The organism is Pseudoalteromonas lipolytica (assembly GCF_001306915.1).
GTDB classification, from domain to species: domain Bacteria; phylum Pseudomonadota; class Gammaproteobacteria; order Enterobacterales; family Alteromonadaceae; genus Pseudoalteromonas; species Pseudoalteromonas simplex.
On record NZ_LJTC01000012.1, the window covers coordinates 1 to 57,671 of the forward strand.

Consider the following 57,671-nt stretch of genomic DNA (forward strand, 5'->3'; position numbering starts at 1 on the left):
GAGAACATCGGTGCACTTCTACGTGGTACTAAGCGTGAAGACGTTGAACGTGGTCAAGTACTAGCTAAGCCTGGTTCAATCACTCCACACACGAAGTTCACTTCAGAAGTATACGTACTTTCTAAAGATGAAGGTGGTCGTCACACTCCATTCTTCAAAGGTTACCGTCCACAGTTCTACTTCCGTACAACTGACGTAACAGGTGACGTACAGTTACCAGACGGCGTTGAAATGGTAATGCCTGGTGACAACATCAAGATGACTGTAGAACTAATCTGCCCAATCGCGATGGACGAAGGTTTACGCTTCGCTATCCGTGAAGGTGGCCGTACAGTTGGTGCTGGTGTTGTTGCAACTATCGTTGAGTAATCAACTATAGTGATGCATTAAGCATTAAGAAAAACCCGAGCTTAGTCTCGGGTTTTTTTATGGGTGAAAAAAGCTATCAGCTGTCAGCTTTCAGACGTCAGATTCGATCGGTGGGGTTGTTTAGTGTGGTGTCTCACTCAGCATTCGGCCTGTTCATTCTTCGGGTAGGTTGGTTTGAGCGGAGCGAAACCCAACGTAAACAGTGCTATCAGCTTTCAGACGTCAGATTAGATTGGTGGGGTTGTTTAGTGTGGTGTCTCGCTCAGCATTCGGCCTGTTCATTCTTCGGGTAGGTTGGTTTGAACGCAGCGAAACCCAACGTAAATAGAGCTATCAGCTTTAAGACGTCAGATTAGACCGTTGGGGATGTTTAGTTCCGTGTCTCACTTAAGCTTCGCCCTATTCATTCTTCGGGTAGGTTGGTTTGAGCGCAGCGAAACCCAACACAATCCATGCAAACCTTTTCTTTGGTAAACCCAAACCACATTAAAGCACTCCCAAGGTTTTGCTTGACCTAGAAGCTAGAACTTTTACCCTCGCAACTCACACCTAGCAACCAACTCTGTTATTTCTACTAAAACTAATTACTTACCTATAGCTAAAGTTGTTTTTGGTTTCATCATTTCGTCATGAAAAACCACTTTTTTAGTAACAATGCCTTCTTAGTATGGCTGCGCTAATTATCCAAGTGCAGTTTAGTTAGCACTCAAATTCTTAAAATAACGTACTAACGGAACGTAACGATGAAAATTAATAAAATTGCTACTGCAATTGGTTTAACGTTGGCATTGTCAGCGACAGCCAATGCAGGTGTGTTACCAGACAGTCAAAAACAAAATGATTGGTATAGTGCCGCTGAAACAAAATTAACGGAAAAAGAGGCGGCGGCTCAGGCTGAGCAAACGTTTAAAGCTAAAAATGTCATTTTATTTGTTGGCGATGGTATGGGTATCTCAACGCTGACTGCATCTCGTATCATGGCGGGACAAATGGAAGGCAAGTCAGGCGAAGAAGGCTTACTAAGCTTTGAAGAATTTCCATACTCAGCGCAAATCAAAACCTATAACGTTGATGCGCAAACCCCTGACTCTGCAGGCACAATGACAGCAATTATTTCAGGTGTTAAAACCGATGTAGGTGTAATTGGTGTTAACGAAAATATCGAACGTGGCGAGTGTGCAACTGTTGCTGGTAACGAGTTAATTACCGCAACAGAACTGGCAGAAATTAAAGGTTTAGCAACAGGTGTTATCTCTACGGCGCGTATTACTCACGCAACACCGGCTGCAACCTATGCAAAATCAGCTGACCGTAACTGGGAAGACGTATCAGATATGCCGGCTGATGCTGTAGAAGCCGGTTGTGAAGATATTGCCTCACAACTTGTAAATTTTGAGAAAAACCTAGAAGCACGCTTCGTAGGGACTGACGTAGATGGTCTTGAAGTTGTGATGGGCGGTGGTCGTCGTCACTTCTTACCAAAAGACGCAACGTTTAACTCAACTGATGCAGTGAGCGAAGTAGAAGGTGACCGTACGGATGAGCGTGATCTAACGGCTGAGTGGCAAGAAATGTACCCTGATGGTAAGTACGTCATGGACCAAGCAGGCTTCGATACACTAAATGCTGACAGCAAACGTGTATTTGCATTATTTAACGAATCACACATGCAATACGAAGCAGATCGCGCTAACGATGTAGCGGGTGAACCGTCATTATCTGAAATGACAGGTAAAGCAATTGATATCTTAAAGAGCAATGAAAAAGGCTTTTTCTTAACGGTTGAATCAGGCCGTATCGACCATGGCCACCATGCGGGCAATGCTTATAACGCGTTAAACGATACCGTTGAATTTGCCAAAGCAGTGCAAACAGCAGTTGAGAACACCAACCCAGAAGAAACTCTTATTCTTGTTACTGCCGACCACAGCCACGTATTCACTATCGCGGGCTACCCAAAGCGTGGTAATCCAATCTTAGGTCAAGTAGTTGCTATTGGTAGCGAAGAGCCAAGCCTTGCGGCAGATGGTATGCCTTACACCACAGTTGGTTATGCTAATGGTTTAGGTTTTCGCGATTTAGGCGATGAAACCGACGCTGATGCATCTTATAGCGAAGCGGCATTTGCAGGCCGTGTTGATTTAACGGGTGTTGATACGACTACTCCTGGTTATCACCAAGAAGCCACTGTGCCACTAAGTTCAGAGACTCATGCAGGTGAAGATATTTCACTGCATGCAAAAGGTCCAGGTGCGCAACTAGCACAAGGCGTTGTGGAGCAAAACGTAATTTTCCACATCATTAACCAAGCTCTAGAACTAATTGAAGAATAATGGCGACGACGATGAAAAAACTAAATTTAATTTCTCTTGCTGTAGTAGTGGCATTAGCGGGTTGTTCTGATGACGATGATAACTCACCAAAAACATTAACCATTGAAAATACATTAGCTGTTGGCTCTGAGCAGTGCGTAAACGGTGGTACAGAAACCCTTACCGGTGAAGATAGCAACGATAACGGTGAGCTAGACTCAGCAGAAGTAACGGCTACAAGCGTTGCATGTAATGCACCAGCAACGTCGTTAACGGCATCGCAATTAGCGCCGTTGACCGATAATGAATGGTTCAAGTCAGCACAAGTTAAAGTTGCTACTAGCGAAGAAAACATTGCTGCCGTTGTAAAAGAGTCTGGTAAAGCGAAAAACGTGATTCTGTTTGTTGGTGACGGCATGGGTATTTCAACCGTGACGGCAGCACGTATCATGGCCGGTCAGCTCGAAGGTAAGCTGGGTGAAGAGCATCAACTTAGCTTTGAAACACTACCATTCTCAGGGTTTGCTAAAACCTATAACGTTGATGCGCAAACACCTGATTCTGCGGGTACGATGACAGCAATGGCGTCGGGCGTAAAAACGGATGCAGGCGTTATCGGTGTTGATGAAGACATTGAGCGTGGTAACTGTGCAACGGTTGCAGGTAATGAACTAGTCACAGCCACTGAGCTTGCTGAGATTGCTGGTAAGTCGACTGGTATTGTTTCGACAGCGCGTATCACTCACGCAACGCCTGCAGCAACGTATGCAAAATCGGCTGACCGTAACTGGGAAGACGTATCAGACATGCCAGAAGCAGCGGTTACCGCTGGCTGTGAAGATATTGCATCGCAATTAGTTAATTTTGAAGCAAACCTAGAAGCACGCTATGAAGGCTTAGATGTTGATGGTTTAGAAGTTGTCATGGGCGGTGGTCGTCGTCATTTCTTACCGAAAGACGCAGCGTTTAACTCTGCTGATGCTGTGAGCTCAGTAGAAGGTGACCGTACAGATGGTCGCGACCTAACAGCTGAGTGGAAAGCTAAATATCCTGCAGGTCAATATGTGATGGACCAAGCTGGTTTTGATGCAATTGATGCAGAGTCAACAGAGCGCGTATTTGGTTTATTCAATGAATCACATATGCAATACGAAGCAGACCGTTCAAACGATGTAGCAGGCGAGCCTTCACTTGCTGAAATGACAGCAAAAGCAATTGATGTGTTAGATAACAACGCCAATGGTTTCATGCTAACAGTTGAAGCTGGTCGTATTGACCACGGTCACCACGCGGGTAATGCTTACAATGCACTAAGCGACACAGTTGAGCTTTCAAAAGCAGTCCAAGTTGCTCTTGATAAAACCAGCATCGAAGACACGTTAATCATAGTAACAGCTGACCACAGCCACGTATTTACCATTGCAGGCTACCCAAAACGTGGTAACCCAATCTTAGGTAAAGTGGTACCTGTGGGTAGTGATGAACCATCACTTGCAGCAGATAACATGCCATACACAACGGTTGGTTATACCAATGGTGGCGGTTTCCGCGACTTAGGTGATGAGACTGATGCTGATGCAGGTTATAACTTTGCACCGGTAACAGGTCGTGTTGATTTAACAGATGTTGACACAACAACACCAGGTTTCCACCAAGAAGCCGTCGTACCTCTAGGCTCTGAAACACATGCAGCAGAAGATGTGGGTGTGTATGCAGTTGGTCCAGGTGCACATTTAGTAACAGGCACTAATGAGCAAAGCCTTATCTTCCATGTTATGGATTATGCCGCTGACCTTGTTAAACAAGCTGATGCTAAATTAGCACAATAATGAGTGTTTGGGAGGCTCCATGCCTCCCTTACTCAATTAGTTATAAAGTAAACCAAGACAAAAGAGAATCCCGTGAAAGCAGCCATCTTACTTGCCTCATTACTTAGTCCACTTGCTGTTGCAGGGCAATGCGATATGAACACCGGTTTTACGCAAGCAGACTATAAAGTCACCACAGAAATCGTTGCTAATAAGCAGCATACTGAAAACACTTTTACCCTTTGGCGTACGCCTCACCAGGTGGCTAAGCAGAATCCACAATTTATTGAATTATGGCAACAGTTGCGCAATAAACAAATTCGCCCAATTCGTTACTTTCAGCATGCCCAGCGTGGTATTGAGTATCAACCATCGGAAGTGCAAGGTGAACAAGATTGGAGTAGCAAATATCAGCTAGTAAGCGATAAGTTTTTAGCCTCAATGACGCACCAGAAAAGCACCGGTGAAGGCTGTGAGTTAACAGAGTATTACACACAGCAGCAGGGTGAGAGCAAAATAGAGCTAAGCTGGCTTGCCAATCAAAAGTTACTCAAAGCAATTCGTATTTCAACACCAACTTATAGCCGTGAAATTGCTTTAACAGCCAGTCATTACAACCAGCAAAAGATTCAGGCAGAATTTGCGAAATGGGATAACTATCAAACGACCGATTACGCAGATATCGGTGATAATGAAAGCGATCCATTTTTAGCTAAAATGATCAACTTAGGGTTTGTTGAGCATGGTGCAAGTGGATTTTATGATGCGCAAGGTAATCAGCTCAAAGGTGAGCATGGTCATCATCACTAATTAAAAAAGGCACCTTGGTGCCTTTTTTGTTGTTTAATTACTTTAGCTTAAATCTAAAATGCATAGTTCCAAGTTAGATTTACAGTACGGCCAGTGCCTGCAAAATAGCGAGTTGCCGATGGGTTTGTTTGCCCATAATAAGTGATGTAGTACTTATCTAGCAGGTTATCGATACCTAGGCTAAATGCACCATACTCAGCACTTTGATATTGCACTGATAAATCAACGGTTGTGTAGCCGTCAAATTCTTCACCAGTATTAAAGTCGCGGTCAAACACTTTATTAACTTGTAAGCGGCTAGACAAACTTGCTGGCCATTGTTGCTGCCAGTAAAGGTTTAACCGTGTCGGTGAAATATTGCTGCCGCCTAAGTCGCTCTCTACTTTATTGTCGCCATCACCGTCATATTGGCCTTCTGTATCAGCGTAACTTGCACCGAATGTTGTGCTGTTAGTTAGGTAATACTGTGCATTGGCTTCAAAACCTGAGATCTCAGTGCGTTCACGTTTTACACTGTAAATACCATCAGCATCAGCTTGTAAACGAGAGCCTAASTCTGAGTCAGATTCAAAGTAGCTGGCTTTAATATTGAAGCTATCGCTTGCATATTCAAAACCTAATTCGCGGTTATCAGAAATCACAGGTTCTAGGTTTAAGAAACTTTCAACCGATAAGCCAGCTTGGTTTATACCACGCAGTACACGCCCCACATCGGCCATGCTAAAGCCTTCGCTGTAGCTTGCGTAGAAACGAAGGTCATCAGTCACTTGGTAGACAACACCTAAGTTCTCTAATAATTCGTTAAAGCTTGGCTCACCGCCTTCTACAAAGCTGCTGTTGTAAGATGCTAGGGTAGTAAAGTCATCTACTTTTAATTTGCCGTACTCGTAACGAACACCGGCATTGAAAGTCCAATCTTCTAAGCCGTCATAACGTAGCTGAGCGAATGGTGCGATGTTATTAAACTTGGTTTTTGGCACCCAATGACGACCTGTTTGCGCAAGCTCTTGGTATGTTTCGTCAGAAAGTAAATCGATACCGGTCGCAATATCAAACTGGCTGCTTAATAGGTTATCTTTATTATAAGTAACGCGACTTCCAAACTTTTGTGACTTGTTTTGAGATTGGTCGTAAAGGTTTTCACCAAATTCAGGATCTTGGAAAGTACCAAATGTACCGCCGCCATACATTGCCGCAAAATCTTGCGTGAATAACTGAACTGCAAGGTTGCCGCCAGCGATATTAGTGTGGTTGTAATCAAGGGTGAAAGTTGTTACACGGTTGCGTGGTGCATCACCTTCTATATCGCCTTTTTCAGCTGATGTGGCAAGGCCTGTTGTTGGGTCACCATTAATAGCAACAAAATCTCCATTACCCTCAATTTTGTAGTGGTTCAGCATCGCTTGAATACTTTGTTCATTATCAAGCTGATATTTAACTTTTAAAAATAGGTCTAGGCTGGTTGAGTCTTGCGTATCACCTTGTGTGCCATCTAACCCAACAAAGTCTCCGTTACCATCGCGATACATACCAGTACTACGTGCCGATACACCGCCAATAAAACTAATATCATCTAGCTGTTGGCTGAATAAGTAGCTGGCTTTATAGCTTTGGCTGTCGCTGCCACCGTCTGTCGGAGTGCTAAACCCTGCGCTCATTTGGTGATTAAAATCGCCTGCTGATTTTGTGATGATATTAATAATACCGCCGCTTGCGCCCATGCCTTGGATTGCATTAGCACCACTGATCACTTCGATGCGTTCGATCATGGCAGGATCAATTGTATTGCCGTCACGAGAACCATTACGCAACGGGTTCGACTGAGGTACACCATCAATCATGTATAGCGGTTCACGGCCACGTAGTGTTTCACCTGCACTGGTCATTTTTTGACGACTTGGTGAAAAGCTCGGTAATAAATTACCTAAAATTTGCGATAGATCTTGAGTGTGAGCAAGTTGCTCAGCAATGTCTTCACTGGTAATAACGCTGATAGTTGCAGGTACAGTACTAACAGGTGCAGTACTACGCGTTGTAGAAACAGTAATACGCTCAATATCTTGAGCCTGATTTGCTAACGCAGCGATAGGAGTAAGTAAAAAAGGAAGCGCAAATTTCATTGACATCGTTAAATCGCTATATAATTGTTATTAAAAATTGTTCGTATTTATACATGTGTTTATTGCTGCAATCAATATTGTGTAAAGGCTATAAAAACTTGGTTTACTTTGGTTTTTCTGTAAGTGACTGATAATGATTATTTAATTTTTCTAAACGGTTATTTAATTAATTTAAAAAATAATTGGTAAAAAAGCCGCTTGTTGATTACCGTTAATGAAGGAGGAACAGTCATGACAAAAATAAATACAAAACACCCTGCGGGTACTTTCTGTTGGGCCGAGTTATGCGCAAAAGACTGGCAAGCTGCAAAGCAATTTTACACGCAACTTTTTGACTGGGGTTTTGATGATCAGCCAATAGGTGAAGACATGTATTACACCATGCTGCAAAAGCAAGGTGATGATATTGCCGCTATGTATCAACTGCCAGCAAGTATGAGTGAGATGCCAACCCATTGGTTATTATATATTGCTGTTGATGATGTTGACCAAAGCACTGAGCTGGCAAAATCATTGGGGGCAACGGTTTTGGCAGGGCCACATGATGTCATGACAGCGGGTCGCATGGTGATGCTGCAAGAACCTGGCGGCGCAACATTTGCCTTGTGGCAAGCGGGTGAGCATATCGGGGCTAAAAGAGTGCAAGAGCTTAACCTACCTTATTGGTTTGAGCTTGTGTCGAAAGACATGCAAAAAAGTCGCGACTTTTATTGTCAGTTATTCGGATGGCAGTTTGAGGTGAAACCCATGGAAGGTATGGACTACACCTTATTCACTATTGATGAGCAACCGATAGCAGGCATGCTCGAAATGACCGATGAATGGCCAGATGATATTCCACCGCATTGGATGCCGTATTTTGCGGTAGCAGATTGCGATCAGACGGTTGCCAAAGCAACGCAGCTTAATGGCGCTATTTGTGTGCCAGCAACAGACATTCCAGATGTTGGGCGTTTTAGTGTGATTACCGACCCACAAGGGGCCGTTTTTTCTATTCTTAAGTCAACCATTGATGAATTAACTTAAGCTCTTGGTTTTTGCCAATCTGTCCCAAAGTATACACCTAAGCCTCATCAAGATGCAGAAACTCGCACCTTGAGGTGGTTTAGGTATAAATACCCCAACTAAGGAGCAGATTGATGACTAAGCATGTGGTGGTTACAGGGGCCAATAAAGGGATTGGTCTTAATTTATGTAAACAATATTCAGCCAAAGGTTACCGTGTTACCGCGGTGGTTCGCACCCCAAGCGAAGAACTTCAAGCACTCGATGTGAAGATTATTAGCGACATTGATGTATCTAACGCCGATGATGTTGCAACACTTGCCAATTACTTACACGGCGACAAAATTGATATTTTGGTTAATAACGCCGGTATTTTTCACAACGAAACATTCGCTGATATGGACTTTGCTGCCATCGAAAAGCAAATTAGCGTGAACAGTATCGCGCCTATTCGTATTACGCATGCATTACAGCAAAGTTTAGGCATTGATGCTAAAGTGGCGATGATTACATCGCGCATGGGCTCAATTGCTGATAACGGCTCGGGCGGTTACATTGGTTATCGCATGTCAAAGGCGGCCCTTAATGCTGCGAGTGTTAGTTTAGCCTATGAGTTAAAAGATAAAAAAATTGCTGTTGGCTTATTTCACCCAGGCTTTGTACAAACGCAAATGGTTAATTTTGCTGGCGATATCAGCCCTGAAACTGCAGCAGAGCGTCTCATCAAACGTATTGATGAACTAAACCTTAGCAACACAGGTGGGTTTTGGCATTCAAATGGTGAAACGCTACCTTGGTAATACTTTTTTCACTGTTTTTATAACTCGGTTAGTTAGTAGCTAAAAAGCTGCTAACTGCTGATAAGTTTCGCTAATTTTTGAACTTATAGTTTGCTATACTCGTACAATTAAAAGTCATTTTGATGTAGAGAGCAGCACATGGAATTAGAGCAAAATAGCGAATTAACCCTTCCTCTTTTTTATTTCGATGAAAACCTTCATAGCCGCGATATTGAATCTCCAGATCTATTATTACATGTAACGTTAAGCGAAGAGTTACTCGCGCAGCTTTGTCAAAACCCAGCTGCTGATAGCAGTGTGGCTATTGCTATTAATGAATATCGTCTTGAAGCGTTAAATGATGATTATCAAGTATTGATTAATAGTGAGCACGACGCGCAGTTAACTTTAGTTCGCGGGCCATTATTGAGCGCAATGCTTAGCTGTGACAATGATCAAACTTTTGTGTCGCCGCAAGTAGATATGATGCCAACCTTCGATTTAGGTGATGACGTTGAAGATATCGAGGAGGAAGGATGAGAAAAACCCTCACGACCGTATTCGGACTTATTCTTTTAAGTGGCTGTGCATATTTAGGCGCTGCTCATTACGATGAATTGTTTGGTGAAGAGCAACCTAGAGAGCGTGTTGTTGCTGCATCAACACTTGAAGGCGCCGAGTTTTTAAGTGACGTAAAACCTGTTCTTGACACTCGTTGTGTGGTTTGTCACGGCTGTTATGATGCACCTTGTCAGCTTAAGTTATCTTCTGTGGAAGGAATTGACCGAGGTTTAAGTAAAGAGCGTGTCTATGATGGCACACGTTTGCTTGCACAAGAGCCAAGTCGTTTACTATTTGATGCGACAACCACAGCTCAGTGGCGTGAAAAAGGCTTTACGCCAGTGCTTAACGAGCGAGTACAAACCGAAGAAGCGAACCTAGCGGGTAGCGTGCTTTATAACTCTTTGGTGCTTAAGCAAAGCAGCCCTCTGCCTAAGCAAGCTATTTTAGGCGATGAGTTTGATTTTTCACTCGATCGTGAACAAACATGCACCACAATGAATGAGTTTGATTCATTTGCTAAAGATAATCCACACAGTGGTATGCCATATGGTTTACCGGGGATCTCAAGCGAAGAGTTTCAGCACCTTGCTAAATGGCTCAGAAAAGGCGGATATCTTGCTCATATTGAGCCCCCTGAAAAAGGCGTACTTAAGCAAGTGGAGCGCTGGGAAGCTTTCTTAAATCAAGATGGTTTAAAGCATCAACTAGCTGCTCGTTATATTTACGAGCACTGGTACTTAGCGCATATTTATTTTCCTGAGCATGGCGATAAACACAGCTACTTTAAACTAGTTCGCTCTTCGACTCCGCCGGGAGAAGAGATCAAGCATATTAGCACGCGTCGCCCTTATGAAGACCCTAAAGTTGAACGAGTTTACTATCGTTTAATGCATGACCGCTCGACTATTTTAGCTAAAACACATTTACCTTTAGCATTAAATGATGAAAAACTTGCCCGCTTACATTCGCAATTTATTGAAGCTGATTATCAAGTAAATAAATTGCCAAGCTATAAGCCTGAAGTAGCATCAAATCCGTTTAAAGCTTTTGCAGCAATTCCAGTAAACTCGCGTTATCAATTTATGCTTGATGAAGCAGAGCTTATAATCATGGGCTTTATTAAAGGTCCTGTTTGTCGTGGTCAAATCGCGTTAAACGTGATTAACGATCAGTTTTGGGTTGGTTTTGCTAAGCCTGAAATGGCGGCGACACCTAAAGTCGGTGAAATGTTGTTACAACATGAAGATGCGCTAGCTTTACCTGCAGAAGAAGAAAGTAACGCTTTACCGATTTCTAGTTGGGTAAAGTACTCAAAACGCCAAAACAAATACTTATCAGCAAAAGTTGCACTGGCAAATAAGATGTTTGAGAACGGTCAGCACCTTACCACCGATTTACTTTGGCAAGGTGAAGGTCATAACCAAAATGCAGCGCTGACGGTGTTCCGTCATTTCGATAGTGCAACGGTTGTAAAAGGTTGGATAGGCCAGCAACCAAAGACTGCTTGGATACTCGATTATGCCTTATTTGAACGTATTCATTACTTGCTGGTGGCGGGGTTTGATGTGTACGGCAATATAGGTCATCAGCTTTTAACTCGTTTGTATATGGACTTTTTACGCTTAGAAGGCGAAGCAAATTATCTGGCGTTATTACCAGAAGCTAAACGTAAAGAAGTTAAAGCTCAGTGGTATCGTAAATCACCACCTAGTTTAACCAGTTTCTTTGAAGATGAACTGTCATTTAGTCAACCTACTGGCATTGAATTCAAAACAGCAGATCAGCAGTCTGAGCTGTATAACATGCTTAAAGAGAAGCTCAAACCAATTTTGAGTCCTCGTTATGACTACACCAAAGTGCCAGAACCGCTTGCACAAATAAATGATTTGCCTGTCAAAGCAATTAATCTACTGCCGCAAATTTCGTTTGTGTTAGTCAAAGAGGGCGATGAACAGCACAAAGCCTATACTCTTATTCATCACAATGCTCATTACAATATTTCGAGTTTATTGAATGAAGAAGGGCAGCGAGCTTATGACGAAGATACTGTAACAATTGTACCGGGGTTTATTGGTGATTACCCAGAAGCAATTTGGTATCTACATAACGAACAACAGGTTGCTGCATTTGCAGCTGGGCTTGCTAAAGTGACTGATGAGTCGGCATATAGAGACCTGAAAAGCGAATTTGCGATTCGTCGAACGCATCCTCAGTTTTGGCAATACAGCGATATTTTGCATCGTGTAGCTAAAGAATACCGAGGTGTCGAATTTGGGTTATTTGATTATAACCGCCTCGAAAATAGGTAGCCTTTAAGTACTGCTTTGTTTGTTGATAAAGCCCACTTAATAGTGGGCTTTACTGCTTAATTTAGACTAGAATAAAATAAAAAGATCAGAGAAATGCATGTTAAACCTAGTTATTGATATCCGTAAAAGATATCGCTGGGGGTTATTAGCGATAGCGCTTCTAATATCCTTTTCAGCGGCCTTGATTCAATCTTTGTTGTATATCCAAAAGGGTGATGCCGAGGTGATCAATATTGCCGGCAAGCAACGAATGCTCTCTCAAAAGATTGCTTTGCATGGTAACGCATTAATTTATGACAAGTCTCTGCCTGTAAAGCAACAGCATCGCAAGCTGCTACAAGACACCGTTGAGCAGTTTATTGCAGGTCACCAGTTTTTGGTTGCTCGCGATGGTCCAAATACGTTTCGTCATTTAAATCAGGAGTTAGAGGCACATTACTTTGCTGCTCCAAATAAGCTTGATGCGCGTGTTAAGCGCTATGTAAGTAAAGCACAGAAGCTATTAAATAGCCGTGACGACTACACAGATTTTGACGGGCCTGTTTTCGAAACTCAACAAGTTGAAGTCTTATTAAATGAATTAGATGTAGCTGTTGAGTTGCTTGAGCAAGAGTCTGTAAAAAAAGTCACATTTATTGCAACAGTTGAATTAATATTTTGGTTAACGGCTTTGCTGTTGTTATTGATTGAACTATTTTTTGTCTTTAAGCCAATGGAATCATTAATCGCTAAAACAATTAATAAGTATCAAACTCAAAAAGAATATGCGGAGCAAATAAGCAAAAATAAAGAGCGCTTTATAGCTCGCGCAAGTCATGAATTTCGAACACCAATACAAGGCCTTACAGCCTCTATTGAAGCGCTTGATATCAATGAACAACAGCTCGCAACTAAAAAACAAGCTGTTTATTGTGTGAATAGATTAGTCGCAATGTTAGATGAACTTGTTGATTTACAACAGCTCACAACAGGAAATTGGCAATTAAACCCGAGTCGTGGAAATTTAAAGTCGACTCTAAAACACGCGATCACCCCATTTGAATATGTTTGCGACGAAAAGAATATTCTGCTTAGTATCGATATTCCAGAATCTCTTAACAAAGATGTACTTACTGATCATGCTCGTTTACAGCAAGTTTTGGCTGAACTCATCAACAATGCAGTAAAGTTTACTGCTGAACAAGGTCGAATTGCGATCACAGCAAGAAGTCAAGGCGAACAAAACTACATTATTGAAGTGCAAGATAACGGCAAAGGGTTTGAAAAGCCACCGACCGATATACTCAGCTTGGAAAATGATAGCGAGCAGCATTTTCAAGGCCTTAAAACTGGTTTGTTGAGGGTGGTGCATATTGTTAAAGCTTTGCAGGGGAATATTGAGTTTTTAAGTGCTCAACCGCAAGGTGTTAAAGTGGTGCTTAGCTTAGAGTTAAGTAATGCCGCTGGTGATGACGCAGAGGTTTTATTACCCAATAAGTTACACTGCTTAATTGTGGAAGATAATCAGTTGAATGCCACTATATTAGGTCGTATTTTAGGGCAGTTAAATTACAGCTTTGATATCGCTGAAAATGGCTTAATCGCCACAGATAAAGCGTCAGATAAGCAGTATGATTTAATCTTTATGGATTTGAATATGCCAGTTATGGATGGCTTTAAAGCGATTGATATTATTCGTAATGAGCAGGGGCAACAGGTGCCAATTTTGGTGGTGACGGCCAATACATCAAATGATGATTTACAACGTGTGTATGAACTTGGGGCTAACCTACATGTATACAAACCGATCTCGCTAGATTCAGTGCAAAAAGCTCTCAGTATTTTATTTACCGAGAGCTCACAGGGATAACCAAAGCGTTAAATTAGTTTGTTACTTTGATGTCGCCAACACCTACTTCAACGTCAATATCATGCAGCCCATTGCCTCGGTAGCTTGAGTGAGAGCTAACGACTTTGCGGCTGGTGTTAGCCTCTTTTTTCAAGCCGCGAATCTTGGTGTCGCCCACACCGGTATCTAGTTCGATGCGTCTGTAATCGTCAAGCGCACTATCAATTCTTACTGCGCCCACACCAAGTTCAATCTCAACTGAATTACTTGCGTCGTTAATCTCAATATCACCTACACCTAGCTCAACATCAATTGCCATTGATTTAGGCATTTTTACATGCCAGTTTTGTTGAATGTCATCGTTATCTAATTTTAAGCTAAGTGAGCTGGCACTTTGCGAGTGGCTTAATTCGATATCTGATAAGTCAACATCAGAGCTGAACCAGCTATTGTCATTTTTTGGTTCAATGCGAACTGTAACCACGACTTCGCTGCCGTCATAGCTTTCGACTTCTAAGCTGCCCACCGGAAAATCAATATCAAGCTGGCTTGCGCCATTCACTGCAAAGTTATGATTTAGCTCACGTGAGTCTTTTGCCATTGCGTATGTTGTTGTAAGTGCTAAGCCTATTGCTGCTACACAAAGTAATTTTTTCATTGTCTGATTCCTGTTAATGACCTTTTATACCTTAGTCGCAGCCGTGTTCAAAAAAGGTTTAAACGATTTTTAATTTTTTATCGAATGCGGTAACGTCAAGTTAACGGTAACTTAGAATGAGGATTCAAAGTGCAACAAGTGCAGTTGGTTAATGTTAGAGCCAGCCTGAAGGGCCAAGGCAATGACGTTTATTATTTAGATGAGCTCAATATCAATGTATCGCCATTGCAGCAATGGGTTTTACTTGGCGCTAATGGGGCGGGTAAATCGGCTGTGGCCGCTGCCATTGCTGGTTTTGCGAAAATAGAGCAAGGCCACTATGAGAATAGCTTTGAGCGTATAGCATTGGTATCGCCAGATAGCCAAAAGCAGCTCCTCGCGGTCGAGTTAACTAAAGATCAAGATGATATTATTGAGGGTGTTACGGCTACGAGTACAGTTTATGAGCTGATTATTGCAGGTCGAGACGAGCAACAGCTTGATAGTGATTTGCTACAGCAACTAATAAGCCTATTTGATTTTAGTGACAAACTTAGCAAGGCATTTCGCGATTTATCGACCGGCGAAACCCGCAAACTAATGCTGATTCAAGCCATAATCGGTCGACCAGATTTACTTGTGCTTGATGAGCCTTTTGATGGTTTAGATGTCAAGGCAATGGCTGGGTTGAATCAGTTACTCGCTGAGCTTAGTAAAACGACGACCCTTATTTTTGTGCTTAATCGCTTAACTGAGATCCCTGACTTTGTGGATCATTACGCCTACGTTAAAGAGGGTCATGTGGCTCAGCAATTAGCAAAGCCTACAGCCGAGCAGCGCGATGATTTACTTAAGCTATTGCACCTTACTCATACTCAGCTACAAATACCTGAGGCAGATATTGACCATCAAGCGCCTCCGCTCACAGACTCTATGCTGGTAAGATTAAACAACGCATCAGTCAGTTATGGCGGCGAGGCTATTTTTGAAAAACTCAACTGGCAAATTAACCAAGGCGAACATTGGCAGTTAACAGGTAAAAATGGCTCAGGTAAAACCTGTTTGCTGAACCTTATCACGGGCGATAGCCCGCAGTGTTACAACAACGATATCAAGGTGTTTGGCTACCAGCGCGGAAGTGGTGAGAGTATTTGGCAAATTAAACAGCACATTGGTTATATTTCTAACGCGCTGCATATGGATTATCGAGTGAGTATCACCGCACTCAATACGGTTGTTTCGGGCTTTTATGACAGCATTGGTCTTTACCAAAAAGCCACTGATAAGCAACTTGCCATTGCCAAAAAGTGGTTAGCGTTATTAGGTTTAAGTGATAAACAAAGCAGTTCATTTAGCCAACTGTCTTTTGGTGATCAGCGCTTATTGTTGATTGCTCGGGCTATGGTTAAACACCCTAACTTATTGATTCTTGATGAGCCTTGCTTAGGTCTTGATGAAGCGAATAGGCAGCGCGTGTTATTACTAATAGAAAAAATCTGTGCTGCAGGCACCAGCACCGTGGTGTATGTTAATCACCACGCGAGTGACAAAATAGTCGGTATCAACAATTATTTAGAGATGGCTGATTTCACAAAAAAAGCGCCATAAGGCGCTTTTTAAACGATTGAAATCATTTAAATACGGGTAACGGTAAAACCCTTATCTGTTAATTGCTTCAATAAGCCGTGTTGCTCTGGTAAGTGCAAAGCGCCCACTGCAATGAACAGCTTTTCTTTACCGATGCGAGTAGATAGTTGATTAACCCAATCGTTGTTACGGTCTATCAACATCACTTGCTCGCTTAGCTGACCATACTGAGAGTCATCAAAGCTTTCGTTATAAAACTGTGTAAGTGTTTTCATGTCACCTGATTTCCAAGCCTTGATCAGGCCAAAAAAGTAGGTGTCTACATCTGCAAGTTGTTCGAATGTTTCTTCGATCATTTTGTCATTCATGATTGCTAAGTGCTCAAACATTTCCATTTGTCGTTCAAGAGTTTCTAGCTCACCAACAGAAATTTTATGTTCTTGAGCATAAGCAAGTACTTGCTTGTCTATGCCGTATTGATCTGAAAAACCAACGCTTTGGAACTCCATTTGCATCATGGTGACCATCACCGCCCACGGTGCTAAGTTCTTAAACATCGCAATATCAATTGATTTATCCGCAAAGTACTTTTGCAGTTTTGCATAGTTTTCTGATGATAATTCTGATTGTAAGGTTTTGCCATTTTTCAGCATCATAAATGGTAATGAGCGACGCTGCATTTCCATCGGTGAAATAGCGCTGATATCCACCTCAACAATGACTTTATCTGAGTTATCGAGTGCTTTTTTTACCTTGCTCGGTAAGCCTTTCATGCTGTTGTCACCCACATGTACGGTACCAAATAAATATGAAGCAACGCCGTTCTTTTCTACTTTCCATAATCCCGGCTCGGCAAGTGCATGTTGGCTAAAACCAAGCAGTAGCACCATAAAAAACAGGGCATTTATACGTTGGACGAATTTCATAACTTTCCTTTTCATTACGTGGTTATTTTCAATACTAAACTAATTTTTTAAAGAGGCGTTAAATTAAATCGGCTTTAAGCAGAAAAAATTACATTTAATTGCCAAAAATTAATCAATCATAGAATGGCAGATAAAGAGGTATGAAATTTCAATATTTAGCAAATGGCGAAAAATAAATCTTATTAATGGTGAAGTTTAGATATTTATTTCTATAAAGTCGTTTTTTTGCTTGTTTTTTGAATTGAATTTTATGTTGACTTAACGCCCCCAGCGCGGTACTAATAGAAAAAGACAGCGGGATGGCTAGATTTCCGCTACAAATGAACAGAATTTGGTTACAGATAAATGCTTACAAACAAACTTTCTCTAATTCTAATTAACGTCGTGGTGATTATTATTACCGCGGGGGCTAGTTAGTGCTTAGAGAAAAGTGAAGCATTTAAAAAGCCCCCCGCACTTAACAGTCCGGGGGGCTTTTTTGTTTTAAGGTTTGAGTCGCAGCAAATACACAATGTCACTGAGGAATGAGGATTTACGATGACAGGCGCAGAGTTAACAATCGATTTATTAGCCAAACATGGCGTTAAGGATGTTTTTGGTTACCCAGGCGGTGCCATCATGCCTATTTACGACGCCTTGTACGGTGCGCCAGTCAAACATTATTTGACGCGTCATGAACAAGGAGCGGGTTTTGCAGCAGTGGGGTTTGCCCGCAGCACAGGTAAGTTAGGTGTGTGTTTTGCAACATCAGGCCCTGGTGCAACCAACTTAATAACCGCTCTTGCTGATGCAATGATGGATTCAGTGCCGTTACTTGCCATCACAGGGCAAGTACCTACCGCCGCAATAGGCTCCGACGCCTTTCAGGAAGTGGACGTGTTAGGTATGTCGTTATCATGTACTAAACATAGTTACATGGTTGAAAGAGCAGAAGATTTAGCCGAAATCCTACAAGAAGCCATCCACTTAGCGCAAAGCGGCCGCCCAGGTCCTGTGTTAGTTGATATCCCGAAAGACATCCAAATGGCACAAGTGCCATTCCACCCTTGGTTAGCTGCCGAAGATCATTTACCAAAATTAGACCCTAACCAAGTTGCAATAGCTAATCAAATCTTAAGTGAAGCGCAGCGCCCTGTGGCGTATATCGGTGGTGGTGTACAAGCTGCTGATGCACAAAACGAGCTTATGCAGTTTTTAGAAAAAACACATATGCCTGCGGTATCAACGTTGAAAGCGTTAGGCAGTGTATTACCTGATTATGAATATGATTTGGGTATGCTAGGTATGCATGGCGGTAAAGCAGCTAACTTAGCAGTGCAAGAGTGTGATGTTTTGGTTTGTATCGGTGCCCGTTTTGACGACCGTGTTACTGGCAATTTAAGCAAGTTTGCCGCAAAAGCAAAAGTGATACACCTTGATATCGACGCAGCAGAGGTTGGTAAGCGTAAGCCTGCAAAAGCGTCATTAGTCGCAGATTTAAAAACGTCATTACCGCAACTTGATTGTTTTGTAACACCTGATGAATGGTTAACGCATATCGAAAGCATGATGAAAGAGCATGCATGGCGTTATGACTATCCAGGCGAGAAAGTATTTGCCCCATATTTATTAAACCAACTAAGCCAAAAAATGCCAGCAACGGGTGTTGTGTGCTGTGATGTGGGTCAGCACCAAATGTGGGTGGCGCAGCACATGAAGTTTAGCCACCCAAGCAATCATTTAAGTAGTGGTGGTGCAGGTACCATGGGCTTTGGTTTACCGGCCGCTATCGGCGCTCAAGTTGCTCGTCCAAATGATTTTGTGATCACGGTGTCGGGTGATGGCTCAATCATGATGAACATTCAAGAACTGGCTACAATTCGCCGTAACAATCTGCCAGTTAAAATTCTAATCTTAGATAACCAGCGCTTAGGCATGGTACGTCAATGGCAGCAGCTATTTTTTGAAGGTCGTTATTCTGAAACAAACCTTTCAGATAATCCTGATTTCGTGCAGTTAGCAGCGGTGTTTGGCATTCCAGGTCAAACCATCACTAAAGCAGATGAAGTCGATGCTGCGGTTGATGCGTTAGTTAATAGTGAAGGTCCATACATTCTGCATGCCTGTATTGATGATAAAGAAAATGTATGGCCGCTTGTACCACCGGGTGCAGCTAATGATGAAATGATGACGGAGACAGTAAAATGAAACACACCCTAACGATTGCACTAAAGAATCAAAGTGTCGCTGTAGAGCGCTTTTTACGCGTTGCACGTCATCGCGGCTTTGACCTAACAACCATGAATTTAGAAATGGCTGATGAAGCGTTTCACGTCACCATGACGGTAGACAGCGATAAGCCAATTTATCTACTAACATCACAATTGAATAAATTGGTTGATGTTAAACACGTTAATGTTGAAAACCAATTTCAACAACAAGCAATCTAGTAAAAAATCAACAGGTAACTAGAGCAGTCAGAGTGATGCTTTAGTGAGAAATAAATTAGGAATGAGGAAGTCAGTGGCATGCCACTGCAACAACTGAGGTAATTATGGCTAAATTAAGAAGTGCAACAACAACAGAAGGTCGCAAACGTGCAGGGGCGCGTGCTTTGTGGCGTGCAACAGGGATGACAGATAAAGACTTCGGTAAGCCAATTATCGCTGTTGTTAACTCATATACTCAGTTTGTACCGGGTCATGTTCACCTTAACCAACTTAGTGAGCTGATGGCTGAAACCATCACCGAAGCCGGTGGTGTACCAAAAGAATTTAATACTATTGCGATCGACGATGGTATCGCAATGGGTCACGGCGGCATGCTGTATTCACTACCATCGCGTGACTTAATTGCTGACTCAGTGGAATACATGGTTAATGCACACTGTGCTGATGCCATGATCTGTATTTCTAACTGCGACAAAATCACCCCAGGGATGATGCTAGCTGCACTGCGTTTAAATATTCCGGTTATTTTCGTATCAGGTGGTCCAATGGAAGCGGGTAAAACACGCCTTGCTGATATCGACATTAAACTTGATTTAGTGGATGCCATGGTGAAAGGCGCTGATACCACAGTAAGCGATGAAGACTCTGAAAAAGTCGAGCGCTCTGCGTGTCCTACTTGTGGTTCGTGTTCGGGTATGTTTACTGCCAACTCAATGAACTGCTTATTAGAAGCGATTGGTTTAGCGCTGCCGGGTAACGGTACCACACTTGCTACGCATAAAGACCGTAAACAACTTTACGTTGAAGCAGGTGCGCGCATTGTTGATTTATGCCGTGAGTATTATCAAAAAGATAATGCAGCAGTATTACCACGTGCGATTGCTAATCGCACTGCCTTTATGAATGCAATGGTAGTTGATATTGCTATGGGTGGTTCATCAAATACGGTTTTACACTTATTAGCTGCCGCGCAAGAAGCGGGTGTCGATTTTGACATGTCGCACATCGATGAGCTTTCCCGTAAAACTCCTTTCCTTTGTAAAGTGGCACCCGCAACCAATAAATATCACATTGAAGATGTGCACCGCGCTGGTGGCATGATGGCAATTATCCGTGAGTTAGGTAAAGCAGGCCTTGTTGATTTATCTGTTGATCACGTTGCAGGCCACAGTATGGCTGAAATGGTGGCTAAATGGGATGCCACCGATCCTAATAATGAAGTAGCGCAAAAATTCTATAAAGCAGGCCCAGCCGGTATCCGCACTACAAAAGCAATGAGCCAAGAATGTCGCTGGCCAGAACTTGATAATGACCGTGAAAACGGCTGTATCCGCAGTGTTGAAAATGCCTTTCGTCAAGATGGTGGCCTAGCTGTACTTTCAGGTAACTTAGCCCTTGATGGCTGTATTGTTAAAAGTGCTGGCGTAGTTGAAGAAATGCTGCACTTTGAAGGCCCAGCTGTTGTATACGAATCACAAGATGATTCGGTTGAAGGCATTCTTAATGGTGAAGTAAAAGCAGGCGATGTTGTTGTAATTCGTTACGAAGGGCCAAAAGGCGGCCCAGGCATGCAAGAAATGCTGTATCCAACTAGTTACTTAAAATCAATGGGCTTAGGTGAAAAATGTGCGCTTATCACCGATGGTCGTTTCTCGGGTGGTACATCGGGTTTATCAATTGGTCACGTTTCACCAGAAGCAGCAAGTGGTGGTGCAATCGCCTATGTTGAAAATGGCGATAAAATAGTAATTGATATTGCAACCCGCGAAATCACTTTAGCGCTGTCAGATGAAGAGCTTGAAGCACGTAAACAAAAGCAACTTGCACGTGGTAAAGACGCTTATAAACCACTTGATCGTGACCGCTATGTTTCATCTGCACTTAAAGCCTATGCATTACTTGCAACCAGTGCAGATAAAGGAGCTGTGCGCGATTTAGCAAAACTTGAGGAGCTTAGTTAATTATGGTTTCTCAAGAGCTCGATTATTTTCGCGCTATCATCCAAGCGAACATGGAGCCGCTTGCAAAAGTCACTGAGGTCAGCGAAATGGCTGATCTTAGTGCACGGTTAGGCAACCATGTGTGGTTAAAGCGTGAAGACCAACAACCGGTTTATTCATTTAAGCTTCGTGGTGCTTTTCATAAACTGAGCAAGTTGCCAAAAGGGTCTGATGTGATCACAGCCTCAGCGGGTAACCATGCGCAAGGGGTTGCACTCAGTGCCTCATTTTTAGGGCATAACGCAACGATTGTGATGCCAGTTACAACACCAGAAATTAAAGTGAATGCAGTACGTTCACTCGGTGGTGAAGTGGTATTACACGGCCATCATTTTGATGCGGCAAAAGCCCATGCTTTAGAACTGACAGAGCAGCGTAACGGGGTGTTTGTGCCACCGTTTGATGATCCTGATGTGATTGTTGGCCAAGGTACCGTTGCCCGTGAATTAATGCAGCAATTGAACGACCTCGATGCTGTTTTTATTCCTGTTGGCGGTGGTGGTTTACTTGCAGGCATGGCGGTGTACATTAAGTCGTTACGTCCTGATATCAAAGTCATTGGTGTTGAAGCTGACGAGAGTGCTTGCCTAAAAGCAGCGCTTGAAGCGGGCAAGCCCGTTGAGCTTGACCGTGTTGGCAGCTTTGCAGATGGTGTAGCCGTAAAAGTCATCGGCACAGAAACATTTCGTTTAGCGCAAAAGTTTTGTGATGAAGTGGTCACTGTAACGGGCGATGAAATCTGCGCCGCAATGCAAGATATCTTTGTTTCGACTCGTGCGATAGCAGAACCTTCAGGGGCGCTATCAACAGCAGGGCTGAAAAAATGGTGCCAACAAAATGGTGTTAAAGGCTTAAACGTTGCTGCAATTTTATCGGGTGCAAACCTAAACTTTGACCGCTTACGTTATGTTGCAGAGCGGACTGCTCTTGGTGAAAAGAACGAAGCACTCCTTGCTGTGACCATAAAAGAAGAAAAGGGTAGCTTTAAGCAGTTTTGTAACTCACTAGGTGGCAGAGCTATCACCGAGTTTAATTACCGTTACGCAGGCCCCGGCGAAGCACAAATTTTTGTTGGTATTGCATTAAGGCAAGGGCTGCAAGAGCTTGAAGAGTTAAAAGCGGCACTGACAGAAAATGACTACACGTTTTGCGATCTATCAGATAACGAGCTGGCTAAATTGCATATTCGTTATATGGTGGGTGGTAAAGCGCCTGCTCAACTTCATGAGCGTTTACTACGCTTTGAGTTTCCTGAATACCCAGGCGCACTGGCGCGATTCTTAGATACCCTTGGTAGTAATTGGAATATCACTTTATTCCATTATCGTAATCATGGTGGAGCGATTGGTAATGTGCTGGCGGCCTTTGCTATTGAACCGAGTGATTATGAGGTATTCAATGAGCATTTGAACCGTTTGGGATACAACGTTCAAGATGAAACGAACAATCCATGTTTCACCCAGTTCTTAACTAGCCAAGGTCAAGAATTAAGTGAGGTTAAAGCGGCAAATCAGTAGCTTAATATAATCAAGGCTGCTAATTAGTAGCCTTGTTTTTTTGTCTATTTTTCCTATAGTTATTGCACGGTTCTCAATCAAGGATGATGCGTGCAAGGAATGAAAAGTCTACTAGGGTTAATCTGTCTAATGCTCTCTATGAGCGCACAGAGCGTTGATAACGTTAGCTTACAATTAAAATGGACTCACCAGTTTCAATTTGCAGGTTATTATATGGCTGCAGAAAAAGGCTTTTACAAGGAAGCGGGCCTTAATGTTGCTATTATACCTGCCGACCCAAATGACCCTGATACCTTTCCTAAAGTGTTAAACGGCCAAGCCGACTTTGCCATTACTCACTCAGGCATATTACAAAAACGCCAGCAAGGCGCATCGGTTGTTGCCCTTGGAGCCATTCTGCAGTTTTCGCCTTACTGCTGGATGGTAAAGAATAACTCCGATATTTTTCAGCCCAGAGACTTTGTTGGAAAGAAACTCAGCAAAGTTAGCTCACTAGAAAATGCAGAACTCTTGGTCATGTTACAGCGTGCTGGATTGAGCCAAGAAAGCTTGATGGCAGCTAGCCATGAAGGCGGCGTTAAAGAGTGGCTTGCCGGTGATTTAGATGCGGTGCAAGTTTATGTGACCAATGAGCCTTACAGCATGACTCTTAGAGGGGTTGGCTATCGAATCATTTGCCCGCAAAAGTTCGGCTTGAATGTGTATGGTGATATTTTATATACCTCTGAGCAGTTTTTAGCGAAGAAGCCTGAGGTTGTAGAGCGTTTTTACCGCGCGAGCCTAAAAGGGTGGCGATATGCTTTATTGCACTTAGAAGAAAGCATCGATGTGACCAAGCAGCACTATGCTAAACATAAAAGCGTACAGGAGCTGGCTTATGAAGCACATGTTTTGGCAAGCTATATTCAACCTCCAGGGATTAAGTTAGGCAATATGTCGATGGCAAAATGGCGTTTAATTGCAGAGCTATATGGCATCGAGCAAGCTGATTTTGATCAGGCTTTTGATGGCTTTATGTATGATCAGCAGCAAGCTGAAGCTATTGAGCTGTCGTGGATGTTGATCCTCGCCATCATTTTAAGTATTGCGTGTGTGCCATTGTACAGTCGCTTGATCAGCAGTAACCGACGTTAAATAAGATAAAAGCTGTTATACTGCTCTTTATTTCTTGTCGCTAAGTAGTTATGACACTTGCCGAGCACTTTGCAGCTTTAGATGCACTGCTATTTTCAACCCGCCAATACTGGCAATGTACCGCATTTGATTTTGATGATCTTCCTTGGCCTGAATTAGCCAACTTATTATGGGCGCTTGATGACCAACAAGTGAGTGAACTTGATGCCGATCAGCAAGCTTTATATCGTTATTTTACTGAGGCAATAGAGGGTATCGACCAGTTGGCTGAGTTGTGTAATTTGCCTGCTATAAGTGCTGCCCGTAATGAATTTCCATTTTGGATAAGTAATGGCATTAAGGGCCGTAAGTTTGAACAACTACAAGACTTTGTCGCGGCCATTAGTCAGCAGTCATTAAACCAGCCTGTTTTAGAATGGTGTGCAGGTAAAGGGCATTTAGGTCGTATGTTGGCATTTAATGGGGCACCACGTGTCCATAGCATTGAGCTACAACAACACTTGTGCGATCAAGGTCAACACAGTGCTAAGCAACAGCAATTGGCGATGCAGTTTTCACAGGCTGATGTATTAACCGATGACACAGATGGCTTTTTTGAAAGCCAGCAGCATGCAGTTGCATTGCATGCCTGTGGTCGTTTGCATCAAACATTTATGCAGCAAGCAAGTAAAGCGAAAACCCAGCAAATTAGTTTTTCACCGTGCTGTTATCATTTATTCACTGATAACGCTTATCAAGCAATGAGCGAGCCCGTAAAAAAAAGCCAACTTGCGCTTACTCATCGCGATTTAAAACTGGCGCTGCAAGAAACGGTAACCGCACCGAGCCGAGTTGATAAGGTCAGAAAAACAGAGGTTGAATGGCGTCTTGGATTTGATGCGTTACGTAAATCACTGACCGGTGAAATGCACTATGTGAGTGTACCGTCAGTGAACAAAGCGATCTTCTCTGATTCGTTTAACTCATTTTGTTTATGGGCTGCTGAGAAAAAATCATTACATTTACCTGAAGGTATTGATTACAATAAGTTTTTAGAGATAGGTAAAAAGCGCAAAAGGGTCACCGAGCGAGTTGAACTCGTCCGACATGTGTTCAGAAGGGCAATTGAAGTTTGGCTCGTGCTCGATCGTGCTTTATATTTGCAACAACAAGGGTATCAAGTAACAGTTAGTACGTTTTGCGAAAAGCAGCTGACACCAAGGAATATCTTGATCCAAGCTAATTATTAAAAACCGTAAAGAGGCGCAATGAGAAAGTTAAAAAATTTATTCGAAAATAATAGACGTTGGGCAGCGCGTACGAGTGAAAATGATCCTGAGTTTTTTAAAATTCTATCAATGCAGCAAAATCCAGAGTATTTGTGGATCGGTTGTTCTGACTCGCGTGTACCTGCAAACGAAATTGTAGACTTATTACCGGGTGAGCTATTTGTTCACCGTAACGTAGCAAATGTCGTTGTGCATACTGACCATAACTGTCTTTCGGTAATGCAATACGCTGTTGAAGTGCTGAAAGTGAAGCACATCATGGTCGTTGGTCACTATGGCTGTGGTGGTGTTCAAGCAGTATTAAACGAAGCGCGTTTTGGCTTAATTGATAACTGGCTACGCCATGTAGGTGATGTAAAAGAAAAACACATCGAACAACTCAATGCATTACCTGAGCAAGAGCGTTTAAATAGCTTAATTGAACTAAACGTTATCGAACAAGTACGTAACGTGTGCCGTACTAACATTGTGCAAGATGCTTGGGCGAAAGGCCAAGATTTAACAATTCATGGTTGGGTGTATGGCTTAGCGAATGGTCACCTTAATGATCTTGAGTCGGTTGTGACCTGTGCTGAAGAAGCTAGTGATACCTACGGTATCGCCGTTAAGCGTGTATTCGAACGCGTGGCAGAAAAAAGCTAAAACCTAAACTAGTTAGGTAGAAAAAAGGAGAGCTAATTCGCTCTCCTTTTTTATTGTTTGTCTTGTTTGCTAGCAAGTTGCTGCTCGAGTAATGCAACTTTCTCTTCAAGCTCAGTGAGTTTTTCACGAGTACGAATAAGTACTTGGCTTTGAATATCAAACTCATCACGGCTTACAAAGTCCATCTCAGCAAGTTTGTTTTGAATAGCTTGCTTTGTTTTGCCTTCAACTGTTTCGGCAAGGTTTTTCACGCCTTGCGGCATGTTGTCAGTAATTTGCTTAGCGATTTCTTCAAGTTTTGCTGGGTTGATCATCTTCGTCCCTTGAGTCACGTAAAAAAACAATCTTACCTTATTGGCTAGGCGTAGTGTAGTGATTACGGTAAAATTGCCCGTCCTGTCTTTGGATAATTTCTTTAGGGGCTTATGAAACTCAACCCAAAACAAGATGAAGCGGTAAAGTATATCAGTGGACCGTGTCTGGTATTAGCCGGTGCGGGCTCTGGTAAAACGCGTGTTATTACTAATAAAATCGCTTACTTGGTGCAAAAGTGTGAGTATCAAGCGCGCAATATTGCGGCGGTAACTTTTACCAATAAAGCGGCAAAAGAAATGCGCGAGCGTGTAACGCAAACACTGGGTAAACAAGAGTCGAAAGGCTTATGGGTTTCAACGTTTCATACCCTTGGGCTTGAGATCATCAAAAAAGAGTTAACGACGCTAGGGTTTAAACCCGGTTTTTCGTTGTTTGATGATCAAGATACCAACCAGTTACTAGCCGAGCTGACCGAAGAAGAACTAAAAAAAGACAAAGACTTACTCAACCTACTAAAAATGCAAATAGGTAACTGGAAGAACGAATTGATTCTGCCAGAGCGTGCTGTTCGCGAAGCCCGTGAGCCACAAAAAGCCTTATTTGCTCAGCTGTATGCGCGTTATCAAAATCAACTACGTGCTTATAATGCCCTTGATTTTGATGATCTGATCATGATCCCTACTTTATTGTTAGGCCAAAATGCTACTGCGCGTGAGCGTTGGCAGCAGCGTTTTCGTTACCTACTGGTGGATGAGTATCAAGATACCAACACCAGTCAGTATCAGTTGGTTAAGTTATTGGTGGGTGAACGAGCTCGTTTTACAGTGGTAGGCGATGATGACCAATCAATTTACTCATGGCGCGGTGCTAAGCCTCAAAACCTTGTACTATTGAGTAAAGATTTTCCGGGCTTACGTTTAATTAAGCTTGAACAAAACTACCGAAGCGCAGGGCGAATTCTAAAAGCGGCGAATATTTTGATCGCCAATAACCCTCATGAGTTTGATAAAAAGCTATTCAGTGAACTTGGTTATGGTGAGCCAATCAAAGTGATTGGTTGTCGTGATGAAGAGCATGAATCAGAGCGAGTGGTGGCAGAGATCATTTCTCATAAATTCATGAAACGCACCAGCTACAAAGATTACGCGATTTTATACCGTGGTAACCATCAAGCGCGCGTGTTTGAAAAAGCACTTATGAGCAACCGCATTCCCTATAAGATCAGTGGCGGCATGTCGTTTTTCTCGCGTTCAGAAATTAAAGATATCATGGCGTATTTACGCTTATTGGTGAACCAAGATGATGACAATGCCTTTTTACGTATTGTAAATACGCCACGCCGTGAGATTGGTACGGTCACACTCGAAAAACTTGGCACCCTTGCTAATGAAAAGCATATCAGCTTATTTGCAGCCTGTTTTGAACCTGAACTTGCTCACCGATTAAAAGGCCGTGGTTTTAATGCCTTAGCTGGCTTTGCTCGCTGGGTGGTTGAGCTTTCTGATAATGCGGTACGCGGCGATACCCTTGAGGCTGTGAAAGAGTTAGTTAGACAAATTAACTACGAAGCATACCTTTATGAGTCATCACCAAGTGCAAAAGCTGCTGAAATGCGCATGAAGAACGTTTCAGAGCTTTATCGTTGGATCACCGACATGCTAACAGGGGACGCAGACAACCCGCCGCTGAACCTTGCTGAGGTGGTTAGTAAACTGACTTTACGTGACATGCTTGAACGCAACGAAGAGGAAGACGAATCTGATGCGGTACAATTACTGACACTGCATGCTTCAAAAGGTTTGGAGTATCCGTATGTGTTCATGGTTGGCATGGAAGAGGGGTTACTACCACACCAAGTAAGTATCGATGAAGATAACGTTGAAGAAGAGCGTCGTCTTGCTTATGTAGGTATAACCCGTGCTCAACAAGAGTTGGTAATGACTTATGCTAAGTTACGTCGTCAATTTGGTGAAACGTCAGATACTGAGCTCAGTCGCTTTGTGCAGGAGTTACCACAAGATGACTTAGCCTTTGAAGCGAAAAAGCCACCGTCTTCACAGGCTGAGCGTATGGAAAAAGGCCAAGCCCGTGTAGCTAATCTAAGAGCGATGCTTAAGAAGTAATTATTTGTGCGCTTGGTGTTTCGTATTCGAAGGGCGCCAGCGCATGCTGTTTACCAATAAACAACGACAACCCGTGCTTATCGAGTAACGTGCGGTAGTTAAAAATCGACGGTCCTTTCGCGATTACTTTGATATTTTGCAGCTTAGTAATCGCCAGTACACCTTGCAGTTGTAAGTGATAGTTTTCTTGCTGTAATACGCGCTTGCTAAATGTTGAACTTAATAACAAGTAATCGAATTGAAACTCAGTCAGTAAGTTTAACTCACAGCGATCTTTAGCAAATTCATTCAACCCAATCGAAAATCCTTGTGCGACCAAGTTTTTTAAATTTTCAATTTGTACCGCTGATGCGTAACGAATTTCTTGTTCGTTGAATAACAGACACATTCTATTCGCATCGTGGGCTTTTAATAGCTTACATAGTGCTTGAAAATTAATACGTTCAAGGACTAAGCCAGAGCAAGGGAACAATACTTTTTCTTTCTTACTGTCACTTACTAAGCTGAATGCTTGTTTTAGTAAGTTAAGTTCAACCTCAAAGTGCTGTACTCTATCGGTCGCAAACTTCTTAAGTACTTCAAAGCTGGTGCTGCCAAGTACTGGGTGTTCACCAAATGCTTCGAGTAAAGACTCTGCGCGAGTTTGCTCATCCAAGGTAATGATTTCGGCACTTCTAAAGTGCATAGGCAAGTCATCTAAGTGATGCATATTGTCAGCATCATGTTGCACATTACTGGCATTAAGCAGCGGATGGAAACATTCAAAGCGATTACGGCCTGCATTTTTAGCGTAATACATGGCGGCGTCGGCATCACGTATAATTTCATCGGTGTGCTTGTAGCTTGGTTTTGAGTAAGTAATACCAATACTGGCACCACTTTGAATGCATTGACCCTTCATACAGAAAGGTTTTCTCATTATTTCGATGATACGTTTGGCAACATCTTGAGCTTGCTGTTGCTCAGTTAAGTGAGTGAGCAATACCACAAACTCATCACCACCTAAACGTGCAAGTAAATCATGCTCACGGATACAATGCGAGAAAGATTCAGCAACACCAATTAAAAATTGATCGCCTGCTTGGTGACCAAGGTGATCGTTGATGTCTTTAAATTTATCAAGGTCAATAAATAACACTGCAAACTGCTGCTCTGGATAGCGCTGATAATGCTGCAATGTTTTTTCTAACTGTGTTAGGAATAAACTGCGATTAGGTAAACTGGTTAATGAGTCATGGTGTGCATCGTGGTACAGCTGCTGTTCTATTTTTTTACGCTCTTCAATTTGCATCTGTAAGTGCAGGTTTGCTTGGCGTAACTCTTTCGTTTTCTCTGCAACTCTGTTTTCCAGCTTTTGATGATTTAGCTTTAACTCTTGATTTGCTAAATGGGTTTGAATGACGTTGGCTATTTGATGCGATACAAAGGTAATTAACTCACAGTCATCTTGCGTGAATTCGTGTTTATTATTATACGCTTGGCAAACTATTAGACCAATGACACCTTGCGATGTTTTAAGTGGTGCACCTAACCAGCTAGTTGCTGTTCGTTCAGCCGGGACGTCTACGGGCCTTTCAACAACGCCTAACTTAATTAGATTATTTGCTTTATCAATATCGATGACTTGGCATTCTTCGGAGCTTAAAACAAGTTCACTAAAACCTTTTGCAAAAGGTCTCGGCCTGCCTGTGTCATTGTATTCATCGACACAGTACGGAAAACTTAACCAGTGAGTTTGCTCATCATAAAGGGCAATATATAGGTTGTCTGCATAGGTAATGGTTTTAATAATTTCGTGAACATGTTTATAAACGTCGTCAAGATTTTCACTTAAGGTTGCCAGCTCTGATATTTTAAAAAGGATCTGTTGACGCTCTAACGCTTTTTTACGTTGCTGTATTTCTTCATTGAGAGCTTGATTACTTTGTGTCAGTGCACGAGTGCGAATTTTAACTTCTGATTCGAGCAGTTCACGTTTCTTAACTCGTTCGATGGCCGTTGCCAAATAAAGTGACATTACTTCTAGCAACTCAATTTGTTGCTCAGAATAACTCAGGTCTTTTTCATAGCTTTGCGCGACCATCACTCCAATTATTGACTTATCGCGGTATACAGGAACTCCAACCCAATGCTCGGCAGGTGTGCCAAAGCATTTGAGTAAGCCTTGTTCAACCGCTAGCTCTGTTTGTTGTTTGGTGAAGTAGCTGGTTTTACCTTGCTTAAATACGTAACCTGTCAGGCCTTCTTTAAAGTACTGCTCATACTTCAATGGCACAGAGAGGCCATCTTTTTCGTCGGCAAAATAAGATAACTCAAGGTTATCGTAAACAGGGTTATGCAAAACCACGAAGAAGTTTTTACTTGGAATATAGTCTTGCAGGATGTTGTGGATAGCAGGGTAAAGCAAGGTTAATTCGGCAACAGTACTCGCTTGCTCTGATAATTGTAAAAGAGCATGTTGCAAGTGATGTGATTGCTTATACTTTTGTAAAAGCGATTTTAAGCGAACATTTTTACGTGCAAGCTTATCAAAGTGTGTTGCTGAATCTTCCAATGATTTAGAACTCATTTTATTATTGTTTAAATATCGTCCTTAATAGTTCCACTTTTTTATTAGATCGTCAAGTAACAGCTGTTAACAAAGTAGTAATTTATTATGGTCATATTTGGCTACAGAGCTAGCCTCGCGCCCTGATAAAGGCATAAAAAAAGGGCTTATAAAAATAAGCCCTTAGTATTAGATTTGAAACTGTTACTTGCTAGTCATGAAATCGATAGCAGCGCTGATCTCTTCATCAGAACAGTCCATACACGTACCTTTAGGAGGCATCGCGTTGAAACCATTGATTGCATGGTCAAGTAAAGTGTCCATGCCTTTAGCAATACGAGGAGCCCAATCATCAGCTGATTTAGGTGCGCCTAGTGCACCAGTGCCGTGACAAGCAAAGCATGCTGCTTGGTAAACTTGTTCACCAGAACGAGGGCCTGTAGGTTCAGCAGCGACTGCAGCTTTATCACCTTCTAGATAGACAGAACCAATTGGCGCTAGACGCTTTTTGATAGCATCTTCAGTCAAAGAGTTGTCATACGCTTGTGCATATGCCGTTGTTGCTAGCAGTAATAATGCAGCTGATAGTTTTTTCATTTTGCCTTGCTCACTTCGATTTGAACGTGATCAATCACGATATATATGACGGAAATTAGAACGATTATAACGCTAAGCCACAATTTATAAAATGATCTAAAAGGCTTTTTCTTGAGAAAAACCGTCATTTTTTTGCGTTAGCGCAAGAAAAGCCAGCATAAAATACTGGCTCTTAGCTTGATGCTTAAGCAAGCTCTAATACTTTGTTAACTAATTTTTCGATACCCGCATCTGCATCTAAAATACTTTGGGCCAACATATAGGCTGGGGTAGTGACCACTTTATGTTGTTGATCAACAACGATATCGTTCACAGCACAGCTTTGGTGTGCTCCACCAAGTTGTTCTATAGCTGCGGCGGTCTCTGCATCGCTCCCAATGGTTGTTTTTACACCTTTACCATAAATAAGCGGCAGCATGGCAGGCGCAATACATATATAACCAGCTGCTTTGTTGGCATCGACAAAAGCCTTCGCTGTTGTCAGTACATCACCTTGAACTTGTGCATCAGCACCTTTCACAGCAAAGTCGGATAGGTTTTTCGCGGCACCAAAACCACCTGGTACGATCAAGGCATCGAACTCATCTACATTTAGCTCAGTGAGCGCTTTAATTTCACCGCGGGCAATACGTGCAGCTTCAACTAGCACATTACGATTAGGTGTCATTTCTTCACCTGTTAGGTGATTAACGGTGTGCATTTGTTCGATATCGGGTGCGAAGCATTCATAGCTCGCGCCTGCTTTAGCGATATGTAATAAGGTTAACACGGCTTCATTGATTTCTGCGCCGTCGTAAACACCGCAACCAGCTAAAATTACAGCAACTTTTTTCATTTTTGAACTCTCCTTAATGCGACTAGCTTAAGTTTAACAAGGATACGAGCATGGCGACAAAATAAAAAATTTTCGTCGCTTGATAACTCGCAAAGCATGATGAATAGCTGTTTATGCCTTTTTATAAATTACTAACGAAAAAAAAAGTATAAAGGATCGCTATGATCTTTGATCCATTATGCTAGAATACTCCTCCGGTTATGAAAAGGGATGTTAATTCGGTATCGAATAAGCAAAAGGTTATCGCTACTAAAACCGTTTTCCACATCGGACAAAAATAATAAAAAAAGAACGCCGTAATATCTTTTTTAAATAAAAACATAAGCTTATCTAATTTTCCTAAATTTTTTTTCATTTTGGGAGAATTAACTGTGTCTGTTATCTACAAAGTTATCCACAGCTTGCTCTGTCATAAAGCTTTATTGGTTAATAATTCACAGTCGTTTTCTTCATGACCTTATGGCATGCTTACAAACAATTTAATGTTATTCAATTAGGATCCAATTTCACCATGGCTCAGATCCCTGAAAATCCACTTATTCTTGTAGATGGTTCTTCTTATTTATTCCGTGCATACCATTCGCCACCGCACCTTACTAACTCAAAAGGTGAAGCGACAGGCGCAATCTATGGCGTAGTTAATATGCTTAAGAGTTTGATCAAGCAATATGATCCATCGCACATGGTGGTGGTATTTGATGCCAAGGGTAAAACCTTCAGAAATGATATGTACAGCGAATATAAAGCGAATCGTCCGCCAATGCCGGATGATTTACGCACACAGATCGCACCACTGCATAACATTATTAAAGCAATGGGTTTTCCACTGATTAGTATTGAAGGTGTTGAAGCTGACGATGTTATCGGTACGTTTGCGCGAATAGCCTCAGAGCAGCAGCGTCATGTGCTGATCTCGACTGGCGATAAAGATATGGCGCAGCTTGTTAATGAGCATGTTACGCTGATCAATACCATGACAGATAGCATTTCAGATCCAGAAACCGTGGTTGAGAAGTTTGGCGTTGGTCCTGAATTGATCATTGATTACCTTGCCCTAATGGGTGACAAAGTCGATAACATCCCAGGTGTTGATGGCTGTGGTCCAAAAACAGCGGTGAAGTGGCTGCAAAAATATGGATCATTACAAGGTGTCATTGATCATGCAGGTGAAATAAAAGGCAAGATTGGTGAAAAGCTTGCTACAGCACTTGATCATTTGCCACTTAGCTATGAGTTAGCAACAATTAAGTGTGATGTTGAGGTTGAGTCAGATCTTGAAAGCTTTAAGCTGCAAGAGCCTAATCGTGACGAATTGATTGCACTTTATGGTGAGTGTGAGTTCCGCCGTTGGTTAGCTGAGCTACTTGATAACCCTAAAGACGCTGACACGCATTTAGATGTGCCAACTGAAGCTAACGAACTACCAAAAGTTGCTGATGCACACTACGAAACAATCTTAACTGAAGAGCAACTTGATACCTTAGTGGCGCAGTTAAATGACGCCGAATTGTTTGCTTTTGATACTGAAACAACCAGCCTTGATTATATGCAAGCGCAATTGGTTGGTATGAGCTTTGCGGTTAAAGCCGGTGAAGCGGCTTACCTTCCGGTTGGTCACGATTACCCTGATGCGCCTGACCAATTAAGCTTAGAAACCGTAATGGCAAAAATTGGCCCAATCTTAGCTGACGAAAACAAAGCGAAAGTGGGGCAAAACCTTAAGTACGATAAAAGCGTGTTAGCTAACGCAGGTTTTGAATTAAAAGGCATTAAATACGACACCATGCTGGAGTCGTATGTATTTAATAGTGTAGGCAGCCGCCATGATATGGACTCGTTGGCACTGAAATACCTTGGTCACAAAAATATCAGCTTTGAAGATATTGCCGGTAAAGGTAAGAAGCAGTTAACGTTTAATCAAATTGAGCTAGAAAAAGCGGCGCCTTATGCTGCTGAAGATGCCGATATAACGCTACGTCTTCATCAAGTATTATGGCCAAAAATTGATGCTGATAGCCAATTAAAATCGGTATTCGAAGAGATTGAGTTACCACTTGTCACAGTGCTTTCTGATATTGAGCGTACTGGTGTTGCAATTGATAGCAACATGCTAGCAGCTCATAGCCAACGTTTAGGTGAACGCCTGTTAGAGCTTGAGCAAGAAGCTTATGATATTGCGGGTGAAAAATTTAACTTAGGCTCACCTAAGCAACTGCAAGCTATTTTGTTTGAAAAACTTGAGCTGCCTGTTATCAAGAAAACACCTAAGGGTGCACCTTCGACAGCAGAAGAGGTGTTACAAGAACTTGCTCATGATTACCCGTTACCAAAAGTGATTATTGAGCACCGTGGTTTATCTAAACTTAAATCAACCTACACAGATAAACTTCCGCTAATGGTTGATGAGCGCACTAAGCGAGTGCATACCTCTTACCATCAAGCTGTAACAGCAACAGGTCGTTTAAGTTCAACGGATCCTAACTTACAGAATATTCCAATTCGTTCAGAAGAAGGCCGTCGAATTCGTGAAGCCTTTATTGCTGCACCTGGCCATAAAATTGTGGCTGCCGATTACAGCCAAATTGAATTACGTATCATGGCGCATTTATCTCAAGATAAAGGCCTATTAACTGCCTTTGCGAATGGTTTAGATGTTCACAGTGCAACAGCGGCAGAAGTCTTCGGGGTTAGCCTTGAAGAGGTTACCAGCGATATGCGCCGTAAAGCTAAAGCGGTTAACTTCGGTTTAATTTATGGCATGTCGGCGTTTGGTTTATCACGTCAATTAGATGTACCACGTCATGAAGCACAGCATTATATTGATAAATACTTCGAGCGTTTCCCTGGCGTACTTGAGTACATGGAAACAACCCGTGAAAAAGCAGCTGATAAAGGGTATGTAGAAACGATTTTTGGCCGCCGCTTACATTTACCTGAAATCAATGCCCGTAACGGTGCTCGTCGTAAAGCCGCTGAGCGTGCTGCGATCAACGCACCAATGCAAGGGACTGCTGCAGATATCATCAAAAAAGCGATGCTAAAAGTTCATCAATGGGTGAACGCACAAGCTGCAGGTTCAGTTAAGCTGCTCATGCAAGTGCACGATGAATTAGTGTTCGAAATTAAAGAAGAATCTGTGGACGACTATAAAGCTGAAATTTGTAAGTTAATGTCAGAAGCCGCTACTCTTGATGTGCCTCTGATTGTTGAAGCCGACAGCGGTGACAACTGGCAACAAGCTCACTAATATCTAAACTAAGAGCCACCGATATAACAATTCGAGTGGCTCGGTCTGATTAGTTAAGGAGTGGTCGGTAGCTCCTATCATCCCCATAGCTTGATGTGAAATTGCTCCAAAAGTTTAACCCCAAACTTTAATTGTAAGCTCGTTACTTATTTATTTCTAAAATAGCTTTTAGGGTATTCTCTTTTTCAAGAATATCGCGATACAGTGCGAACTGGTTTCGGGCTCGTTCGAGATTATGGTGAGCATGTTTAGTCGCAAAGTAATTGTCACCATCAATAAAATCAGTAAGAAAGCGCAAGCCAATCATAAATGTCATTACTTTTGTGCCAAGCCAAAAGCTCTCTTTTTCTGCATCAGTGATTACATTTTTTAATGGTTCTACATAGCCCTTAACAATAGCTGCAAAAATTTCTTCGCGAACTGTTACATTTTTCAGGTTAGTTGAGTCCTCTTGCTCAGGTGAACAGAAAGTGCGCACCATGTCACCAAAATCAAATAACCAATAGCCAGGCATACAGGTATCTAAATCGATAACTGCTTTTGCATCATCAGAATCTTTACAAAAAAGCATGTTATTGATTTTTGTATCATTATGACAGGGTCTTAATGGGATCTTACCTTCCAGTTTCTGTAGTTCATCAATTAGCGATTGCTGATTTAAACAGAACTCGATATCTGGTTGGCAAAGCTCGATACGATTTACAGGGTCATTTTCGATTGCTTTTCTGAAAGCATCAAAACGCATTGCTAAATTATGAAAATCTGGGATAACATGATGTAGTTGCTCAGCCTGAAAGTCTTGTAAAGCAAGCGCAAATTGACCAAATGCATTGGCCGCAGTTTGTGCTTGAGAGATGTTTGCTACAACATCCTCACTGTAACTGCCGCCAATAAATTCGAGTGCACGCCACACGCCTTGGTCACATTCCACCAAAAAATCATTTTTTATTGTCGGTACATGACGAATAATCTCGAGACTATATTCACCTTTCACATGTTTGTCGTTTAGGTGCTTTTCGATAAGCCTTGCATTCTCTACAAGCTGCTCAGGGTTAGGAAATACATCAGTATTTAGTTTTTGCACAACGACAGCATTATCTTGTGACTTAAGAAGCATCGTTGTGTTTATATGGCCGTTGCCAATAGGTTTCAGTGTCACGTGATCTGAACTTAAGCCAAAATGCTCAGAAAGATAAGTTGCAACAGGATTCGACTTCATTAATTTTCCATTACTTTTTGTAAGAAGAGGTGTAGATTTATTCATTAAGCCCGAGGCGTAACTGACGTAATGTACTTGCTATTGCATCCAATTCAGCTTTGTAGGTTACGCCGTACCATGGCTCTTGTGCGGTATAAACGGCGACAGTTTGATTGTAATCTTTAATCGCAAGTTGTATCTGATTTGGTAAATAATACTCTTTCGTGACACCGTTGTCAGTATTTTCTAAAAACTGTACAAAGCCCTTTTCTAGAACCATGAATAAATCATCTGTAATCCCCCAAAAACTCATTGAACCAAGAGCTTCCTTAGCAATACTCTGACGCTCACCTAGAGAGTTATTACCTAACAAAATATCTTGCTCTAGCTTGATATCAAGATATTCAACAACATCGATTAAATGTTGTTGCTCATCGATGCTACACACTCCGCGATTGACCCCTCCTTGAGTCGATAAAGTATCAACTACAGGGTAACCAACCATAGCCCAATCATTACTACGCTTAAAATGTTCGGCGATAATTTTAAACGAAGAGGCCCCATAATAATCATCGGCTGTAATTACAATTGCAGGGTTCTTTACATAGGGTTTTGCACATAAAAGAGCGTGGCCTGTTCCCCAAGGCTTTTGCCGCTCTTTAGCTAAAGAAAGATACTTTTCTGGAATTGCAGTGATTTCTTGATTAACTAAGATAACTTCAAGTGATTTAGGCAAACGGGGTAAAATTCTTGCTTCAAATTCGGCTCGAATATTAGCATTTATGATGATAACAGCTTGAGTTACACCTACTTGAACAGCATCTCGAATACTTAGTTCCATAATAGTACTGTTAAGACCTGGAATATCAGCAATTTGTTTGTTTCCACCAAAGCGACTACCGAGTCCGCCAGCTAATACGATTAAGGTTAGAGAATGATGAGTCATTGCGCGAGTAATAAGATGAACAAAGGAAAAGTGTACCAGAACCTTTGATATTCGAGCAACGGCTGTTAATAAGGATTGTAAGTATTAAAAAGCACTATGTTAAGAGAGATTTAAGAGGGCACAAAGTAGAGCTCAGTGCTCCTCAAAAATCATCAGCACGTTGTAGTGATTAAGTGTTTATTTGAAGGTTGCTAGCAACTGTAATAACTGTTGCAGTTTAATAACGGTTTTTTTCAGCTTTTCTTCGTCCATACCGTCGTTGCTTAAGCTTTCTACATCAGCTGCAACATCGAGAACGTAAGGTTTAAAGCGTTTCGCTTCAAAATCAAAGCCAGCATCTTTTGCAAATAAGGCTTTGAATTTGCCATGGCCTTGCTGCTGTAAATCATCTAATTTTTTATCAGCATCAAGTGCCTGACGATAAACGATTTTTAGGTTAGCATTGAGTTGTTCAATAATTGAATCCATTTTTTTCCTAAAGCTTTAGACTGCAATGCCGATATAGTACGTGGATTGTCATAAAAAGTCAGGTAATGAACTATGAATATATCAGGATCAAGCTTACCAGCTATGAGTGGCGGTGGCGAAAGCGCAGAAGTTTACAGCGCATCACTTGCTAAAAAACAGCAAAAGGCTGATGGTGCTGCGGCACTTGCACTTATCGAAGGCGCAGCAATGAATACCAGTGCTGCACAAACACCTGCTAAGTCGGTAACTGCGACACTAGGTAACAACGTAAACGTATACGTTTAGTTGTTAAACTAGATTGAGATCGATAGGCGTTTTACTTTTTTCGCCGCCGATCTCACGCACCAACTTAGGAACCAAGAACCCCGGCAATGCTGCCAGCATAGCCGTTACGATTTCCCGTGCCTGACTCTCAGCTATATCAAAATGGCTAGCACCCTCAACTTTATCTAGTAGATGTAAGTAGTAAGGAAGTATATCTGCCTCAAACAGAGCCTCACTTAGTGCAACTTGCGACTCGACAGAATCATTTACATCTTTTAGTAACACCGCCTGATTTAGTAACGTCACCCCTGCAGCTTTTAACTTTTGCATGGCCGCTTTAAAGTCATCATCAATTTCGTTAGCGTGATTGATATGATTTATAAACACCACCTTTAAGGGCGATGCAGCAAAGCGTGCACATAGCTCATCGGTAATTCTTGCAGGGATCACCACAGGTAAGCGGCTGTGAATACGCATGCGTTTAATTTGCGGAAGTTGCTCTAACTCATCCATAAACCAACTAACAGCATCGTCTTTAGCCATCAATGGATCGCCACCACTTAAAATGACTTCGTTGATGTTGTTGTCGGCTTTTATATAAGCCAGTGCATCAATTAAACTGCGTTTGTTTAATTGGTTTTCTTGATAAGGAAAATGGCGTCTAAAGCAATAACGGCAATTTACGGCACAACCGGTTTTAAACATTACTAAAACGCGAGAGCGATACTTGTGTAACAAGCCAGGTTGGTTGTTATCTTGCTCTTTTAGAGGGTCTTTGTCGTAACCTGTTTTTGCTAAAAACTCTTGGTGCCTGGGCATCACTTGCAGCAAAAGAGGGTCGTTTATGTCGCCATAACGCATTTTTTTGATAAATGGCAGCGGCACGCGTACAGGAAAAAGACTGCGTGCTTTGAGGTCTTTTTCGTCTACTTTGCTTGATAATCCTAGCATTTCTAGCAAGCGTTCAGGACAAGTGACAACATTTGCCAATTCTTTTTGCCAGTTTTTATGCAAATTTACTTCATTTCTTTGTATCATTGACACGTAGATTACTCGAAATTATTTAGACAGAGGAAACGATGGCGAATTATAGCACCAATGAGTTCAAGGGCGGCCTAAAAATTATGTTAGACGGCGAACCTTGCAGCATCTTAGAAAATGAAATGGTAAAACCAGGTAAAGGCCAGGCGTTTAACCGTGTTCGTATTCGTAAACTTATCACAGGTAAAGTACTAGAAAAAACATTCAAGTCAGGTGAATCAGTTGAAGGTGCAGACGTAATGGATACAGATTTAGCGTATCTATACACTGACGGTGAGTTCTGGCACTTCATGAACAACGAAACATTTGAGCAAATCGCTGCTGACGAAAAAGCGCTTGGCGACAATGCAAAATGGTTAGTTGAAAATGACGTTTGTACTATCACGCTTTGGAATGGTAGCCCAATCGCCGTTACTCCACCAAACTTCGTTGAATTAGAAATCACTGAAACAGATCCAGGTCTAAAAGGTGATACAGCGGGTACTGGCGGTAAACCAGCAACATTAAGCACAGGTGCTGTTGTTCGTGTTCCTCTATTCGTACAAATCGGCGAAGTGATCAAAGTTGATACTCGTAGCGGTGAATACGTGAGCCGTGTTAAGTAATAGGCATTGTTAAGCAATTTATTATAAAATCCCAGCTTCTGCTGGGATTTTTTTTGGGAAACACTTTATGTCTAATGGCCTTTGGCAACCAAGCGCCGATATTGAAACTTTACGAGAGCGTGCCGCTATCATCCGTCGTATTCGCGAGTTCTTTTATGCACGTGATGTTATGGAGGTTGAAACGCCAAGCTTAAGCGCGGCCAGTGTAACCGATGTGCATTTAGCGACATTTAGTACCGAGTTTGTTGGTCCAGGTCATGCTGGTGGCTTACCACTTTATTTGCAAACGTCACCTGAGTTTGCCATGAAGCGTTTACTTGCTGCAGGCTCTGGGGCTATTTTCCAGCTATGCAAAGCTTTTCGTAATGAAGAGGCGGGTAGTCATCATAATCCTGAATTTACAATGCTTGAGTGGTATCGTCCGGGTTTTGATGAATTTGCGCTTATGGATGAAATGGATGAGCTTATGCAATTGGTGCTTGGCGTAGAAAGCGCTGAGCGACTCACTTATCAGCAAGCCTTTATGAACGCCTTAGGTGTAGACCCTTTAACTGCTGATATCAGCACATTACAGCAACTAGCAAAGGAGCAGGGCTTTGCCGATATTGCCGCGAATGAAACGCATCGCGATACCTTGTTACAGCTATTATTTTGTATGAAGGTTGAACCAACGATTGGCCAAGAAAAGCCTTGTTTCGTTTATCATTTTCCAGCTTCGCAAGCAGCGCTTGCCCAAATTTGTCAGCACGATGAGCGAGTAGCTGGGCGCTTTGAGTTATATTTTAAAAATATGGAACTTGCAAACGGCTTTAATGAGCTGACCAATGGCAAAGAGCAAGCAGCTCGTTTTAGTGAAGATAATCAGTACCGTGAAGCAAATGGCTTAAAGCAAGTGCCAATGGATGAGCGTTTAATAGCTGCACTAGAGCATGGCTTACCACAATGTGCGGGTGTCGCACTGGGTATAGATCGACTCATTATGCTGGCAACGAATAAGCAAAAGATTAAAGACGTACTCGCCTTTGATGTTGAAAGGGCTTAACTTATTTGGCTCTAGGCTCTAGGCTCTAGGTGTTTGGGTGCTAGGTAAAAAACCTAGCACCTAATTGCTTATAGCTCGTAAATAAATGTCACACCGGCAACCATAGGTTCGCCAAGCTGTGTGTATGTATGAGTGGTGTAACCGTCTAATGGATCGTTACCAAACTCAAAACCACGGGTTGGTACGTCTTCATCAAATAAGTTACGTGCCCATGCATTAATGCTCCAATTATCACTTTCATAACCAAATGAAGCATTCACTAAGTTGCTGCTAGGTGCTTTTGAGTTATGGCTATCAGAGAAGTAGTAATCGTCTTTGCCTTCTACTCCAATTGATGCATAAAGTGCTGGCGTAAAGTTATAACGCGCAGTGAATGCATATTGGTATTTAGGAGCTTGTGCTTGATCTCGACCATCTTGATCTAGGCCTGATTGCGCAACAAAGTCATTGATTTCTGTATGTAGATAACCTGCACTACCCGTTAGTAGTAAATTGTCAGTTGCTTGGAAGCTGCCTTCAATTTCTAAACCGTAGTTTTCACCAGAGCTTGCGTTATCGATATAGCCTGTGAATTTTTGACCTTCAACTTGCCACGATTTTAACTGCATATCTTCGCGGTACATGTAGAAAGCGGCAAGACGTAACACAAACTTATCGTCCAAAGAGCTGCCTTTCACACCAAACTCACCGCTCCATAGGTATTCAGGGGCAAATGATGTGTGATTAGCAAAGAAATCAGCATCTAGGTTTAAGCCTTCGTCTTTTGCTTTTGCTAAAGCTTCAGAGTTAATACCGCCAGCTTTATAGCCACGAGTAATGCTGGTGTAGATCATGGTGCGATCAATCACTTGGTATTCAAGTGCAAGCTTACCGCCCACCATGACATCATCCGTTTCTTCAATAAAACCGTTGTTGTCGGTGTAGTCGCCCTGATACTGCTCAACACGCAAACCCGTAATTAAGGTTGTTTTTGGGCCGATAGGTGTTGCTAATTGACCATATGCAGCAATATTGCTGGTTTCATAATTAGATGCAAATGGTTGTGCCAGCCAAGTGTATTGACGTTCTAAGTCAACTTCGCGGCCTTGATAGTAAATGCCTGCGACCCACTCGCCAGATTTACCACTAAATTGCAGCTCAGCCGCTTGATCTTGGCGATCGCGAAAGTAAGCATCTGTTGAGCTATAGCCCCAATCATGCAAGCCAGCAGCACATAATTCAGGTTGAGTTTCATCATTACACACCCAGTCTTCGTCATAGCTGTATAACAGCTCGCTGTCGATACCAGATAGGTTTAAGCTAACATCAAAAAAGTCAAAGCCGGTGTATATGTTTGCTAGGCCAACCGCAATGCTTTCTTGGTTGTCTTGGCCTGGTTCATCAGCAACACTGTAACGGCTGTTATCTAATGTGAATGCGTCATAGCCGTTATTTATATCGATGTAATGTACATTCAGTTCAGTACGCAGATGGTCGGTTAATTGACTGTATAATTTAAAGCGAGAGACAAGCTCGTCTTGTTGCTGGGTATCTTTGCCTAAATAACGGTTTTCTACATACCCATCCGATTCACGTTGATAAATACTAGCGCGTACTGCTGTGTCGTCGGTAATACCGGTACCTGCGGCAATACCTGCTTCATAGCTGTTGTAGTTGCCCGCACCTAATTGTATTTTCACACTTGGGTCAAGAGTGGGGGTTGCAGATTCCATTTGAATCATGCCAGCTAAGGCATCAGCACCAAAGCGAGTTCCTTGTGGGCCGCGATAAATTTCAACTTGGTCGATATCAAATAACAGTGAACTGCCGCCTAAACCAGAGTAGTTAATACCGTCGATCACTAAGCCAACCGAAGGATTAATAGGGTCAACAAACTGTGAGCGTAAACCGACACCACGAATTTGCACGAAACGACCACGAGATGCCCCTGAGGTAAAGTTTACATTCGCTGCACTAGCAAGCATCTCATCTAAAAACTTTGCACCGCGTTGATTGATTTCATGATCTGAAAACAAGCTTGCGCTGGCACTAAGGGTTTGAATGCTTTCTCTTTTGAAATCACCGGTAACTTCAATTTTTTCAAGCTCACCGTCTTCAGCGTAAGCAATCGAAGATGCTGCGAATAAAGGCAGGATGGCAGCAGATAATAATGATAAACGTCGTTTCATGCGGATTCTTAACTCCATTTTCGGGACTGCTATTCTAGCAACCTAGCTAGCCAAATGGCTATAAAATCAATTTTTATGATATAAACGCAGGCAATTATACGTAAATTGATTAGGAATACGACTATGACCTTTAAAGTAGACTTTAAAGTGCGTGATTATGAGTGTGATTTACAAGGAATTGTAAACAACAGTGTTTATTTTAATTATTTAGAACATGCACGCCATGAGTTTTTACATGCCCAAGGTATCGATTTTGCAAAGCTCGCAAGAGAAAAAGTAAACCTTGTCGTACTGCGTAGCGAAATGGATTACAAGGCATCACTTATGCCGGGTGATGAATTTTACGTTGCCGTTGAGCCCGAGCGTATCAGCCGATTAAAGTTTGCTTTTAGGCAAACAGTGTATCGCAAACATGATGATAAAGTGATGCTACAAGCGTTAGTGATTGGCACGTCAGTAAATGAAAAAGGTCGTCCTTTTTTACCAGAAGAAGTCGATAACTTATTCAAATAGTCTGCGTTGTTCTTTGATAAGCTAACTTAGAACAATTTTTTACAGATAAAACATGTTTTTTTAACGATCAATTGCGTTAAATGTTGTTATTATTACTACATTGAAATTTGAATAGTTAAAAAATATGAAGTTAGTAGCCTTGCCTCTTCTTTTTGTATTATTTTGCATGGGCTGCTCATCGACAGGGACAGTCACTAGTGAGCAATTAAAATATACACAGTGGCAATTATCAAAAGTGAATGGTTTAGCTATTCCTGTATCTCAAAAAGCCTCTATACGCTTTATAGAAGCGATGCAGGTTAACGGCTTTGCTGGCTGTAATAAATTTTTTGGTGAAGGTGCGCTCAGCGAAGATACGCTAACGGTAAATAAGTTAGGTATGACTCGTAAATCATGTGGCGAGCAAGTTAATGAGCTTGAGCAGCAATTATTGTCAGCGCTAAAAGAAGGTGCGGCAATTACGCTAACAGGTGAGAAACTAACTCTGCAAGGCGAGCATCACTTTACCTTCATTGCAAAAAACTAAAGTGGCTTAGCTTGCAGCAATTTTTTAACTGACGTACACTCAGAGCGTTTTAAAAGAAACGAATTTATACTTGTCGGAGTGCCTTTAACAAGGCTGAGATCGCGAAAGCGGGATCCGTGAACCTGATCAGGCTAACACCTGCGTAGGGAACAAGCTGCCTTACTGGGCGCTTGTGCGCCAAATTTATGGGGCATAAGTGGCACAGGCTGCACTAGTAAGCATTTAGCTTATTAACGATCCAATGGCGTTTGCCACTCTCTATTGCATTTGCAATATCTGACAAGACAACCCTTAAAGCAATGAGGTAAGTCATGTCAAACACAACAACTAAACCATCTCGCCGCGAAGTCCGCGCGGCAGCATCAGATTATATTTATAACTTAACGGGTCAACCCTTTCCTAATTCTCATAAAGTTTATGTAGAAGGTACACAAGACAATGTACGAGTAGGGATGCGTGAAATCACCCTCAGCGATACCTTTATCGGTGGCACTGAAGAGAACCCTGTATTTGAATCTAACGCACCAATTCGTGTTTACGATACCTCGGGCCCATACACTGACCCAGATTTTAAACTTGATGTGCGCAAGGGCCTTGAGAAATACCGTGAAAAGTGGATTGAAAGCCGTGGCGACACTGAAATTTTAGACTCAGTGACTTCGCAGTTTTCTCAACAGCGAATGGCAGATGAAGGGTTAGATCATATCCGCTTTGAACATCTACCAAAGATCCGCCGTGCAAAAGCAGGCAAAAACGTAACGCAAATGCATTATGCGCGACAAGGTATTGTAACGCCTGAAATGGAATATGTCGCAATTCGTGAAAACATGGGACGCGCTAAAATTCGTGAAGAGTTACTTGCAGCCCAGCACAAAGGCGAATCGTTTGGCGCTAGTATTCCTGATTTTATTACCCCTGAATTTGTGCGTGATGAAATTGCCCGTGGTCGCGCTGTGCTTCCTAACAACATCAACCACCCGGAAACTGAGCCGATGATCATTGGCCGAAACTTCTTAGTTAAGGTGAACGCGAATATTGGTAATTCGTCGGTGACTTCATCAATTGAAGAAGAAGTAGAAAAAATGGTGTGGTCGACTCGTTGGGGCGCCGACACGGTAATGGACTTATCAACGGGTCGCTACATTCACGAAACCCGTGAGTGGGTGGTACGTAATTCGCCAGTACCAATTGGTACCGTACCAATCTATCAAGCGCTTGAAAAAGTAAACGGTGTGGCTGAAGACCTAACGTGGGAGATTTTCCGCGATACCTTGATTGAACAAGCAGAACAAGGTGTTGATTACTTTACTATTCATGCTGGGGTATTGCTGCGTTACGTGCCAATGACGGCAAAGCGTGTTACCGGTATTGTTTCGCGTGGTGGCTCAATCATGGCGAAATGGTGTTTAGCGCACCATAAAGAAAACTTCTTATACACGCACTTTGAAGAAATCTGTGAAATTTTAAAACAGTATGATGTGTGTTTTTCATTAGGTGATGGTCTGCGCCCAGGCTCTATTGCTGATGCTAATGACGAAGCCCAATTCAGCGAATTACGCACTCTAGGTGAGCTGACAAAACTTGCTTGGAAACATGATGTGCAAGTGTTCATCGAAGGCCCAGGCCATGTGCCAATGCATATGATCAAAGAGAACATGGAAGAGCAGCTAAAACACTGTGAAGAAGCACCGTTTTATACTCTTGGTCCATTAACCACGGATATTGCACCGGGGTACGATCACTTCACATCAGGTATTGGCGCTGCGCAAATTGCTTGGTACGGCTGCGCTATGCTTTGTTATGTAACCCCTAAAGAGCATTTAGGCTTACCAAACAAAGAAGACGTTAAAGAAGGTTTAATCACCTACAAGATTGCTGCTCATGCTGCCGATTTGGCAAAAGGCCACCCGGGTGCGCAAGAGCGTGACAATGCATTATCAAAAGCACGCTTTGAGTTCCGTTGGCACGACCAATTTAACCTAGGTTTAGACCCAGAACGCGCCCGCGAATATCACGACGAAACACTGCCACAAGAATCAGGCAAGATTGCACATTTTTGCTCAATGTGTGGCCCTAAGTTCTGCTCGATGAAGATCACTCAAGAAGTACGTGATTACGCCAAAGATCTTGAAGCAAGAGGCATTGATCCAAATAACGTAGGCGATGCTATCGAAATCAAAATGGTCGATGTTGAAGCCGAAATGAAAGCGAAATCAGACGAGTTCAAAAAAACAGGCTCTGAGATTTACCACAAAGCCGTTTAATTGATGGAGCTAGGCATCAGCGATAGGCTCTGGGTTTTTACTTAGGGCCTAGAGCCTAGCGCCTAGAAAGTTTATGTCTTTAAAGATAGCGATACTGGGCTTTGGTTTAACTGGCCGTTTAACTGCATTGGCACTTGCTAAAGAGCATCAGTTAAGTGTGTTTGAGCAAGATGATGAACATGCTAGCAACAGTGCCGGCAGCGTTGCTGCAGCGATGTTAGCCCCCCTTGCAGAATCAGTCTTGTGTGAACAGGATTTAGCTCTACAAGGGCTTAATAGCATCACTCGTTGGCAGCAAATTTTAAGTGAGCTCGATGACGCTGTGTATTTTCAACAAACAGGCAGTTTAGTGGTTGCTCATCAGCAAGATAAGGGCGATTTACAAAGTTTTGTGAGCCGCTTAAAACCGCTTGAAAGCTATCAGGCACAGGCATTGGTTGGTACTCAAATTGCTGATCTTGAACCAGAACTAGCTGGGCGTTTCCATCAAGGTGTGTATTTACCTTGTGAAGGGCAACTCGATAATCAGGCATTTTATAGCGCTAGTTTTAAAAAGCTTACCTCGCAAGGAGTGCAATTTAACTTTGGCTGTAAAGTTGAATTGAACGCCCATCAAGTGAATGGCCAAAGCTTTGATTATGTATTTGATTGCCGCGGCTTAGGTGCAAAACAGGCTGAACCCTTACTTCGCGGAGTCAGAGGGGAGGTGGCGCGTTTATATGCACCTGAGGTGAACCTAACCAGACCAATACGGCTGATGCATCCGCGTTACCCAATTTATATTGCTCCTAAGCCAAATCATCAATTTGTGATTGGTGCGACTGAAATCGAATCGCAAGACTGCGGTAAAGTCACCGTGCGCTCGGCGCTGGAGTTATTGTCTGCTGCTTATACCGTGCATAGCGGCTTTGCTGAAGGGCGTATCGAGAGCTTGCAATCAGGGCTTCGTCCAGCGTTTGCAGACAACCGCCCGAAAGTCACAAAACAAGGTCGAGTGATCAGTATTAATGGCTTGTATCGTCATGGCTATCTACTCGCACCTAAAGTGGTTGATGATGCAGTGAGCTTAATTGCTTAAGGATAAAAATGAATATTTTAATTAATGGTCAGTCAGTTACAGTGAACGACAATACATCGCTCACTCAGGCGTTGAGCCAGTTTGGCGCAAGACCTCCATTTGCCGTTGCCGTTAATGGTGACTTTGTACCGCGCAGCCAATGCGATGCTAAACCCCTCAATGAAGGCGACAGCATTGAGCTATTGTCGCCAATTCAAGGAGGCTAAGATGGATAGTTTTTCAGTTTATGGTGAGCAATTTACGAGTCGTTTACTGATTGGCTCAGCACTGTACCCTTCGCCAAGTGTTATGACAGAGTCGATAGTGGCCTCACAGGCTGAGATTGTCACGGTTTCATTAAGACGTCAGCAAAGCGCTGCTGCGGGTGATGATTTTTGGCAATTGATAAAAAACACCGGGTTAAAGGTGCTGCCAAATACGGCGGGTTGCCATAGTGTGAAAGAAGCAGTGACCTTGGCACAAATGTGCCGCGAAGTGTTTGCCACTGATTGGATCAAGTTAGAGTTGATTGGTGACGAATATAATTTACAGCCAGATCCATTCGCACTGCTCGAAGCCACTAAAATTTTATTGGCCGATGGCTTTAAAGTTTTACCTTATTGCACAGATGATTTAGTGCTGTGTCAGCGCCTCGCTGATTTAGGCTGCGAAGTACTTATGCCTTGGGGCGCACCGATTGGCACAGGCAAAGGCTTGCTGAATCCTTATAACTTAAAAATGATCCGTGAGCGCTTGCCAAACCATACTTTAATTGTTGATGCGGGCTTAGGTTTACCATCTCATGCCTGTCAAGCGCTTGAATTAGGGTATGATGCCGTATTATTAAATTCGGCAATTGCAGGTGCAGGTTGCCCAGTAACGATGAGTAAAGCGTTTAAGAGTGCGGTTGAAGCGGGGCGATCTAGCTATGTGGCTAAAGCGATGCCAGAGAAAGACGTAGCAAGCCCATCAACGCCGACGCTTGGAATGCCATTTTGGCATCAAGAATAAAATGTGAGGAATAACATGAATCAGGTTGTATGGACCATAGCTGGCTCAGATTCGGGCGGCGGTGCAGGAATTCAAGCCGACATCAAGGCAATGCAAAGTTTTAATGTACATGGCTGTACGGTTATTACTGCTTTAACGGCACAAAATAGTTTAGGTGTAGAAGCACTTAACCCGATTTCAACAGAAGTGATTGAGTCGCAACTATTAGCCTTAGCCAGTGATATGCCTGCCAGCGTGATTAAAATTGGCATGCTTGCCAATGTGCAGCAAATACAGCTTATTAGTGAGCATTTAAAACATTACAAAGCAACTTGGGCAGAGCCGCCTTTGGTTGTTTATGATCCGGTTGCCATTGCCTCAAGTGGTGATTTATTAACAGAAGAAGATACTGTTAGTGCTATCAAAGAGTGTTTATTGCCATTAGTCGATGTTGTAACACCGAACACCCACGAAACACAGCTATTAACTGGTGTTTACCTGATTGGCCCAAGCGCAGTGAAAGAGGCCGCAAAGAAGTTAACAGGCTATGGTGCAAAAGCGGTGATCATCAAAGGGGGTCACTGGGATTACCCAAGTGGCTATTGCATTGATTACTGCGTGCAAGGTGAGCAGGAATATTGGCTTGGTAACGAAAAAATTCAAACTCCGCATAGTCACGGTACTGGATGCAGTATGGCCTCTGTGATTGCTGCGTGTTTAACCAAACAGTATCCTCTCAAAGATGCCTTTATTTTAGCGAAAACCTATATAAACCAAGGATTAAAAGCAGCCATTCGATATGGTGAAGGGATTGGCCCCGTTGCACACACTTGCTTTCCAACAAATCTAGCTGATTACCCACAAGTCATCGAAGCGGGAAGTTGGCTGGGTGATGAGCTCGACTTTGATTGCCCGGTTGATTTTACCATGGCAGCAGGTTTTGCCGAGTGCGACTCTAAACAGCTTGGGCTGTATGCCGTTGTAGATACGGTTGATTGGTTAGAGAAGTGTTTAGCAGAAGGGGTTAAAACCGTTCAATTAAGAATGAAAAATGCAGACGATGCAGCACTTGAAGAGTCGATTGCAAGTGCGGTTATGTTGGGGCAGAAGTACGATGCGCAGGTATATATCAATGATTATTGGCAATTGGCGATCAAGCACGGCGCTTATGGTGTGCATTTAGGACAAGAAGACTTACAAACCGCTAATTTAATCGCCATAAAAGAGGCAGGGTTACGCTTAGGTGTGTCGACTCATGGCTTTTATGAAATGCTACGTGCACATAATTACAGACCAAGTTATATGGCGTTTGGTGCTATTTATCCAACTACCACCAAAGACATGACAGGGCAAATTCAAGGTTTAGAAAAGCTCGAAAAATTTGTACCGCTAATGGCTGATTATCCAACGGTGGCAATTGGTGGAATTGATATATCACGAGCAGAGCAAGTTGCGAGCACGGGGGTTGGCAGTGTTGCCGTAGTGCGTGCGATTACTGAAGCCGAAGACTACCAAGCCGCCATTGCCACGTTAAAACAGCTGGTCGAAGGTCAGCCATAATATGAGCGCGCTAAGCGACAAAGAGCAAATTCGTTATAGCCGCCACTTGCTACTCAAAGAGGTGGGGCATGCAGGGCAGCAAAAGTTAAAAACTGCACATATTGTGGTTGTCGGAGCGGGTGGGCTTGGCTCACCGGCATTGTTTTATTTAGCGGCTGCAGGAATCGGGACGCTCACTTTGATTGACGACGATAAAGTTGAGCTTTCAAATCTACAGCGACAAATACTCTATAAAGTAAACCACATGGGGCAGGCAAAAACACAGGCGGCTGCCAAGGTGTTAGGCAGTTTAAATAATCAAATTACGGTTAAGCCTCTATGCCAAAAGCTTGATGAAAGTAACTGTGCTGAGCTACTTGAAGGTGCTGACATCATCCTCGATTGCAGTGATAACTTTGCTACCCGCTATTTGGTTAATCGCTATTGTTTAGCTAAATCTATCCCACTTGTATCAGCTGCCGCTATTGCAACGCAGGGGCAGGTGATGAGTTTTGATTTTCGTGATGAACAGAGTCCTTGCTATGGCTGTATATTCCCACAAACGGAGGAGCAAACAGCGCTTAATTGTGACAATGCTGGGGTATTGAGCCCGTTGCTGGGTGTTATGGGGAGCATGCAAAGTTTATTGGCTATCAATATATTGCTTGGCCATAAAACGGGTAGCGAGTTTATTCAATTTGATGGGCTAACACTAATGCAGCAGTGCTTTAATATTCAAAAAGATAGTGAATGTTCAGAGTGTAATCGTGGGGTGTAGGCGCGGTTTATAATGAATTTTAAGCAAACCACTATTGCTCAAGTGGTTTGCTTAATTGAACTTATTAGTCGTTAATTTTCGCAAATGGTGTGCCCATTCGCGTCACTGTTTCTGGGTGTTGATCTGATAAGAACTCAGCTTGATTTGCGCCCCAGGCTAAAATAACGGTAGAGCCTAATTTAAAGCGACCCATTTCTTCACCCTTCTTCAGAGTAATCGCATTGTCACCTTCAGTTGGGTAATTCCAACTAAATACATCTTTACCTGCTGGTGGCGTTACTGTGCCTGCCCAAATAGTCTCGATGCTAGCAACAATTGTCGCACCGACAAGTACCATGGCTAGCGGGCCAATTTCGGTTTCGAAGATAGCTACAACACGCTCGTTACGAGCAAATAGGTTAGGTACATTTTGCGCTGTTAACGGGTTTACCGAAAATAAATCACCCGGTACGTAGATCATTTTGCTCAGCGTACCATCAACAGGCATGTGAATACGGTGGTAATCTTTAGGCGCTAAATAAATAGTTGCAAACTTACCGCCTAAAAACGGCGCTGTGTCTTCTTCTTTGCCACCAAGGAGTGCTTGTAAGCTGTAGTCATGGCCTTTTGCTTGGATGATTTGACCGTCTACTACATCGCCTAATTGGCTAATTGCACCATCAACTGGGTGAGCAATAATGTCGCTTTCTTCAGCAAGTGGACGAATACCTTCTTTTAACGGGCGAGTGAAAAACTCATTAAAAGTTTTGTAATGAGCTGGATCTGGGTATTTAGCCTCAGTCATATCAATTTTGTATTGTTTGATAAACAATTTAATTAAGGCCGTTGTTAAGCCACCCGCTTTTGCTGCTGCTAACTTGCCAACCATGCGCGAAATGAAATGTTTTGGCATGGCATATTGCATAGCAATTTTGAATTTATCTAAACTCACTTGTTTTTTCCTAAATAGTTATACGCGAGGAGCGCGTGCACCAGCACGGCCGTCGGCCATAGTTTCTAAAATTCGGTGGTAACTGTCAAAACGAAGTTCTGAAATTTCACCATCATCAACAGCTTGGCGAATTATACAGCCTGGATCGTTTAAATGCTTACAATCGCGAAAACGACAGCCACCAATAAAATCACGGAACTCTTTAAAGCACCATGTAACGCGCTCAACATCTAAATGCCATAAGCCAAACTCACGAATTCCCGGTGAGTCGATTAGGTTACCACCACTTGGTAGATGGTGTAATCGCGATACGGTTGTTGTGTGTTGACCAAGGCCGCTGTTCTCAGATACTTCTTGGGTTAAGATGTCAGCATCAGGCAGTACAGTGTTCACTAAGGTTGATTTACCCACACCACTTTGACCAACAAAAATGCTGTTTTTATCGACCAGTTTTTGTTTAAGCTCATCAATGCCTTGACCCGTTTTATTACTGACTAATAGTACTTGATAACCTAGCTCACGATAGATATCGAGAATTTCATCAATAAAAGCAAGGCCTTCATCGTCAATCAAATCTATTTTATTAAGCACTAAAATTGGCTCAATCCCCATGTCTTCACAGGCAACTAAATAGCGGTCGATAATGTTTGGTGTAAACTCAGGCAATACCGCAGAGACCATTAAAATTTGGTCGATATTGGCAGCGACGACTTTCACCCCGTCATAAAAATCAGGGCGCGTTAGTTGTGAGCGACGCTCATGGGTTGCTTCAATAACGCCAGCTAAGTCGCCTTCGCTAACTTTTGCACGGCGAAAAATAACTTCATCACCACAAACAAGGCTCGATACTGTTCTGCGTATATTACAGCGCAATACTTCGCCTGACTCGGTTTCGATATCGGCATGTTGGCCAAATCGACTGATCACAACCGCATTTTCGGCAGGGCCTAAATTGTCATTTTGCCATTGCACAGTTGCCCCTTTCTGTTGCTTTTTGTCTGCATTAGAGAGGCGTTTTTGATGATTGGCCTTAATTCGACGCGATTGGCCTTTACTTAATTTCTTTTGTTTTGCCACTTTTGGCCTATAACTTGAGTAAATGTCGGGCTTTTTGAAAAAAAAGCTTTAGGTCGACTGATGATACTAATATGATATATCTAAATGCGTTGGATCTAAAGGAAAGCACCGCTAAGGTAACTATGTCTTTTCATAAATCAAATCTTATCTGGCTCGACCTAGAAATGACAGGCCTCGAACCAGCAACAGATAAAATACTCGAAATTGCCACTGTTGTCACCGACAGTGATTTAAACATCTTGGCCGAAGGCCCTGTTATTGCTATTCATCAAAGCGATGAACTGCTTGATGGTATGGACGAGTGGTGCACGACTCAGCACGGTCAATCTGGTTTAACAGCTCGTTGTAAAGCAAGCACATTCACTGAACAAGATGCTATTGATCAAACTTTGGCATTTCTAAAGCAATGGGTACCTGCGGGTGCTTCACCTATGTGTGGTAATTCTATCGGCCAAGACCGCCGTTTTATGAATAAGTACATGCCTGAATTGGAAGACTACTTTCACTACCGTAACCTTGATGTGAGTACCGTTAAAGAACTTGCACGTCGTTGGAAACCTGACGTATTAGCGCAAGTGAACAAAAAAGGTTCACATCTAGCCCTCGACGATATCAAAGATTCGATCATGGAATTAAAGGTTTACCAAGAAAAATTCTTTAATTTGTAAAAAACATTTGCAAACACATCGGATTATTGTAGAATCCTGCCCCGCTTAAGACGTTAACCCCCGCGGGGTTGGTATGTCTTTAGCTAAACTTTTATAGTTGAAAGTTATAATTTGCGGCACTAGCTCAGTTGGTAGAGCGCAACCTTGCCAAGGTTGAGGTCACGAGTTCGAGCCTCGTGTGCCGCTCCAATTTCTCACCAAAAGAAATTGGCTTAAGTTTCAAGAAGAAAGTTGAAAGCACTAAGCTATTCAAACTTGTAACTTGAATCTTGTAACTAGAAACTATTTGATGCGGCACTAGCTCAGTTGCCAGAACGTTTCACCGCAACCTTCAGGTTGTGAGACAACGGACAAATTACTGACTACTTTTGAATGCGGCACTAGCTCAGTTGGTAGAGCGCAACCTTGCCAAGGTTGAGGTCACGAGTTCGAGCCTCGTGTGCCGCTCCAATTTCTCACCAAAAGAAATTGGCCTAAGTTTCAAGAATAAAGTTGAAAGCTCCAAGCTATTCAAACTTGTAACTTGAATCTTGTAACTAGAAACTATTTGATGCGGCACTAGCTCAGTTGCCAGAACGTTTCACCGCAACCTTCAGGTTGTGCGACAACGGACAAATCACTGACTACTTAAAAGCGGCACTAGCTCAGTTGGTAGAGCGCAACCTTGCCAAGGTTGAGGTCACGAGTTCGAGCCTCGTGTGCCGCTCCAATTTCTCACCAAAAGAAATTGGCTTAAGTTTCAAGGGGAAAGTTGAAAGCATTAGCTTGAAACTAGAAACTTGCAGCTTACAACTTATTTATGCGGCACTAGCTCAGTTGGTAGAGCGCAACCTTGCCAAGGTTGAGGTCACGAGTTCGAGCCTCGTGTGCCGCTCCAATCTCTAAAAAATCCCAAAACACTTTCTTAAATAATTTAGTTAATAGCAAGATTTGCTTACAGCTTACAGCTTACAGCTTACAGCTTACAGCTTACAGCTTACAGCCTACAGCTTACAGCTTACAGCTTACAGCTAGTTTTAGATCTGACCTTGAATCGTCGCGACAATGCGTCTTACACCGCCATGATCTCGGTGTTCGCCTAAATAGATACCTTGCCAGGTACCAAGCATTAAACGGCCTTGGTTAATTGGAATAGTGAGTTCAGCACCTAAAGTACTGCTTTTTATGTGGGCAGGCATGTCGTCATCACCTTCATAATCATGGCGGTAATAACTTTGTCGTTCTGGCACAAAATGATTGAAGTGACTTTCCATATCCATTCTAACTGTAGGATCTGCATTTTCGTTAATAGTTAAGCTTGCAGAAGTGTGTTGAATGAATAGGTGTAATAAGCCGACTTTGTATTGTGTTATCTCTGGAAGTTGCCGAAGTAGCTCGTCATCAATGATGTGAAAGCCTCGTGAGCGAGGCTTCAATTGAATGGTTTTTTGCTGCCAGCTCATAGTTTATCAAAGCTAACTTCAATATTGGCGTTACCATCAGCTGACGTGAATGGAATTAATACCTTGGCGCCTTCACATTTATGAGCAATTGTATGTCCCTTACCAGACACTACAACTGGCGTTGCCATATCAAACTCATAGCCTTTTTCGCCAAGTAGATTTTTTGCGCCACCTGTTACCATGTTAGTAATTTCACCTACCATGTCGGTTACTTCTTCATTTACCGTATCAGGGCGTTCACCTAGCATTCTTTCCATAATGGTCAGAGCTAGATTTTCATCAAAGGTGATTGAAAGTGAACCTTTAGTTTGTGGGCCAACCATACCAATCAAACCTGATACATCGCCACGGGCTAGTTCGTCTTTCTTTAAACTAGGTTTACCCGGCTTTAATTCTGTTTGAGCCATGGTGCTCAATACATTTAATAATGATGATAAAAAAGGGTTGATGAACTCCACATTCATTATTTATTTTCCCTTAGGTTTCGAAATGCCGTTAATCATACTTTAAGTGTAGTGGTTGTTTCAAACACCGCACTTATTCTTTGCATTTTTCGCATTTACCATGCGCTTCGATTGTTTGTCCAGAGACAATAAATCCACTTTCTGCAGCTAAGTTATTAAGTTCATGAGAAATTACTGTTGAATGTAATTCTTTTACATAACCACAGCTATCACAAATTAATAATTGTACAGGGTGGATGTGATCAAAATGATGGCACAACATAAATGAGTTGGTGCTTTCAATTTTATGAATAAAGCCAAGTTCCGATAAGAAATCGAGCGCTCGATAAATAGTGGCTGGTTTTGCGCCTGATTCAGTTAATTTAAGTTGTTCTAATAGGTCATAAGCACCCACACCACCTTGCGCACTAGCTAATAGGCGGAATACTTTTTCACGGATGGGTGTGAAACGAGCACCACGATTATCGCATACTTGTTTTGCTTTACTGACGAGTGATTCTATATTCATCTTCTCTTATCCTTACGCTACCGTGATATACTAACATACTGTATTGTAGTTGCAGTGTTTTTATTCGCTAACACGTTTTTAGGGAGTTTGATTAATGAGTGAATTGCTAGCGGCATTCATTTTCTTTTTTGCGGTAATCGATCCAATAGGCACAGTTCCCGTTTTTATTGCTGTTACGCGCTGGGATGATGCTAAGTTCAAACGCAAAGTTGCTTTAAAGGCGGTTGGCGTTTCGGCGCTGGTTTTATTATTTTTTGTTGTTGCAGGTGAGCTACTCTTAAACGCGATTAACATTCCTCTTTCGGCGTTTCAGATTGCTGGAGGAATTGTGCTATTACTTTTTGCACTGTCGATGATATTTGGTGAAAGTAAACCTGAAACCGAGATAAAAAGCGTTCGTGATAGCACTGAAACCGCTATTTTTCCTTTGGCTATTCCTTCTATTGCCAGTCCGGGTGCCATGCTTGGTGCAGTACTAATGACTCGAAATACCGAATACACTTGGTATGAACAGCTTGTAACTTCCTCAATCATGCTTTTGGTATTAGTAATTGTGTTGGTTTTACTTCTACTTGCTACGCATGTTCATAAGTTAATAGGCGATAGTGGCGCAAGTATCATTAGCCGGGTGATGGGTTTAATTCTATCGTCAGTGGCGGTGACTAATATCTTAGGTGGTATTGCTCACTATTTTGGTTTAAGTGTCGTTGCGTAGTTTAATTTAAAGTGCATTTTCAGTGATTTAAATTTTGAATAATTGCCTTCTTTTATCTAACTTTAAAGAAGGCAATATAAATTTTAAGGAACAAAGAATGCTAATCAAAAACGTTGTTTTATCTGTCTTTCTGGTTTTTAGTTTAGGTGCTTGCATGGAGCCGACCTATGATAGTGGTAAGCTAAAAGTCATCGAAGTAACAGATCATGATTTTAAAATTAATGGTGAAAGCGCCGTAACTGTAATTGTTGGTCATGCCAATGTGGCTGAATATAGCTTCTCACTTCGTAAAAGTGATTTAAAGAAAGGCACGCTCCTGCAGTCTGTGTCTGACAGTAATCCAAATGTCCGTGCTGATGGTACCTTCTTTAGCGAGTATTATGTGCAATCAAAAGATCACGACACGCGAGCATCAATTGAAATTGTAGAAATAGACCCCGTTGAGAAAATCGCACGAATAGCTGTTGGTGCTAAGCTAGTTAACCTGAAAAATGAGGATTACAAAGAACTCGAAATTACTGTTTTAGAGCTTACGGGCCAAAATCTTGAACATCTTCTAAATGAAGTGAAGATGTAACCTTTCCATTTTTGCTTATTCTTCAAAGAAGTGAGATTGCAGTACACTTCTTCGTCTCTTTTCATCATCTGATCTTCGATTAAGCCATGCCGGGAGTTAGCTTCGGTGGTATAATGGCTGCAATTTTTCATTCGGTGCATGCCTAAAGGTATGTGTCATCGCTATATTAAGCGTTAATCGT

Annotated in this window: 50 protein-coding genes, 4 tRNA genes and 1 riboswitch; of the genes, 37 read left to right on the top strand and 17 right to left on the bottom strand. The window is 42.4% G+C overall.

The window, feature by feature from the left end; genetic code table 11:
- From AOG27_RS16425 to AOG27_RS16440, 4 genes are all read left to right on the top strand, one after another.
- Positions 1–369: elongation factor Tu (locus AOG27_RS16425; protein WP_082389326.1), on the top strand; the 369-nt coding region annotated here is incomplete at its 5' end.
- A 743-nt stretch (positions 370–1,112) separates the two neighbouring features.
- Entirely contained in the window at positions 1,113–2,702 is a 1,590-nt protein-coding gene (locus AOG27_RS16430) for an alkaline phosphatase (protein ID WP_054554097.1), read from the top strand.
- Between the two features lie 11 nt (positions 2,703–2,713).
- On the top strand, positions 2,714–4,510 hold the full coding sequence (locus AOG27_RS16435) for an alkaline phosphatase (protein ID WP_054554098.1): 1,797 nt from the start codon (positions 2,714–2,716) through the stop codon (positions 4,508–4,510).
- Between the two features lie 72 nt (positions 4,511–4,582).
- Positions 4,583–5,299 (top strand): hypothetical protein, encoded by a 717-nt coding sequence (locus tag AOG27_RS16440; RefSeq protein ID WP_054554099.1) that lies wholly within the window; start codon positions 4,583–4,585, stop codon positions 5,297–5,299.
- Between the two features lie 53 nt (positions 5,300–5,352).
- Here the strand turns inward: AOG27_RS16440 and AOG27_RS16445 are convergent, their stop codons facing one another.
- Positions 5,353–7,419, bottom strand: coding sequence for a TonB-dependent receptor (locus tag AOG27_RS16445; RefSeq protein WP_082389311.1), 2,067 nt, complete (start codon positions 7,417–7,419; stop codon positions 5,353–5,355).
- Positions 7,420–7,650: 231 nt separating this feature from the next.
- Between AOG27_RS16445 and AOG27_RS16450 the strand changes: the two genes are divergently transcribed.
- From AOG27_RS16450 to AOG27_RS16470, 5 genes are all read left to right on the top strand, one after another.
- The gene (locus tag AOG27_RS16450; RefSeq protein ID WP_054554101.1) at positions 7,651–8,445 is read left to right on the top strand and encodes a VOC family protein; all 795 of its coding nucleotides are present in this window, start codon (positions 7,651–7,653) and stop codon (positions 8,443–8,445) included.
- Between the two features lie 113 nt (positions 8,446–8,558).
- On the top strand, positions 8,559–9,224 hold the full coding sequence (locus AOG27_RS16455; protein ID WP_054554102.1) for an SDR family oxidoreductase: 666 nt from the start codon (positions 8,559–8,561) through the stop codon (positions 9,222–9,224).
- 138 nt (positions 9,225–9,362) lie between these two features.
- Entirely contained in the window at positions 9,363–9,743 is a 381-nt protein-coding gene (locus tag AOG27_RS16460; RefSeq protein WP_054554103.1) for a hypothetical protein, read from the top strand.
- Complete coding sequence (locus AOG27_RS16465) at positions 9,740–12,076, top strand: fatty acid cis/trans isomerase (RefSeq protein WP_054554104.1); 2,337 nt, start codon at positions 9,740–9,742, stop codon at positions 12,074–12,076. Before AOG27_RS16460 ends, AOG27_RS16465 begins: the two co-directional genes overlap by 4 nt.
- 97 nt (positions 12,077–12,173) lie before the next feature.
- Positions 12,174–13,925, top strand: coding sequence for a response regulator (locus AOG27_RS16470; RefSeq protein ID WP_054554105.1), 1,752 nt, complete (start codon positions 12,174–12,176; stop codon positions 13,923–13,925).
- A gap of 13 nt (positions 13,926–13,938) precedes the next feature.
- Here AOG27_RS16470 and AOG27_RS16475 read toward each other — a convergent pair whose 3' ends face one another.
- Positions 13,939–14,562: a hypothetical protein gene (locus AOG27_RS16475; protein ID WP_054554106.1), complete on the bottom strand. Its 624-nt coding sequence runs from the start codon at positions 14,560–14,562 to the stop codon at positions 13,939–13,941.
- 129 nt (positions 14,563–14,691) lie between these two features.
- Between AOG27_RS16475 and modF the strand changes: the two genes are divergently transcribed.
- Complete coding sequence (gene modF / locus AOG27_RS16480; protein WP_054554107.1) at positions 14,692–16,149, top strand: molybdate ABC transporter ATP-binding protein ModF; 1,458 nt, start codon at positions 14,692–14,694, stop codon at positions 16,147–16,149.
- A 26-nt stretch (positions 16,150–16,175) separates the two neighbouring features.
- Here modF and AOG27_RS16485 read toward each other — a convergent pair whose 3' ends face one another.
- Positions 16,176–17,054: a TraB/GumN family protein gene (locus tag AOG27_RS16485; protein ID WP_054554108.1), complete on the bottom strand. Its 879-nt coding sequence runs from the start codon at positions 17,052–17,054 to the stop codon at positions 16,176–16,178.
- Positions 17,055–17,591: 537 nt separating this feature from the next.
- Here AOG27_RS16485 and ilvG point away from each other — a divergent pair.
- The 7 genes from ilvG to can all read left to right on the top strand — a co-directional run bounded on the left by ilvG (position 17,592) and on the right by can (position 26,044).
- Entirely contained in the window at positions 17,592–19,241 is a 1,650-nt protein-coding gene (ilvG, locus tag AOG27_RS16490) for an acetolactate synthase 2 catalytic subunit (RefSeq protein WP_054554109.1), read from the top strand.
- Entirely contained in the window at positions 19,238–19,483 is a 246-nt protein-coding gene (ilvM, locus tag AOG27_RS16495; protein ID WP_054554110.1) for an acetolactate synthase 2 small subunit, read from the top strand. The genes ilvG and ilvM overlap by 4 nt, the downstream gene beginning before the upstream one ends.
- 104 nt (positions 19,484–19,587) lie before the next feature.
- A complete protein-coding gene (ilvD, locus tag AOG27_RS16500) occupies positions 19,588–21,444 on the top strand; it encodes a dihydroxy-acid dehydratase (protein ID WP_054554111.1) in 1,857 nt (618 codons plus the stop codon).
- A 2-nt stretch (positions 21,445–21,446) separates the two neighbouring features.
- Complete coding sequence (ilvA, locus tag AOG27_RS16505) at positions 21,447–23,000, top strand: threonine ammonia-lyase, biosynthetic (protein ID WP_054554112.1); 1,554 nt, start codon at positions 21,447–21,449, stop codon at positions 22,998–23,000.
- Positions 23,001–23,138: 138 nt separating this feature from the next.
- Complete coding sequence (locus AOG27_RS16510) at positions 23,139–24,134, top strand: ABC transporter substrate-binding protein (RefSeq protein WP_235523716.1); 996 nt, start codon at positions 23,139–23,141, stop codon at positions 24,132–24,134.
- 50 nt (positions 24,135–24,184) lie between these two features.
- Entirely contained in the window at positions 24,185–25,363 is a 1,179-nt protein-coding gene (locus AOG27_RS16515; RefSeq protein ID WP_054554113.1) for a methyltransferase, read from the top strand.
- An 18-nt stretch (positions 25,364–25,381) separates the two neighbouring features.
- Positions 25,382–26,044: a carbonate dehydratase gene (gene can / locus AOG27_RS16520; protein ID WP_054554114.1), complete on the top strand. Its 663-nt coding sequence runs from the start codon at positions 25,382–25,384 to the stop codon at positions 26,042–26,044.
- Between the two features lie 50 nt (positions 26,045–26,094).
- Here the strand turns inward: can and ubiK are convergent, their stop codons facing one another.
- A complete protein-coding gene (ubiK, locus tag AOG27_RS16525) occupies positions 26,095–26,358 on the bottom strand; it encodes a ubiquinone biosynthesis accessory factor UbiK (RefSeq protein WP_054554115.1) in 264 nt (87 codons plus the stop codon).
- A 111-nt stretch (positions 26,359–26,469) separates the two neighbouring features.
- Between ubiK and rep the strand changes: the two genes are divergently transcribed.
- On the top strand, positions 26,470–28,482 hold the full coding sequence (gene rep / locus AOG27_RS16530) for a DNA helicase Rep (RefSeq protein ID WP_054554116.1): 2,013 nt from the start codon (positions 26,470–26,472) through the stop codon (positions 28,480–28,482).
- Here the strand turns inward: rep and AOG27_RS16535 are convergent.
- From AOG27_RS16535 to elbB, 3 genes are all read right to left on the bottom strand, one after another.
- The gene (locus AOG27_RS16535) at positions 28,472–31,051 is read right to left on the bottom strand and encodes a diguanylate cyclase domain-containing protein (RefSeq protein WP_054554117.1); all 2,580 of its coding nucleotides are present in this window, start codon (positions 31,049–31,051) and stop codon (positions 28,472–28,474) included. The two genes, rep and AOG27_RS16535, sit on opposite strands and share 11 nt — an antisense overlap.
- Positions 31,052–31,234: 183 nt before the next feature.
- A complete protein-coding gene (locus tag AOG27_RS16540) occupies positions 31,235–31,627 on the bottom strand; it encodes a c-type cytochrome (protein ID WP_054554118.1) in 393 nt (130 codons plus the stop codon).
- Between the two features lie 184 nt (positions 31,628–31,811).
- The gene (gene elbB, locus AOG27_RS16545) at positions 31,812–32,462 is read right to left on the bottom strand and encodes an isoprenoid biosynthesis glyoxalase ElbB (RefSeq protein ID WP_054554119.1); all 651 of its coding nucleotides are present in this window, start codon (positions 32,460–32,462) and stop codon (positions 31,812–31,814) included.
- Between the two features lie 511 nt (positions 32,463–32,973).
- Here elbB and polA point away from each other — a divergent pair.
- Positions 32,974–35,709: a DNA polymerase I gene (gene polA, locus AOG27_RS16550; RefSeq protein WP_054554120.1), complete on the top strand. Its 2,736-nt coding sequence runs from the start codon at positions 32,974–32,976 to the stop codon at positions 35,707–35,709.
- Positions 35,710–35,851: 142 nt separating this feature from the next.
- Here the strand turns inward: polA and AOG27_RS16555 are convergent, their stop codons facing one another.
- The 3 genes from AOG27_RS16555 to AOG27_RS16565 all read right to left on the bottom strand — a co-directional run bounded on the left by AOG27_RS16555 (position 35,852) and on the right by AOG27_RS16565 (position 38,321).
- Positions 35,852–36,928, bottom strand: coding sequence for a phosphotransferase enzyme family protein (locus AOG27_RS16555; protein WP_054554121.1), 1,077 nt, complete (start codon positions 36,926–36,928; stop codon positions 35,852–35,854).
- A gap of 37 nt (positions 36,929–36,965) precedes the next feature.
- Positions 36,966–37,853 (bottom strand): NTP transferase domain-containing protein, encoded by an 888-nt coding sequence (locus AOG27_RS16560; RefSeq protein ID WP_054554122.1) that lies wholly within the window; start codon positions 37,851–37,853, stop codon positions 36,966–36,968.
- Between the two features lie 177 nt (positions 37,854–38,030).
- Positions 38,031–38,321 (bottom strand): hypothetical protein, encoded by a 291-nt coding sequence (locus AOG27_RS16565; RefSeq protein WP_054554123.1) that lies wholly within the window; start codon positions 38,319–38,321, stop codon positions 38,031–38,033.
- 72 nt (positions 38,322–38,393) lie between these two features.
- Here AOG27_RS16565 and AOG27_RS16570 point away from each other — a divergent pair, with 72 nt between their 5' ends.
- On the top strand, positions 38,394–38,606 hold the full coding sequence (locus AOG27_RS16570; RefSeq protein WP_054554124.1) for a hypothetical protein: 213 nt from the start codon (positions 38,394–38,396) through the stop codon (positions 38,604–38,606).
- 3 nt (positions 38,607–38,609) lie between these two features.
- Here the strand turns inward: AOG27_RS16570 and epmB are convergent, their stop codons facing one another.
- Positions 38,610–39,623, bottom strand: a complete 1,014-nt coding sequence (gene epmB / locus AOG27_RS16575; RefSeq protein ID WP_054554125.1) for an EF-P beta-lysylation protein EpmB — start codon at positions 39,621–39,623, stop codon at positions 38,610–38,612.
- Positions 39,624–39,664: 41 nt separating this feature from the next.
- On the opposite strand from epmB, the gene efp reads away from it, so the two are divergent.
- Positions 39,665–40,231 carry an elongation factor P gene (gene efp / locus AOG27_RS16580; RefSeq protein WP_054554126.1) on the top strand — a complete coding sequence of 189 codons (567 nt, stop codon included), beginning with the start codon at positions 39,665–39,667 and terminating at the stop codon, positions 40,229–40,231.
- Between the two features lie 67 nt (positions 40,232–40,298).
- Positions 40,299–41,273, top strand: a complete 975-nt coding sequence (gene epmA / locus AOG27_RS16585; protein WP_054554127.1) for an elongation factor P--(R)-beta-lysine ligase — start codon at positions 40,299–40,301, stop codon at positions 41,271–41,273.
- A 68-nt stretch (positions 41,274–41,341) separates the two neighbouring features.
- On the opposite strand, the gene AOG27_RS16590 is transcribed toward epmA, so the two are convergent.
- Positions 41,342–43,441, bottom strand: a complete 2,100-nt coding sequence (locus AOG27_RS16590) for a TonB-dependent receptor (RefSeq protein ID WP_054554128.1) — start codon at positions 43,439–43,441, stop codon at positions 41,342–41,344.
- Positions 43,442–43,564: 123 nt separating this feature from the next.
- Between AOG27_RS16590 and AOG27_RS16595 the strand changes: the two genes are divergently transcribed.
- The 8 genes from AOG27_RS16595 to AOG27_RS16630 all read left to right on the top strand — a co-directional run bounded on the left by AOG27_RS16595 (position 43,565) and on the right by AOG27_RS16630 (position 51,108).
- The gene (locus AOG27_RS16595; RefSeq protein ID WP_054554129.1) at positions 43,565–43,954 is read left to right on the top strand and encodes an acyl-CoA thioesterase; all 390 of its coding nucleotides are present in this window, start codon (positions 43,565–43,567) and stop codon (positions 43,952–43,954) included.
- A gap of 124 nt (positions 43,955–44,078) precedes the next feature.
- The gene (locus tag AOG27_RS16600) at positions 44,079–44,480 is read left to right on the top strand and encodes an META domain-containing protein (protein ID WP_054554130.1); all 402 of its coding nucleotides are present in this window, start codon (positions 44,079–44,081) and stop codon (positions 44,478–44,480) included.
- Between the two features lie 64 nt (positions 44,481–44,544).
- A riboswitch (TPP riboswitch) is annotated at positions 44,545–44,646 on the top strand.
- Positions 44,647–44,791: 145 nt separating this feature from the next.
- Positions 44,792–46,744: a phosphomethylpyrimidine synthase ThiC gene (thiC, locus tag AOG27_RS16605; RefSeq protein WP_054554131.1), complete on the top strand. Its 1,953-nt coding sequence runs from the start codon at positions 44,792–44,794 to the stop codon at positions 46,742–46,744.
- A 73-nt stretch (positions 46,745–46,817) separates the two neighbouring features.
- Positions 46,818–47,822 carry an FAD-dependent oxidoreductase gene (locus tag AOG27_RS16610; protein ID WP_054554132.1) on the top strand — a complete coding sequence of 335 codons (1,005 nt, stop codon included), beginning with the start codon at positions 46,818–46,820 and terminating at the stop codon, positions 47,820–47,822.
- 8 nt (positions 47,823–47,830) lie between these two features.
- A complete protein-coding gene (thiS, locus tag AOG27_RS16615) occupies positions 47,831–48,028 on the top strand; it encodes a sulfur carrier protein ThiS (protein ID WP_054554133.1) in 198 nt (65 codons plus the stop codon).
- A gap of 1 nt (position 48,029) precedes the next feature.
- Positions 48,030–48,812, top strand: a complete 783-nt coding sequence (locus AOG27_RS16620) for a thiazole synthase (protein WP_054554134.1) — start codon at positions 48,030–48,032, stop codon at positions 48,810–48,812.
- A gap of 15 nt (positions 48,813–48,827) precedes the next feature.
- Complete coding sequence (gene thiE / locus AOG27_RS16625; RefSeq protein ID WP_054554135.1) at positions 48,828–50,351, top strand: thiamine phosphate synthase; 1,524 nt, start codon at positions 48,828–48,830, stop codon at positions 50,349–50,351.
- 1 nt (position 50,352) lies between these two features.
- Positions 50,353–51,108, top strand: a complete 756-nt coding sequence (locus AOG27_RS16630; protein ID WP_054554136.1) for a HesA/MoeB/ThiF family protein — start codon at positions 50,353–50,355, stop codon at positions 51,106–51,108.
- A 64-nt stretch (positions 51,109–51,172) separates the two neighbouring features.
- On the opposite strand, the gene asd is transcribed toward AOG27_RS16630, so the two are convergent.
- Complete coding sequence (asd, locus tag AOG27_RS16635) at positions 51,173–52,039, bottom strand: archaetidylserine decarboxylase (protein WP_194442951.1); 867 nt, start codon at positions 52,037–52,039, stop codon at positions 51,173–51,175.
- 18 nt (positions 52,040–52,057) lie between these two features.
- Positions 52,058–53,116, bottom strand: a complete 1,059-nt coding sequence (gene rsgA / locus AOG27_RS16640; RefSeq protein WP_054554137.1) for a small ribosomal subunit biogenesis GTPase RsgA — start codon at positions 53,114–53,116, stop codon at positions 52,058–52,060.
- 122 nt (positions 53,117–53,238) lie between these two features.
- On the opposite strand from rsgA, the gene orn reads away from it, so the two are divergent.
- The 5 genes from orn (at position 53,239) to AOG27_RS16665 (ending at position 54,661) form a co-directional block, all read left to right on the top strand.
- Positions 53,239–53,784, top strand: coding sequence for an oligoribonuclease (gene orn, locus AOG27_RS16645; protein ID WP_054554138.1), 546 nt, complete (start codon positions 53,239–53,241; stop codon positions 53,782–53,784).
- A gap of 113 nt (positions 53,785–53,897) precedes the next feature.
- A tRNA-Gly gene (locus AOG27_RS16650) sits at positions 53,898–53,973 on the top strand.
- Positions 53,974–54,158: 185 nt separating this feature from the next.
- Positions 54,159–54,234 (top strand) — tRNA-Gly (locus AOG27_RS16655).
- A gap of 183 nt (positions 54,235–54,417) precedes the next feature.
- Positions 54,418–54,493, top strand: a tRNA-Gly gene (locus AOG27_RS16660).
- 92 nt (positions 54,494–54,585) lie between these two features.
- A tRNA-Gly gene (locus AOG27_RS16665) sits at positions 54,586–54,661 on the top strand.
- Between the two features lie 139 nt (positions 54,662–54,800).
- Here the strand turns inward: AOG27_RS16665 and AOG27_RS16670 are convergent.
- The 3 genes from AOG27_RS16670 to AOG27_RS16680 form a co-directional block, all read right to left on the bottom strand.
- A complete protein-coding gene (locus tag AOG27_RS16670) occupies positions 54,801–55,226 on the bottom strand; it encodes a secondary thiamine-phosphate synthase enzyme YjbQ (RefSeq protein ID WP_054554139.1) in 426 nt (141 codons plus the stop codon).
- The gene (locus tag AOG27_RS16675) at positions 55,223–55,690 is read right to left on the bottom strand and encodes a chemotaxis protein CheX (RefSeq protein ID WP_054554140.1); all 468 of its coding nucleotides are present in this window, start codon (positions 55,688–55,690) and stop codon (positions 55,223–55,225) included. Before AOG27_RS16675 ends, AOG27_RS16670 begins: the two co-directional genes overlap by 4 nt.
- A gap of 73 nt (positions 55,691–55,763) precedes the next feature.
- Positions 55,764–56,198 (bottom strand): transcriptional repressor, encoded by a 435-nt coding sequence (locus AOG27_RS16680; RefSeq protein ID WP_054554141.1) that lies wholly within the window; start codon positions 56,196–56,198, stop codon positions 55,764–55,766.
- Between the two features lie 94 nt (positions 56,199–56,292).
- On the opposite strand from AOG27_RS16680, the gene AOG27_RS16685 reads away from it, so the two are divergent.
- Both AOG27_RS16685 and AOG27_RS16690 read left to right on the top strand, forming a co-directional pair.
- Positions 56,293–56,913: a MarC family protein gene (locus AOG27_RS16685; protein ID WP_054554142.1), complete on the top strand. Its 621-nt coding sequence runs from the start codon at positions 56,293–56,295 to the stop codon at positions 56,911–56,913.
- 154 nt (positions 56,914–57,067) lie between these two features.
- A complete protein-coding gene (locus AOG27_RS16690; protein ID WP_152967165.1) occupies positions 57,068–57,490 on the top strand; it encodes a hypothetical protein in 423 nt (140 codons plus the stop codon).
- Positions 57,491–57,671 lie beyond the last annotated feature (181 nt).

Excerpts from the sequence above, each read along its gene's own strand:
- AOG27_RS16560 (WP_054554122.1), bottom strand. The coding sequence starts at position 37,853 with ATGACTCATCATTCTCTAACCTTAATCGTATTAGCTGGCGGACTCGGT.
- rep (WP_054554116.1), top strand. The coding sequence starts at position 26,470 with ATGAAACTCAACCCAAAACAAGATGAAGCGGTAAAGTATATCAGTGGA.
- ilvA (WP_054554112.1), top strand. The coding sequence starts at position 21,447 with ATGGTTTCTCAAGAGCTCGATTATTTTCGCGCTATCATCCAAGCGAAC.
- AOG27_RS16675 (WP_054554140.1), bottom strand. The coding sequence starts at position 55,690 with ATGAATGTGGAGTTCATCAACCCTTTTTTATCATCATTATTAAATGTA.
- AOG27_RS16470 (WP_054554105.1), top strand. The coding sequence starts at position 12,174 with ATGTTAAACCTAGTTATTGATATCCGTAAAAGATATCGCTGGGGGTTA.
- AOG27_RS16595 (WP_054554129.1), top strand. The coding sequence starts at position 43,565 with ATGACCTTTAAAGTAGACTTTAAAGTGCGTGATTATGAGTGTGATTTA.
- AOG27_RS16570 (WP_054554124.1), top strand. The coding sequence starts at position 38,394 with ATGAATATATCAGGATCAAGCTTACCAGCTATGAGTGGCGGTGGCGAA.
- AOG27_RS16685 (WP_054554142.1), top strand. The coding sequence starts at position 56,293 with ATGAGTGAATTGCTAGCGGCATTCATTTTCTTTTTTGCGGTAATCGAT.
- epmA (WP_054554127.1), top strand. The coding sequence starts at position 40,299 with ATGTCTAATGGCCTTTGGCAACCAAGCGCCGATATTGAAACTTTACGA.
- AOG27_RS16460 (WP_054554103.1), top strand. The coding sequence starts at position 9,363 with ATGGAATTAGAGCAAAATAGCGAATTAACCCTTCCTCTTTTTTATTTC.
- AOG27_RS16510 (WP_235523716.1), top strand. The coding sequence starts at position 23,139 with ATGAGCGCACAGAGCGTTGATAACGTTAGCTTACAATTAAAATGGACT.
- AOG27_RS16680 (WP_054554141.1), bottom strand. The coding sequence starts at position 56,198 with ATGAATATAGAATCACTCGTCAGTAAAGCAAAACAAGTATGCGATAAT.
- polA (WP_054554120.1), top strand. The coding sequence starts at position 32,974 with ATGGCTCAGATCCCTGAAAATCCACTTATTCTTGTAGATGGTTCTTCT.
- thiS (WP_054554133.1), top strand. The coding sequence starts at position 47,831 with ATGAATATTTTAATTAATGGTCAGTCAGTTACAGTGAACGACAATACA.
- AOG27_RS16455 (WP_054554102.1), top strand. The coding sequence starts at position 8,559 with ATGACTAAGCATGTGGTGGTTACAGGGGCCAATAAAGGGATTGGTCTT.
- AOG27_RS16535 (WP_054554117.1), bottom strand. The coding sequence starts at position 31,051 with ATGAGTTCTAAATCATTGGAAGATTCAGCAACACACTTTGATAAGCTT.
- AOG27_RS16485 (WP_054554108.1), bottom strand. The coding sequence starts at position 17,054 with ATGAAATTCGTCCAACGTATAAATGCCCTGTTTTTTATGGTGCTACTG.
- AOG27_RS16670 (WP_054554139.1), bottom strand. The coding sequence starts at position 55,226 with ATGAGCTGGCAGCAAAAAACCATTCAATTGAAGCCTCGCTCACGAGGC.
- ilvG (WP_054554109.1), top strand. The coding sequence starts at position 17,592 with ATGACAGGCGCAGAGTTAACAATCGATTTATTAGCCAAACATGGCGTT.
- AOG27_RS16630 (WP_054554136.1), top strand. The coding sequence starts at position 50,353 with ATGAGCGCGCTAAGCGACAAAGAGCAAATTCGTTATAGCCGCCACTTG.
- AOG27_RS16435 (WP_054554098.1), top strand. The coding sequence starts at position 2,714 with ATGAAAAAACTAAATTTAATTTCTCTTGCTGTAGTAGTGGCATTAGCG.
- AOG27_RS16565 (WP_054554123.1), bottom strand. The coding sequence starts at position 38,321 with ATGGATTCAATTATTGAACAACTCAATGCTAACCTAAAAATCGTTTAT.
- AOG27_RS16620 (WP_054554134.1), top strand. The coding sequence starts at position 48,030 with ATGGATAGTTTTTCAGTTTATGGTGAGCAATTTACGAGTCGTTTACTG.
- AOG27_RS16600 (WP_054554130.1), top strand. The coding sequence starts at position 44,079 with ATGAAGTTAGTAGCCTTGCCTCTTCTTTTTGTATTATTTTGCATGGGC.
- AOG27_RS16465 (WP_054554104.1), top strand. The coding sequence starts at position 9,740 with ATGAGAAAAACCCTCACGACCGTATTCGGACTTATTCTTTTAAGTGGC.
- AOG27_RS16475 (WP_054554106.1), bottom strand. The coding sequence starts at position 14,562 with ATGAAAAAATTACTTTGTGTAGCAGCAATAGGCTTAGCACTTACAACA.
- ilvM (WP_054554110.1), top strand. The coding sequence starts at position 19,238 with ATGAAACACACCCTAACGATTGCACTAAAGAATCAAAGTGTCGCTGTA.
- AOG27_RS16590 (WP_054554128.1), bottom strand. The coding sequence starts at position 43,441 with ATGAAACGACGTTTATCATTATTATCTGCTGCCATCCTGCCTTTATTC.
- ilvD (WP_054554111.1), top strand. The coding sequence starts at position 19,588 with ATGGCTAAATTAAGAAGTGCAACAACAACAGAAGGTCGCAAACGTGCA.
- AOG27_RS16450 (WP_054554101.1), top strand. The coding sequence starts at position 7,651 with ATGACAAAAATAAATACAAAACACCCTGCGGGTACTTTCTGTTGGGCC.
- ubiK (WP_054554115.1), bottom strand. The coding sequence starts at position 26,358 with ATGATCAACCCAGCAAAACTTGAAGAAATCGCTAAGCAAATTACTGAC.
- AOG27_RS16690 (WP_152967165.1), top strand. The coding sequence starts at position 57,068 with ATGGAGCCGACCTATGATAGTGGTAAGCTAAAAGTCATCGAAGTAACA.
- can (WP_054554114.1), top strand. The coding sequence starts at position 25,382 with ATGAGAAAGTTAAAAAATTTATTCGAAAATAATAGACGTTGGGCAGCG.
- efp (WP_054554126.1), top strand. The coding sequence starts at position 39,665 with ATGGCGAATTATAGCACCAATGAGTTCAAGGGCGGCCTAAAAATTATG.
- AOG27_RS16540 (WP_054554118.1), bottom strand. The coding sequence starts at position 31,627 with ATGAAAAAACTATCAGCTGCATTATTACTGCTAGCAACAACGGCATAT.
- orn (WP_054554138.1), top strand. The coding sequence starts at position 53,239 with ATGTCTTTTCATAAATCAAATCTTATCTGGCTCGACCTAGAAATGACA.
- epmB (WP_054554125.1), bottom strand. The coding sequence starts at position 39,623 with ATGATACAAAGAAATGAAGTAAATTTGCATAAAAACTGGCAAAAAGAA.
- AOG27_RS16610 (WP_054554132.1), top strand. The coding sequence starts at position 46,818 with ATGTCTTTAAAGATAGCGATACTGGGCTTTGGTTTAACTGGCCGTTTA.
- thiC (WP_054554131.1), top strand. The coding sequence starts at position 44,792 with ATGTCAAACACAACAACTAAACCATCTCGCCGCGAAGTCCGCGCGGCA.
- elbB (WP_054554119.1), bottom strand. The coding sequence starts at position 32,462 with ATGAAAAAAGTTGCTGTAATTTTAGCTGGTTGCGGTGTTTACGACGGC.
- AOG27_RS16515 (WP_054554113.1), top strand. The coding sequence starts at position 24,185 with ATGACACTTGCCGAGCACTTTGCAGCTTTAGATGCACTGCTATTTTCA.
- AOG27_RS16430 (WP_054554097.1), top strand. The coding sequence starts at position 1,113 with ATGAAAATTAATAAAATTGCTACTGCAATTGGTTTAACGTTGGCATTG.
- AOG27_RS16555 (WP_054554121.1), bottom strand. The coding sequence starts at position 36,928 with ATGAAGTCGAATCCTGTTGCAACTTATCTTTCTGAGCATTTTGGCTTA.
- thiE (WP_054554135.1), top strand. The coding sequence starts at position 48,828 with ATGAATCAGGTTGTATGGACCATAGCTGGCTCAGATTCGGGCGGCGGT.